The following is a 56,491-nucleotide window of genomic DNA, read 5'->3' as shown; positions in this document are numbered from 1 at the left end:
TTGTAACCTCTGCTCCCGTTGTAACCTCTGCTCCCGTTGTAGACCTCTGCTCTCGTTGTAACCTCTGCGTCGTGCCGCCGTGGTTTCACCGTCGGCGCGGTTGATCGAGGCGAACGAGGTTCAGATGTTGCTGACGATCCTGAGCACAGCGGGGATCGCGTTGTTCGCGGGGTCCGGTGCGCTCGTCGGCGTCCGGAAGGGCTTCGACCTGTGGGGGATCGTCACGGTGGGTGTGCTCACCGGTGTCGGTGGGGGCATCTTGCGGGACCTGCTCGTCGGCATCACACCGCCAACGTCGCTGGTGAACTGGCTCCCGATCTCCACCGCGGTCATCGCCAGCCTGGCGGTGTTCAAATTCCATCCGTCGCTCGCGGAAATCGGGCGCCCGGTCGAGATCCTCGACGCCTTGGGTGTGGGTCTGTTCGCGTCGGTGGGTGCCAGTATCGCGGTCGATGTCGGCGCGAACGCGTTCACCGCGACGCTGGTCGGTCTGCTCACCGCGATCGGCGGCGGCATCATCCGCGACGTCCTGGTCAACGACGTCCCGTTGCTGTTGCAGCCGTCCGAGCTCTACGCGATTCCCGCCCTGATCGGGGCCGCGATCGTCGCCGGGGGGATGGTGCACACCAATCTCCCGCAGCAGGTCTGGCTCATCGTGGGCACGGTCGTGTCGAGCGCTCTGCGGCTGGCGTCGTTGTTCCGCGGGTGGCGGCTGCCCACCGCCGGCCGCGGTGTCCGGCTGGTACCCCGCTGGCGTCCCGGTGGGCGGCCCCGCCGTCCGGAATGACTGGCTCCTATTGTGCGATCACCTTGTTGACCAGGCGGTTCAGTGAGTTGGGAATGAACTTCGCCGCGTTGCCAAGCACCAGGGTCTGGGTGCCCACCGAGTAGCTCGTGCGGTGCAGCAACTTGTCCTGGCGACTCGGATGCACTGCTTCCCAGACCTTGTCGGCCACCTGCTCGGGGGTGATCCGGACGCCCAGGGTCTTCGTGGATTTCGCGTCGTTGTCGGCGAGAGTGGTCTTGGCCCACAGCGGCCAGATGCCCACCACACGGATGTCGTCTTTTTCCCACTCGAGTTCGAGTGCTTCGGTCAGGCCCGCGACGTAGAACTTGGTGGCGCTGTAGGTGGCGATCCCCGGCTGACCGTAAATGGCCGACGCGGAGGCGATGTTGACCAGATGGGCGCCGGGCGTCGCCTTGAGGTATTTGAAGGCGGCCTGCGCGCCGAGGGTGACGCCGAGCGCATCGATGTCGATCTGCTTGCGGATCGCGTCGGGGGAGATGTCGGCGAGGTCGCCGGCGATCAGGATGCCCGCGTTGTTGTCCAGCACGTCGAGTTGGCCGTCGGTGTGCGAGGTGAAATCCGCGAGCGATTGCTCCCATTGCGCGGGGTCGCGGACGTCGATCTGCCCGGTGATGAATGCGGGATGGTTGGCCTTCACCTTCGCCAGCGCGTCGGCGTCGACGTCGTAGACGCCGACGGTCCAGCCTTCGCGGTCGAACCGCTCCGCGGTGGCCAATCCGATGCCGGCCGCACCGCCGGTGATGAAGATGGACGGCATTGACTCTCCTGCCCTTGAACTGCGAAAACGTGCGATCCACACGAACCTACCCGCGAGTATATCCGCGCGTGTGTTTACTCCATCACACCCCGGTGCTATCTTGACAACACGCATTGTCATAACAGCGCACGTTGTCACGGTTGCGCGCAGACGTCCCAATGAGAGGCGAATTCGAATGACTACTGCAATGGACCGCACCGACGAGATTGCAACGTCGACGAGCGAGGAGAACGTGGTCAGCATCCGCGACCATGGCATCGACGAGGTGTCGGGCCGACTGCTGGCATCGGCGGCACGGCTCTCCCGAAACGCGATGACCGAGATCGACTGGTCGCTGCCGATGGATCCCACCAAGTACGGCTGCAGCCCCGAGTGGTCGTCGCTGTACGGCACCGACTACTGGAACGAGCTCACCGAGGAGCAGCGGGTCTCGCTGACGCGGCACGAATTCGCGTCGATCATGTGCATCGGTATCTGGTTCGAGATGATCCTCAACGAGATGATCCTGCGCGATCAGTACCTCGGCGACTACCACAGCAGCGAGTACCAGTTCGCGCTGACCGAGATCGCCGACGAGTGCCGTCACTCGATGATGTTCGCCAAGGCGTCGGAGAAGATGGTCGGCACCTCCTACCGCCCGAGCCGGATCGTCGGACGACTCGGCAAGCTGCTCAAGGGCAATGCCCGCGGGGAGATCGCCTACACCGGCATCCTGGTGGCCGAGGAGATCCTCGACGTGTTCCAGCGTGGCTGCATGCGCGACGACCGGGTGCTCCCGTTCATCCGCACCGTCAACGAGATCCATGTGCTCGAGGAATCGCGGCACATGAAGTTCGCGCGCGAACAGGTCCGCGAGTCGTTGAAGACCGCCGGCGCCGCCCGCCGTCAGACTAGCGCGCTGATCGTGTCGATCGCCGCCTACGTGATCGTGTCGAGCCTCATCCAGAAGCAGGCGTACACCGACGCCGGACTCGACGCCGACCGCGCCGCTGCCGAGGCCAAGAACAACGCGCACTTCCACGCGATGATCCGCAGCAGCTGCGCCCATCTGATGGAGTTCCTCGACGAGGTGGGCCTGCTCACCCGCCCGGCGATGCGCTACTACCGGAAAGCGAACATGCTCTGATGTTCGTCATCACCCAGACATGCTGCAGCGACGCGGCATGCGTGTCGGTCTGCCCGGTGAACTGCATCCACCCCACCCCCGACGAGCCGGGATTCGGCACCTCCGACATCCTGCACGTCGACCCGGTGGCCTGCATCGACTGCGGCGCCTGCGCGGATGCGTGCCCGGTGGACGCCATCTTCCCGGCCGAGAACCTCGGTGCCCGCGACAAGGTGTTCATCGAGATCAACGCCGACTACTACCGCACCCACCCCGAGGTGAAGTCGGGGTGGAACCCGATCGCCTGGGACCCGGCCGAGGACGATGCAGACCCCGACCATCCGTCGGTGACCTACCCCGACATCCCGCGGTTGCCGGCAGGCATGCGGGTGGCGTTGGTGGGCACCGGTCCGGCGGGCGGGTACGCACTGCGGACACTGCTCGACCGCACCGAGGCCGACGTGACCGTCATAGACAAACTGCCGACACCGGGTGGTCTGGTGCGAGCGGGGGTCGCGCCAGATCATCCGGGAACCAAGGGTGTGCTGCACGGCTTCGACCTGCTCTACCGCGATCCCCGGGTCACCATGGCCACCAACGTCGAGGTGGGCAACCCACGGGCCGGTGGGCCCGACATCGGAGTGGTGTCGCCGCAGGAGCTGTCCGAACACTTCGACGCGGTCATCTACGCGGTGGGCGCCAGCGAATCCCGGCGGCTCGGCATCCCGGGTGAGGACCTGCCCGGTTCCACCTCCGCCACCGAACTCGTCGCCTGGTACAACGCCGTGCCCGGTGCCGACGCGGCACCGCCGATCCGTCGCGGCACCGCCGACGACCCCGCGACCGGCCGGGCGGTGATCGTCGGCACCGGCAACGTGGCGCTCGACGTGGCCCGCATTCTGGTGTCGCCGCCGGAGTTGTTGTCCACCACCGACATCGCCGATCGCGCACTGGGCATCCTCAAGGAACAGAACGTGCACGAGGTGGTGCTGCTGGGTCGTCGCGACCAGGCCAATGCCGCGTACACATCGGCCGAATTCCGTGCGCTGTCGACGATTCCGGGCGTTGAGGTGGTGGTGATCGATGATCCCGCCGCACAGGTCGACGACCTGTCCGGCCCGGCCGACCCGAACCGGCGGCGCATCGTGTTCCTGTTCCACAGCGTCCCCGAAGAGATCCTGGGCGACGGTCAGGTGGACGGCGTGCGGGTCCGCACCGGCGAGGGCACCCACCGCATCGGCGCCGACCTGGTGGTACGCAGCATCGGTTACCGCAGCGTGCCCATCGCCGGACTGCCGTTCGACGAGGCGCGGGGGCTGTTCCCCAACGTCGACGGCCGGATGGTCGACGCGGACGGTGCGGTGATTCCCGGTGCCTACGTGGTGGGCTGGGCCAAACGCGGCCCGAGCGGCGGAATCGGCGCCAACAAGATGTGCGCCCAGAAGACCGTCGAGGACCTGGTCCGCGATGCCGCCGAGGGCAAGCTGACGCCGCCGAAACACAAGCCCGACGACTTCAACCGCCTGCTGCGCTCACGCACCCGGCATGTGATCGGCTACCGGGGGATGCGGGCCATCGACCGCATCGAACGTCGCCGCGGCGACGAGCAGGGCCGCCCGCGCGTCAAGTTCACCCGCGTTCCCGACATGGTCGGTGCCGCGGGGTGGCGCAAACGCTGACCTCTCGTGCTCACGCCGAGACGTTGCCACTGGCGCGGCGCCTCAGAGGCTGCGCAGCAATAGTTGTCGCGAGCGACTGCTGGCGCCGCGGTTATAGCTGCCGCCGGGAGGAGCTGGCATGCTCCCCGGCGCGTTGCTCAGCCGACTCTCAGTGATTGTGGATAAGACTGTTCATATGCGCATTCTCGTGGTTGACGATGACCGGGCGGTCCGGGAATCGCTGCGTCGGTCATTGACCTTCAACGGGTACGCGGTCGACACCGCGGGCGACGGGATCGAGGCGCTGGAGAAGATCGTCGCCGACCGACCCGACGTCGCGATTCTCGATGTGATGATGCCCCGCCTCGACGGCCTCGAGGTGTGCCGGCGCCTTCGCTCGACCGGCGACGACCTGCCCATCCTCGTGCTGACCGCCCGCGACTCGGTGTCCGAGCGGGTGTCGGGACTCGACGCGGGCGCCGACGACTACCTGCCGAAACCCTTCGCGATGGAGGAGTTGCTGGCGCGACTGCGCGCCCTGCTGCGACGCTCCACCCCCGACGACCCGGAGTCCGAAGCACTCACCTTCGCCGACCTGTCGCTGGATCCGGTGACCCGCGACGTGTCCCGTGGCGAACGCCAGATCAGTCTCACCCGTACCGAATTCGCGTTGCTGGAGATGCTGATGGCCAACCCGCGCCGGGTGCTCTCGCGCAGCAGGATCCTTGAAGAGGTGTGGGGATACGACTTTCCCACCTCCGGAAACGCACTCGAGGTCTACGTCGGCTATCTGCGTCGCAAGACCGAGGCCGACGGTGAGCCGCGACTGATCCACACCGTGCGCGGCGTCGGCTACGTACTCCGGGAGACCCCGCCGTAGTGACGGATCTGCACGAGACCTCGGCCGGATCCACCCACGGCTGGACACCGTGGCGCCATCGCGACGGCCATGCCGAGATGCGTGCCCCCATGCCGCTGACCCGCGCGGTGTCGTTGCGCCTGCGCGTGACGCTTCTCTCCGCGACGGTGGTGCTGGTCGCGGTGAGCCTGATGGCCGCCGCCGCCTATTTCGTGGTGTATCGGGCGATGTACAACGAGGTCGACTCTCAACTGGAGAGCCGGGCCGACGGCATGACCGCGCTCGCCAAGACCGGCATGCTCAACGACCGCCCCGAGTCGCTGGTCGCGGGAACGGTGTTCTCCACCAACATCTCACTGGCCCTCGTGCGCCCCGACGGGCAGACGTATCTGGTGGGGTCGGTGCCGTTCCAGGACGTCGAACGCCGCATCGCCCGCTCGACGAATCATCCCGGCAACAATCTGCAGAGCCTGCGCACCGTCGACAACCAGCGGGTGCTGGCCCGCAAACTCGACGACGGCAACACATTGATCCTGGCGCAGAGCCTGTTGCACACCGATCGTGTGCTCAAACGGCTGGCGTGGGTGTTGCTGGTGGTCGGCTGCGGCGGGGTGGCGTTGGCTGCGCTGGCCGGCACCACGGTGGCCCGTGCGGGTCTGCGCCCGGTGGCCCGCCTCACCCGCGCGGCCGAACGCGTCGCCCGGACCCAGGATCTGACGCCGATCCCGGTGAGCGGCAACGACGAACTCGCCCGGCTCACCGAGAGTTTCAACACGATGCTCGCCGCCCTGGCGCAGTCGCGCGATCAGCAGGCCCGCCTGGTCGCCGACGCCGGGCACGAGCTGCGGACACCGCTCACCTCGTTGCGGACGAACCTCGAATTGCTCATCGCGGCAAGCGAGCCGGGTGCGCCCCCGGTCCCGGCCGCCGACATGATCGAACTGCGTTCGGATGTGGTGGCCCAGATCGAGGAACTGTCCACCCTCGTGGGTGACCTCGTCGATCTCGCCCGTGAGGACACCCCGGAGGTGGTGTTGGAGGAGGTCGACCTCGCCGAGGTGGTCGATCAGGCTCTCGAGCGGGTGCGCCGGCGTCGCACCGACGTCGACTTCGAGGTCAGCACGATGCCGTGGTTCGTCTTCGGTGACCAGCACGGTCTGAGCCGCGCGGTGCTCAACGTGCTGGACAATGCCGCCAAGTGGAGTCCACGTGGTCACGCGGTGGTGGTGGGACTGGCCCAGGTCGACGATGTCACTGCCGAACTGACCGTCGCCGACGCGGGACCGGGCATTCCTCCGGAAGACCGTGAGTTGGTGTTCGAGCGGTTCTACCGGTCCACGCAGTCGCGGTCGATGCCGGGATCGGGACTCGGCCTGGCCATCGTGCGTCAGGTGGTGGTGCGCCTGGGCGGGTGGGTGCGCGCGGAGCAGTCGACGATGGGCGGCGCACTGATCCGGATGTCGCTGCCCGGACACCCGATTCCCGTGGAACCCGAACCGCAGGTGGTTCGTCAGTAGTGTGAACGGTCTTCAGTGACTTACCTCGCTGACGCGAAGTCCGATCCCCTAGGGTGATTGGCGAGCGCATCCCGGCCGGTCGGAGCCAATGCTCCGCCTGCTCAGGGGTCGCTCGCAGGCCCGAAGGGCGAACACCGAACCGAGGAAGAACGACGACGATGACAGGTGGCGGCCCGCAGGGCGGCAATCCCTACGGCAACGGCCCGTACACGGGTGGGTTCCCGGCCTTCGACCCCAACGCGGGTCGCACTCCTGCGCCCGACCCCAACGCGGGCCGCGCACCGGGCTACGACCCGGCCGGCGGTCGTACTGCGCCCTACGGTGACACGTCCTATGGCGGCACCCATTCTTACGGTGACACCCATTCCTATGGGTCCCACGCGACCCCGGGATATGAGCAGCCCACGTCGCCGCCCGGCACCGCGGCGTTCCCACCCGGCCCGCCCACCGGATTCGACCAGCCCGGTCCGGTCGAGCCGACGCCGCAGAAGAAGTCCCGCGGCGGCCTGATCGCGGCCCTGGTTGCCGCGGCCCTCGTCTTCGGCCTGATCGCCGGAGCGATCGGTGGGGTCGTGGGGGCCAAGGTGGCCGACAACTCGGGCAATTCGGCGATCCCCTCCGGTCCGCTCGGCGGCGACCCGAACACCGGCAACGGAGCTGAACCACCCGCGCCGGCCGGCTCCACCCAGGAAGTCGCGGCCAGGGTACTGCCGTCGGTGGTGTCGATCGACGTCGTCTCCGGCAGCGAAGAGGGCGAGGGCTCGGGGGTCGTGCTCACCGACGACGGCGTGATCATGACCAACAACCACGTGGTGACCAGCACCAGCGGGAGCCCGGCCAGCACCGTTCAGGTGAACTTCCACGACGGCTCGCGCGCCTCGGCGCGTGTACTCGGCGCCGACCCGATCTCCGACATCGCGGTCATCAAGGTCGACAAGTCGAACCTGACCCCGATCACCGTCGGCAACTCGAACAATCTCGCCGTGGGCCAGGACGTGATCGCGGTGGGTGCGCCGCTGGGGCTGGAGGGCACCGTCACCACCGGCATCATCAGCGCGCTGAACCGCCCGGTGTCGACGTCGCGAGAGGGGGGTGGTGGCACCACCTCGGTCATCGACGCCATCCAGACCGACGCGGCCATCAATCCCGGCAACTCCGGTGGCGCCCTGGTCAACGCACGAGGCGCGCTGATCGGCATCAACACCGCCATCGCGACCCTCGGCGGTGGGGAACAGCAGCAGGGCGGCAGTATCGGACTGGGCTTTGCCATCCCGATCGACCAGGCCATCCGGGTGGCCAAGCAACTCGAGAAGACGGGTAAGGCCACCCACGCGAGTCTGGGTGTGTCGGTGCGGCCGAGCAGTAACCCGGACACGCCCGGTGCGCTGGTCTCCGACGTCACCGCGGACGGACCGGCCGCCGCCGCGGGAATCCCGAAGGGCGCCGTCATCACCAAGGTCGACGATCGCAACATCACCACCGGAGATGCGCTCGTCGCCGCCGTGCGGTCCTACGCGCCGGGCGACAAGATCTCGGTCACCTACGTCGCCAACGGACAAACCAAGACCACCAGCGTCACCTTGGGAACCCTCCCGGCCAATTGATTGCTGCGACCGATCACTACGTTTGATCACGACAGAGAGGCAACCATGAGCGACTCAGGTAGCACCCAGTACGGTTCCACCGTTGCCGAGGGCGACGTCGACACCGCGTCCGCTCCTGAACTCGTGGAGGTCGATCCGGCCGACGTGGTGGCAGCCGACGCCGCGGCGCGCGATTTCGTCGCCCGGTACAGCGCGGTGCCCGCCCCCGACTCCCCGGATGGGGAAGTGGGGCGCGCGCTCGTGGTGGTGGTGGACGACCAGGTGGCGCACGGAGAGCTGCCCGATTCGCTGGGACCCCTGGTCGGCGAGTTGCTGGCCGAGGCCGGATTCCACGTGGACGCCACTCTCGCGGTGTCGGGCGACGAGGTGGAGATCCGTAACGCGCTGAACACCGCGGTGATCGGCGGGGTGGACCTGGTGGTGTCGGTGGGCGGTGTGGGCGTGGGGGCGCGCGATGTGACACCCGAGGCCACCGAGCACCTCCTGGACCGCCGGCTCCGCGGCATCGAAGAGGCCGTGCGCAGTTCCGGTCTCGCTGCCGGCGCCACCGACGGGGGCCTCTCCCGTGGCCTTGCGGGGATATCGGGCCAGACCCTGGTGGTCAACATCGCAGATTCGCGTGCCGCGGTTCGTGACGGCATGGCGACGGTGGCACCACTGGCCAAGTACGTCATCGAATCGATCAGTGAATTCTGAGTGTCTCTGAATCGTCTCTCAGGAGAATCTGTGCTAGCCCGTGCTCGACGCCGGGGCGTCATCGGCGCGCACGACCGAATCCGCAATCGCTGAGTAGGCTGATGAAATGTCGTCCACCAGCGAAAACGATTCGCCAGGCGAGAAAACGCGTGCCGCATCACGCCGGCGCCGCGCTCTTGACGACGTGTTCGGTGACGACATTCCGGACATAACGACCGATGAGTGTGACGAAGGTCACACAGGTCGATCACAGGAGTGGTACGACGACCAACGCCCGCCGCACTATGGTTAACGCCATTTTTTCGGAAGGTCCTAGCAGGGCGTTTTCCTGCTGTTAACACAATTCCCGTGCAGCTGGCGAATCATTACTTGTCGATACCAAGTTGTGGACATGAGACACGGCTGAATCCTGCTGTTGCCCGTTTTGATATCGCTCGGATAACGTTCGCGGTGACAGCACCCGGCCACAGCGTGGAGGCTCGGGAACGAGGTCCTGCTATCGGGGAGCTATCTGGTGGCAGTAGTGGAACGAGGAGGCTGGGTCCGTTTACCTCCTGGAAACTCTGCCGTAGCGGCGGGTTCACCCGGGGGCTAGATGATTCCCGCGAGCCACCTAGGTCACCCGGCGGATACGAGAACGCATCCACCGGATAACAGCCGAATCCTGTGAGAGGGAACGAATGAGCAAGTTCAGCAAGCTTGGGCTGCGCCGTGCTGCTGGCGCTGTCGCCGTAGCCGCCGTCGCGGCGATCGGTGCCGCCAGCATGGGGGCAGGGCACGCGGAGGCCGCGCCGCTGGCCAACGGCTACAAAAACGCGGGCGGCGCCCAGATCTGGCGCACCGGTGAGTCGGCGTACGCCACCCCGACCGTTGCCAACAACCCGGCCCAACGTCAGGCGTCACTGTCCGGTACGTATACCGCCAAGCTGGCAGCTCCGCTCAATGGCAACATTGCGGTGAAGTACATCATCGGTTGCCAGGTAAACGTCTCCGGACTCACTCTTGGCCTTGGCGGCAGCTTCGACATCAGTCCGGCCATCGGAGGCAGCGCAACGCTGAGTCTGCCCCTGGCGCCGGGTCAGGTTGCCGTGGCAAGCATCACCGACAAGGACATCAAGGCGGGTGGTACGGGCAGCATCCAGATTCAGGACTTCACCCTCATACTCCCCAACTGCGGCGGCTACGCCTCGGCGCGCTCGGCAGTTCAGGTTGTCGCGGCCAACGGATACAACACCGACGGTGGCACCGTGAACGGTACGGGCAACTACATCCAGTCCACCCTGTACGGCCAGCCCTTCAGTCTCAACTGAGTGGCAGCAGATAACCAGCAACTACTGAGATTTATCTGCTCCCAAGCAGATCGAACATTCCACGAAGGGGAATCATGAAGAAGATCATCACGCGTCGCGTGGCCGCAGTCGTCGGTATCGCCGGCGCCGCGGTGATGGGGCTTGGCAGCTTCGGTGTTGGCGGTGCTCACGCCGGCCCGGTGGCCGGAGGTAAGGTCACCAAGAAACTGGCCGACGGTACCCCAGTGACCGTCGCCCTATACGACCAGTTCATCAATATCCAGCACCCTGTCAGCAATGTTCCGACCAGCCGTGAAGTCTGGGCGTCCGGCAAGGTCAACGTCACCGTCGGCGGAAAGGCCGAAGGCGGCAGCATCAAAGCCGGGTACTTGGTCGGGTGCCAGGTCAATTTCGGTATCGATGACAGTAGCGGTGCAGGGGCTGGCTTCACCAACCAGGGAACGTGGGGTGACTTTAACGGGGTTCCGTACCCGCGGTTCAATAAGAACAATGGCCAGGCTAGCCCGGTGCCGGGAGCCAACGGCGGTGTCACCCTCCAGCCTGGTGCGGTGTCGACGGTCTGGCTGATCAACACCACCTCCGGTGACAGCACGGCCTACAAGGACTACGGCGTCAACGACTACACCTTCAAGGGCAGCAGCGGTGGCGTCCAGTACAGCCAGGAGCAGTTCGGCGTCGATGGTTGCGCCGGATACGCATCGGCTCAGCCGATCGTGCAGGTTTCGGTCAGCACCGACTCGGTGAAGAGCCTCGTCACCCTGCGCGGAACGCCGTTCAGCCTCGGCTGATCGCTATCCACGCACACAACTGAACACACTCCGTAGGGCGGGAACCGGCAAGGTTCCCGCCCTACGGCGTTCCCGGGTAGTTCGCAGGCAACTGCCAGCCGTCGAGCCGGGAACGGACAGGCAAGGCCAATAGCGTTGGGACAATGACTGGTTCGGCGTCCATCGTCGGCGCGCGCGAAGACGACACGATCGGCGATGACCTCAACACAGTTGAGGGCGTTGGTCGTGATGTGCCGGACGATGACGACACGGCGGGCCCGCCGCCCACACCGATGAACGTGCTCGCCACCATGCGGCGGTTCGGCCCGCTGCTGATCGGGCAACGCTGGAAGCTCGCGATCGCGGTGCTGCTTTACCTGGTGGAGGTGGGTACCACCGTCGTCACCGTGGCCGTGTTCGCCTACATCGTGCAGAACGTGCTGGTCACCGGTGATATTCATGCTTTGGTGACGCCGATGGTGGTGTGGGTGGTCGCCGCTCTGATCGGGTCGATCTGCTCCTATCTCGGAGCGATCCTGACCGGCTCGGTCACCGAGAACATGCTGCTGCGGCTGCGTGATGCGATGTACGCGCACACGCAGCGGCTCGCGCCGCACACCCGGCAGAAGTTCGAAACCGGCGACCTCATCGCCCGGCACAGCGCCGACGTCGACGGCATCGACGCGTTGCTGTCGTCGGGGGTGGTGCAGGGTTCGGTCGCCGCGGTCAGTCTCGTCGTCTACGCGGTCGCCGCCTTCGTCACCCGGTGGGACCTCGCACTGCTCGCCGCGGTGCTCGCCCCCCTGCTTTGGGTGCTCGCTCGCTGGTTCGGCGTCGTGGTCAAGCGCGCCGCACGTCGTGAACGCCGAGCCAACGGCCGCATCAGTTCACTGCTGCAAGAGGGCATCACGTTCGCGTTGTCGATCCAGGCCGACAACCAGGGCGCGCGTGATCGACTGAAAGTGTTGCGGCAGAGCCGAAGATGGCGCGATGCCCGGCTGGCCGAGATCCGCGCCAACGCCGTCTTCTCGGAGACGGTCGGCATCGTCGAGGTGCTGTGCATGATGGCCGTCCTGGTGGTGGGGGCCTGGCAGATCTCGGTGGGCCGCGCCGACATCGGGGTGCTCATCGCCCTCACCGGCTACCTCGGGTACCTCTATCCGCAAATCCAGACCCTCGGCGGTCTCGTGGTGCAGGTGACCGGAGCAACGGCCAGCGCGGAGCGGGTGGCCGAGGTGCTCGACGCTCCCGTCGGCATCACCGACGACGCCGACGACGCGGTGCGGCTGACGGCCGACAGCCAGAAGAACGACGAGCGGCACACTGTCGGGCTCTCGCACACCTGGCCGACGGACATGTCCGACGCCGATGTGGAGAAACACCTGCTCACCGCCGACGTCGAGCCGATGACGACCGAAGCCCGCGTCGAACTGTCCGGTGTCACGTTCACCTACCCGGACTCTTCCACGCCGGTGTTTCGCAAGGCTGACCTCGCCGTCGACAACGGCGACTTCGTCGCCATCCTCGGTCCCAGCGGCGCGGGCAAGAGCACCCTGATGTATCTGCTGCTGCGGTTCTACGACCCCGACGCTGGAACCGTCTTGCTCAACGGCACCGATGTCCGGTCGATGACGTTGGCGCAGCTACGCGCCCACGTCTCGGTGCTGCAGCAGCAGGTCGCGCTCTTCGGAGGATCGGTGCGCGAGAACATCCGCTACGGCAGGCCCGACGCCTCCGATGCAGAGATCCGCGCGGCGGCCGACGCTGCCGACGCCACCGGCTTCATCGTGGGGTTGCCGCAGGGGTTCGACACCCATCTACAGGAGCGGGGCACCAATCTGTCCGGTGGGCAGCGTCAGCGGATTGCGCTCGCTCGAGCCTTCCTGCGTGACACCCCGCTGTTGATCCTGGACGAACCGACCACCGGACTCGACGCCGATACGGTGGCTCGGGTGATGGAGCCCATGACGCGGATCGCACGATCGAGGACCACGCTGCTCATCACGCACGATCCGGCGGTGGCCGCCCTCGCCGACTACACCGTCAGGGTCTGCGGTGGCCGGCTGATCCGGGACTGATCGGCAGAGCGGGCTGACCCAGAAGAGTTGACCCAGAAGAGTTGACCCAGAACAGTTGACCCAGAAGAGTTGACCCAGAACAGTTGACGCAGAAAGGTCCCGCCTCTCGCCTGGCGAGAAGCGGGACCGAATTATGATGTGCGGGAATGAGTTCCGGATCAGCTCCCGAAGAACGGGAACCACGGCAGGGGTCGCCGCGGAGCGGGAGCCGGAGCAGGAGGTCCGCCATGTCCGCGAGGGGCCGGACTTGGCTGAGGACCGGGACCCGGCTTGGGGCCGTGTCCGGGGCCGGGACAGCCTCGGGGTGGGAGAGGTTTGCGGGGTGCCATCGGCGTCTCCTTCGTTGAGGTGATTGCGACGTGCGCACACCATGTCGGGTGCACGTTGTCGAACATAACCCCGCGAACAGGGCGCGTGGTGACGGTGTGTCCGACCATCAGCTCGTTTCGGCGCTACTACCGCCGGAACGGCGACTACTGCACTGCGTCAACAGGTCTCGCCATCAGCGATTATGGCGGTTAGCTGCCGGATTGCTTGAGATCATCTGTGAATTGTCGGACCGGTGAGCCGAATTCGTGTCGGCGTCGTCCGCGCGAACGAGTCAGGGGCAGGCGCCGTGCCCGGCGCCCGCCCCTGGGGATCACGTCTTTCCGGTCAGCTCCCGAAGAACGGGAACCAGGGGAAGAGACGAGGACGCGGCTGCGGACGGGTGGGGGCGGGACGCCCGCCCTGGCCGTTGGGTCGACCGGATCCGTTGTTGCCGTTGTTTCCGTTGGGGCCGTGAGGTTCGCGCATGGTGATTCCTCCGAATCTGGTTGGGCGAATAGGGAGATGGTGTCGAGTCGATCTGAAGTCGATCAACTCGCCTCAACACCAACAAGATTCACCGTAGGAGCCCAACCTTGGGGCATGAGTTTGGTGGGCTGTCAACTACCTGAACACGACGGAGGCCACGCCGGTGGGCGTGGCCTTCGTCGCGTGTGGCGTTGTCAGCGGGAGTGTCGTCCCTGAGGGTCCGGCGGATACTCGCCCGGGAACTGAGACCCCGGCGGCGGGTAATTGCCGGGAGGAGGGTAGCTGCCGGGAGCCGGATTGGGCGTCGGATAGGGAGGATTGCCACCGGGCGGGGGACCGGGCTGCGCCGGGAACGGCGCCGACGGCGGATTCTGGTAGTGCGGCGCCGGAGCTGCGGACTGCGGCGGCGGGGTGGTGAGCCGCTGCGTGGGCGCCGGCGCGGCCACAGGCTGGCCGCCGCTCGGTGCGCCCGGATTGTTCAGGTGGTCGGGCAGATCCTTTTCTGCCTCCTCCTTCGCTTTCGAGGCGCCTTCCGGATCGAGGAGGTCGCGGATCTCGGTGAGCAGCGCGACCTCGGTGACCTCGGCCTTCTTGCCGAATCCGCCCAGCTCGGTGAGCTTGTTGTACGGCAGGATGATGACGAAGTAGACCACTGCCGCGATGATGAGGAAGTTGATCGTCGCCGTGATCACCGAACCCAGGTTCACAAAGGTCGACGGCTTGTCGGGAATGATGTTGAATCCGAGTCCCGCTGCGTCGCTGGGGCTCCACGGAATGGTGTTGATGATCGGCTGGACGATGCCGTCGGTGAACGCCGTGACAATGGCCGTGAACGCGGTGCCGATGATGACCGCGGTGGCCAGATCGATCACGTTGCCCTTGAGTATGAACTCTCTGAATCCCTTGAGCACGTTTCCGGTCCTCTCGTTGATCGGGTGCCCGCTGCTGGCCGACAATCGTGCGTCGTGGCTGTGTCGAAATGATCACCCGGGTGAGTGACCGTGACCGAAGCCTATCCGCGATCGTAAACGACTGACAGGTTTTGCTCAGGTAGGCCGGACATGTGTTCGGCTCGCTCCTGCCGCAATCGTCGTCAGGTTGGCACATGGTGTCGGGCTGCGCGCAGCACGACTGGCTCAATGCGCCCCTGGCTCAGTGCACCACCACGGCAAGGGCCACGTCGAGGCCGGCCGCAGCCACCCGATGCGCCGCGTCCTCGCCCATCGCCAGCAGAATCGGTGTGTCGCTGGGGTTCTTGCCGGCCAGTCCCGTCGACGGCGGATCCGCGTCGAGCGCCACCACAGCCTGCCGTGCCAATACCTCGGCACCCGGACCGAGCACGTCCACCACGTCACCGGTCCGCAGCAGCGACGACACAGCTTCATCAGCGAGCCGAACCGGCACGAGACGGGCGTCGGCGCGCCCGGTGAGGGACGCCGGAAGCCGTGGCGACAGCAGTCGCGCGTCGGTCATGATCTCGCCGGAACGCACGAGGCCGGTCACGGTTCGGCCCGCCGCATCCACCGACATGCGGATGGCGCCGTCCGGAACGAGTGACCCCGGCACCTTGCGCGTGGTCACATCGCCCGCCGTCACCGTCACCCCCGGCAACAGATCGTGTGCCGCAACCATCACCGAGACACGGTCGTCCTCGCCGCGTCCGAGCGCGACGATGGCGATCGCGGTCAGCACCAGCAGTGCCGCGGCACCGCGGCGGATGTACATCGAGCGTGCCCACCCCGGACGCACAGCGGCGCCGAGCCGATCGACGAGCCGCGGGGCGAGCCGGTCGCGCGGTGTTCTCATGTCGGGCAACCTAGTCGGCGATCACACCGACCCTGCTCGCGTTGTCCACAGCCGTGCTCGCCTTGTTAACAGCACTGTGCGCTCAGTTGGTGCAGTCGCCGCTCGTCGGGAACAATGGCTTGAGGTGTGCCGGGAAGTCTGGTCGGCGCGGGAGGTGTTCTCCCGTTCGCAGAGATGATCCGTGCCGGCTGCTGGGCCGTCGCGCATATTTGACCGAGGAGCGACGTGTCGACCGAATCCGACCGTGACCTGCGCCGCGAACGAATTCGACGTTCATTGTCCCTGGACACCACCAGCGGCGCCCTGCTGTTGACGTGCGCCGCGATTGCGGTGGTCTGGGCCAATTCGCCCTGGCGTGAGACGTATCACAGTCTTCTCGAGTTCGACGTCGGCCCGGAATCACTGCACCTGCATCTCACGCTCGGGCACTGGGCCGCCGACGGCCTGCTGGCGATCTTCTTCTTCGTCGTCGGTCTCGAACTCAAACACGAGTTCGTCGCAGGTAGTCTTCGCGATTTTCGCCTTGCCGGTGTGCCGATCGCCGCGGCCGTGGCGGGCATGGTGGCACCTGCCCTCTGCTACGTGGCGGTGGTCGGTTCGCTGGACCCCGAGGCATTGCGCGGCTGGGCGATCCCGACCGCCACCGACATCGCCTTTGCGCTTGCGGTGCTCGCGATCTTCGGTCGCGGGCTGCCACTCGCGCTGCGGACGTTTCTGCTCACCCTGGCCGTGGTCGACGACCTGCTCGGCATCACGGTGATCGCCACCTTTTATACGGAGTCCATCGACTTCGCGATGCTCGGGCTGTCGCTGGTCGCGATCGTGGTGTTCGCCGTGCTGGCCAGGATGAGCTGGGGATACCGGTGGCTCATGCTGCCGGTGGCGCTGGTCGCCTGGGGTCTGATGCACGCGTCCGGAGTGCACTCGACGGTGGCCGGCGTGTTGCTGGGTTTCGTGGTTCCGGCCCTTCCGGTCCGTGGCGAACCCGAATCGCGTACCGAGATGCTCGACGACACGATCCGCCCCTGGTCGTCGGCGGTCGCGTTGCCGATCTTCGCGTTCGCCGCGGCAGGGGTGTCGGTGGTGGGCAGCGGCGAGAGCATCATCGAACCCGTGTCCATCGGGATCGTCCTGGGTCTGTGCGTCGGAAAGGTCGTCGGCGTGCTCGCCGGCACCGCGCTGATGACCCGGTTCACGCCGCTGCGCCTGCCCGACTCCATCGGACTGCGCGATCTGGTTCCGGTGGGCATGCTCACCGGCATCGGCTTCACAGTTGCGCTGCTGATCGCGGAGTTGTCCTTCGAAGACGGTCCGCACGCGGCGCCGGCCAAGGCGGCGATCCTGATCGGCTCGGTGATCGCCGCGGCGGTGGCGGCCGTCCTGTTGCGCTGGGATGCACGACGTACGCGCGATGCCGACATGAACCGCGACGGTGTCCCCGACACCGACATGGACGTGATCGGCGGCTGAACTTGGCACTCGGAATGTCCGAGTGCCAGTCTCGGTTATGATCGGTAGCGATCTACTACTCCCACGGAGGTTGACGGTGCCCACTTACTCGTATGCGTGCACGGAGTGCGACAACAAGTTCGACATCGTGCAGTCGTTCTCCGACGACGCGCTCACCGAGTGCCCGCAGTGCGCGGGGCGGCTGCGCAAACTCTTCAACTCCGTCGGCATCGTCTTCAAGGGCAGCGGCTTCTACCGCAACGACTCGCGTTCGACGTCTTCCACGTCGGAGAAGTCGAGTTCTGCGGATTCTTCGTCGTCGAGTTCTTCGTCGAACGACTCGAAATCCAGCACCTCATCCGACACGAAGTCGTCGAGCAAGTCCGCCGATTCCGCATCGTCGAGTTCGTCGTCCGGTACGGCCGCGAAAAGCGCCTCGACGTCGGCGTGATCGCCTCTCAGCCGAGTTCGGCAAACCCCTTCTCCGGCGTCAGCACCCAGCCGACCGGCACGTCGTAGGGGCCCGACGGCAGTGAGTCCACCACTTCGTCGTCGTAGACCACCGCCACCAGATCGGCCGAAAGCCCCGACAGTGACCTGTCGTAGTACCCGGCGCCCCGGCCGAGGCGCACTCCGCTCTTGTCGACCGCCAGTGCCGGCATCAGGATCACCGATGCCGCACGAATCGCCTGCGAGCCCAGGCGTTCCCCGGTCGGCTCGAGCAGGCCCCACCGCCCGCGTTCGATACTGGTGGTGCCGTCGTAGCGCACCCAGTCCAGCGGAGCGGGATCTCCGGGCGGCACGGCCGGGACGAGCACGGTGACGCCGCGATCGAGCAACGCGTCGAGCAGAGCGGGTGAGCCGGGCTCCGTGCCGAACGGCACATACGCACCCACGGTGACGTCGTATTCGAGGCGGAAGGGCGCAGCGTAGATCCAGTCGGCGAGGTCGGCGGCGGCCTGCTCGCGCACGAACGGCGACAGCGACGACCGACGATCGGTGAACTCGTCACGCAGGCGCCTTTTCAACGTGCGCACCCCGACGCCCTCCGCTCGGTGGACAATTGACCTCCTGTGAACCTTAACGCCCGTTCGTCCGCGATCGAACGGCATGGTCATTTGTTCGTCCAATGATGTCCGGCAGGTCTCTACGAAATTGGGCAACTACTTGCCAGGCCCCGATCGGAAACCGACATTATGGTTAGGGCATGACGTCAAGCCTCAGCGATACGACGCCCGACGAATTCACCGAATACTCCGCGGTGCCCAACACCCCGCCGATCCCGCGGACCGCGGTGGTTCCCGCCGCGGGCCTGGGCACGCGGTTCCTCCCGGCCACCAAGACGGTGCCCAAGGAACTGCTCCCGGTGGTCGACACCCCGGGCATCGAACTCGTCGCCGAGGAAGCCAAATCGGCCGGAGCCGAACGGCTGCTGATCGTCACCTCGCCGGGCAAAGACGGTGTGGTTGCCCACTTCGTCGAGGATCTCGTCCTGGAGAACACCCTGGCCACCCGCGGTAAGGCCGCCATGCTGGCCAAGGTGCGCAAGGCGCCGTCGCTGCTCGAGGTGGCCTCCGTCGTCCAGGAGAAGCCGCTGGGTCTCGGACACGCGGTGGGGTGCGTCGAGCCCTACCTCGACGACGACGAGGACGCCATCGCGGTACTGCTGCCCGACGATCTGGTGCTGCCCGGCGGGGTGCTCGAGGTGATGGCCCGCACCCGGCAGCGTCGTGGGGGGTCGGTGTTGTGTGCCATCGAGGTACCCGAGGACCGGATCAGCGCCTACGGAGTCTTCGACGTGGAGCCGCTGCCGGACGCCAACAACCCGAATGTGATGAAGCTCAAGGGCATGGTGGAGAAACCCGATCCCGGGGACGCTCCCTCGAACCTGGCCGCCGCCGGTCGCTACATCCTCGACCGCAAGATCTTCGATGCGCTGCGGCGGATCAAGCCCGGGGCCGGAGGCGAACTTCAGCTCACCGACGCGATCGCGCTGCTCATCGCCGACGGCGAACCGGTCCACGTGGTGGTTCACCGCGGTACCCGCCACGACCTCGGCAACCCCGGCGGCTACCTCAAGGCGGCAGTCGACTTCGCGCTCGACCGCGACGATTACGGGCCCGATCTGCGCGAATGGCTCGTCGCGCGTCTCGCGCAGGACTAGTCGCAGCGTCTCGGCGCCGAGCGCGGACGAGTTGCGCTCGCAGACCGGTTCACCGCGCGCCTGCCCCACCGAAGCGTCCCCGCCGACTAACGTCGTGTCGGACGTCGGGCACTGTGCACGCAGGCGAGTGAGGTGAGATGCGGTCCGTCGAAGATCATCTGACGCACGTCACCGCGGCAGCGGTCGCGCCGCGGCCGGTCCGGGTGGCCATTTCCGAGGCCCAGGGCTTGATGTGCGCCGAGGAAGTGGTGACCGAGCGCCCGATGCCCGGCTTCGACCAGGCGGCGATCGACGGTTACGCCGTGCGCGCCGTCGACGTGGCTCTTGCCGGGGTCGCCGCACCCGATCAACTCGAAGATTTCGATGCCGGCGGCGCTGAACTCGTCGATCTCGAGGCGGGCGAGCCGATCATCGTCTCGCTGCCGGTGGTGGGCGAAGTGGGTCCCGGCGCGCGTACCCCCACGCGCCTGCAGCCCAAGCAGGCCGTGCGGGTGGAGACCGGCGCGCCGATGCCGACGCTGGCCGACGCGGTGGTGCCGTTGCGCTGGACCGACGGCGGCGAGCAACGCGTCAAGATCGGACACGGCGTCGACAGTGGCGACTACGTCCGGCGCATCGGCGACGACGTACAGCCGGGCGATGTCGCGGTGCGGGCCGGTTCGATCATCGGGTCGGCGCAAGTGGGATTGCTGGCCGCAGTGGGACAGGCACGTGTGCTGGTCCATCCCCGGCCCCGCCTGTCGGTGATCTCGGTGGGCAGCGAACTCGTCGACATCGACCGCACCCCCGGCCCCGGCCAGATCTACGACGTCAACAGTTACGCACTCGCCGCGGCCGCGCGCGATGCGGGAGCCGATGTGAATCGGGTGGGCATCGCCGAGCGGGATTCGTCGCGACTGCGGGAAGTGGTTGAGGCGCAACTGATCCGGTCGGAGATCGTGGTGATCTGCGGAGCGGTCGGCGGTTCCGCGTCACGTGCCATCGCCGACGCGCTCGCCGACCTCGGCGAACTGGAGATCGTGCGCATCGCGATGCACCCCGGCTCCGTGCAGGGCTTCGGTCGTCTCGGCCGCGACGAGGTGCCCACATTCCTGCTGCCCGCGAATCCGGTGAGCGCGCTGGTCACCTTCGAGGTGATGGTGCGGCCCCTGATCCGGATCGCGCTCGGCAAACGTCAGCCGATGCGCCGGGTGATCACCGCCCGCACGATCGGACCCATCGCCTCGGTGGCCGGCCGCAAGGGATATCTGCGGGGCCAACTCATGCGCGACGAACGGTCGGGGGAATACCTCGTGCAGGTGCTCGGCGCCTCGCCGACGGGGTCGTCGCATCTGCTTGCCGAACTGGCCGAGGCGAACTGCCTCATCATCGTCGACGCCGACGTAGAGGAACTCGGCACCGGCGACGAGGTCGAGGTGGCGTTCCTGGCCCAACGGGGCTGACCCGGAGTTTTCGGCGGTACCGACGATCCTGCCGATGCCGCGACGACACCGAATAGACTCGGTCACGTGTTCACGTGGTTGAGCGGTGTTCAGGCGAGCCCCGGGTGGCCCGCCACGTTGGGCCCGCTCGTCGCCCGGGGTGGTGCCGTCACGTTGCGGCCGGTGCGACTGCGTGACGCCAAGGTGTGGAGCGATCTGCGTATCCGCAACCAGAATTCGTTGTTGCCGTGGGAACCCACCGGTGTGGGCAGTTGGGCCGAACGGCATCAGCCGGCGTCGTGGCCGCCGCTGTTCGCGGTGCTCAAGTCGGAGGCCAAACGGGGCAACATTCTTCCCTTCGTGATCGAACTCGACGGGCGATACGTCGGACAACTCACCGTCGGCAACATCCAGCGTGGCGCGGTGCGGACGGCGTGGATCGGGTACTGGATCGATCAGGCCCACTTCGGGCAGGGAGTGGCCACGGCCGCAGTGGCTCTCGGCGTCGACCACTGCTTCGGCCCGGTGGGTTTGCATCGCCTCGACGCCACCGTGCAGCCGGCGAATGCGGCGTCGCAGGCCGTGCTGACGAAGATCGGATTCCGCCGCGAAGGGCTGTTGGAACGCTACATGGACGTCAACAAGCGCTGGCGCGACCACATCCTGTTCGCTCTCACCGCCGAGGAGTTGGCCGGCACTGCCGCGGAGCGCCTGGTGCGGTCGGGGCGGGCGAGCTTTCTGTAGTACTCGGGTGTGTGCCGACGTCGACGGTGGTCGTAGGCTTCGCGGTATGTCGACTGCATTGGAGATCGTCGTCCGCGGACATGCGAGTGGTCGGTACACCGCACAACGGGCGATGTTGTCACTGACCGCGGACTTCTCGGGGACCGACCGCGACGAGGTATACCGCAGCGCCGTGGGTGTCCAGGAACGCGTCACGGCTGCGCTGACCGAACCCGAAGAGAGCGACGCGGTGTCGACGTGGCACAGCGATTCGGTGCACGTGTGGTCGTACCGCCCGGTGGATCCCGAGGGTCGACCGCGAGACCTGTTGTACGTCACCCAGATTCGTATCTCTGCCGAGTTCGTCGACTTCGAGCGGCTGAGCGCGTTCATCGACGAGTGGGCCGGGGTGGAGGGCATCGACATCGGTGGTGTCCGTTGGGATGTGACCGACGAGAGCAGGCGGAGCCACGAGCGCGAGTTGCGCAAGCTCGCCGTCGACGACGCGGTGTCCAAGGCGCAGGCATATGCCGATGCGGTGGGACGGGGTCCGGTGGTGGCGGTGCAACTCGCCGATCCCGACATGCTGCCGTCGGAACCGAACCTTATGCGCGCCATGGTTGCCGGTGCACCGCCCGGGGGATCGGCCCCGGCACTGGAACTACGGGCGCGAGACATCGAGATCTCGGTGTCTGTGGACGCGCGATTCGTCGCGGAGTAGGCAAGCGTCGACCTGCGTGTGCGGCGCCTGGGCGCTTTTCGGGGACTGCGTGGCGCGCTGCTGCCCAGTCGGCGACTGAGAAAGCCGTGTGAATCGACCCCAATCTGGGCCGGCTGCGGCGCGTCTGCGCAGCCCTGCGCTATCGCGGCCATAGATTGTGCAGTGGTCCGGTGTAACCAGAGTGATTGAAGGGAGAGGTCGAATGCCGAACTCCGTCCTGTGGGTCTGCCTCGTCGCGGTGTGGCTGTTCGTCCTTGTCCCCATGGTCATCAAGGGGCGGCCACAGATGCGCAAGTCCACCGATGCCGCACGCAAAACCCGCCTGTTGCATCGCGGCGGCACCCGTACCCGCACCTCTGCACGACGGTCAGCCGGATCGCATCCGCACGACCCGTCATGGACGTCGCGCCGCACCGCACGTTCGGCCACAGCGACGCTCGACGACGAGGTCGACCACGACGACGACGTTGACGACGAGTCGGATGCCGAGGTCGACGAGACCCCCACCCGTCGCGCAACTGTGGCAAGAGTTGTTGAACCACAAGCGGACACGACACAGGACGACACGGCCGAAGACGACACCGTCGAAGACGGCACGGCCGATGATCTCGACGACGGTGAGCGCGCCGACGGCGAGGAAGTTGTCGACGTCGACGAAGCTGCGGACGACGACGAACTCGACGACCAGTACGACGACGAGCATGTCGAGGGCGACGAGTACGACGACGAAGCAGAGTACGACGACGCCGACTACGAGGACGACGCCGAGTACGAGGATGACGCCGAGTACGAGGACGACGCCGAGTACGACGAGGCAGAGTTCGACGACTACGACGATGACGCCGAGTACGACGACATCGATGACGAGTCCGAGGGTTTCGACGAAGTCGACGACTACGAGCGCAAACCTGCAAGGTCCGCTGAGTCTGCGCCCGAGGAGAAAGTAGCGCCTTCCGACGACGTCGCGGAGAAGCGGACCAGCCGGTCGCGGGAACGGCAGTCGCGTCGCGGCAGTGCGTATTCGCTCGACGCCCGTGACACGCAGCTGCGGTATCGCGAACGTCAGCGTGTGATGCTCGGGCTGCTGGGATTGGTGATTGTGTCGATCCTGGCGGGTGTCTTCCTGGGGCTCGCCGGATGGATCGCCACCGGTGTGACCGGTGTGATGTTGCTGGCCTACCTGTTCTACCTACGACGCACCGTGCGGACCGAACAGCACATCCGGGCGCAGCGGGCCGCCCGCGCCGCCCGGGCACGGCGAGAAGAGGCGCAGCGGCAGCGTCGTCAGATGCAGACCCCCGAGTTCGCGGCCGCTCCGCCGCCGCCTCGGCTGCGTCGCCCCGGCGGGGCCACCGTCCTCGAAATCGACGACGAGGACCCTGTATTCGAACATCTACCGCCGTTCCAGCGACGTCGGGTCATGCGTGAGGATCAGGAACACTACCGTCGGGTGGCCGGCTGACCGAGATGGCCTCGGGGTGCAGCGAGATCCAGGTGCGTCCGGCTTTCACGGCGTCGCACAGCGCCAAACGCTCGCCGACGTAGAGCGCGGGTGCGCCGACCACCGGTATGTAACCGAGCAGTGAGAACGGCCGCGCCGGCTTGGGGCGGTTGCCCAGTTCGTCGTTGACCCTGCGCAGGATCTGAGCGATCTTCCACGGGGCGACGAAGATTGCCCATGCACGTTTGAGGGGTTGCGTCGGAAGTGCCGTCGCCGCTTGGGCGTCGGCGGTGGTGGCGTCGAGGTCGCGATTGCTCAGCACCGCGGCCAGCAGACGGATCTGGTCGGTGCGGTCGGTGACGCCGTATTCGCGGGCGATGGCGATCAGCACCATGGCCTGGTTGGCAAAGCCCAGCGTCAGCGCGAGGGGCAGCGCCTTGGCCCACGCCCCGAACATGCCCGGGTAGGCCACGGCGACCGTGTTGAGTGCGCCGATCCTGTTGATCCACCAGCTCGCGCGATCGTTCATCGACAGCTCCGCCCACCCTTTGGTGCCGGGCCAGTCCGCGACGTCGAGTCCTTCGGCGAGCAGATGCTGCGCTCGTTCGAGCCGGGAGTGGCCGACATCGTCGTGAAAGGTGTGCGCCTTGAGTCCAAGCGGGTCGGCGTCGACGAGCACATCGATCACCGGGTCGATGATCGCGATGGCGCGGTCGAGGGCAACGGCGAGTTGTTCGTCGGTCATCTGGGCCACGTCGGCAGCGTATCCGACGTGCCGCGCGAGGCCCTGGTCAACCATCTGACCAGGCGTTTGTGAGGGTGAGTGGCTGCGGTGTTAGAGTGTCCATCGGCCGGTTGCGCGCAATCGGCACGGGGCTATGGCGCAGTTGGTAGCGCGACTCGTTCGCATCGAGTAGGTCAGGGGTTCGATTCCCCTTAGCTCCACAGATCGGACAGTCCTGGGTGTCGTGGTACAGCCTGGTGGTCAACCCTGGGGTGCGGTGGTGATGGCATTGCAGGTTGTCGCCGATTCTCGATCGGTTGCGGATCTTCGGTTCGGTGCTGACTGTGTCGGTGAGGTTCTTCAGGATCTGCACGCCGACCGCCGGTGACCACCCTGGTGATCGACGCGTCGGTTCTGGTGTCGCTGTGGCTCGACCCGGACGGTTCGGCGTCGATCGCCGATCGTCTCCGAGGTTCGACGCTGCACGCACCCGAGCATCTCCTTGTGGAGACCGCCAATATTCTGCGTCGGCGACGCAACGCCGATCTGCTCCCCGCGGCCGCAGCGGACACGGCCTTTGGCGGGGCGATGCGAGCCCCGATCAGATTCTGGCCCTTCGCACTCGTCGCCGAACCAGTGTGAGAACTCGGCGCGAACGTCAGCAGCCACGATGCCGCGTACATCGCCCTGGCCGAGAATCTCGGCGCCCGGTTGATTACTCGGGACGCGAAACTCTCACGTGCGCCCGGGATTCGGTGTGCCATCGAACTGCTGTGACCGCAGGGGATGCGAGATGGGTTCGCCCGGAATCGTGAAGGGGAGTAGGACGGAGATGTCCACCCGAGGAGTTCTGATGACCCACTCGATCTTGTCCGACGATCGGATCGCCGGCCTGACCGCGGACGAGCGGCGGGATCTGATCGCTCGACTGTCGCGGCCGCTCGACGACATCGCGCCGAGCCCCATCGTCCGCAGTCGCCTCCGCAACGTTCGTATCGGCCTGATGACCGCCGGTGCGATCGGTCTGATCCCGTGGGTCGTGTTCCTCGCGCTCACGTTGCCGGTGGATTACGTCGCACACAACTGGTCCGTCACCTGGGTGGGTTTCGATGTCCTGCTGGTGGCGATGATGGCGGCCACCGCTCTCTTGGGTCTGCTTCGCCGTCAGATGCTGGTCCTCGCAGGCTTCACCACGGGCGTGCTGCTGGTGTGCGACGCCTGGTTCGACATCATGACCGCGGCCCCGGGCGACCGGTGGATCTCACTGCTCACGGCGTTCCTGGCAGAACTGCCGCTGGCCGCGCTGCTCATCTTCGGCACCATGCGCATCATTCGGCTCTCCGCCGTGCACCTGTGGCTGATCGAGCCGCACGCCCCGCTCTGGACCGTGCCGGTGTCGATTCGCTGAGTGGTCGGATATCTCATCGGACGGTGTCAACCGGCATGGCAGCCGAGTCGATCGAACGCGGCCGCATCCGAAAGATACTGTCCCCGCGGATAGTACGACCCCATCGTTGCCTGCTCGTGGTTGAGCGATGCGTGCGCGATGCTCTGCGCGAACGACGGATCGGCGAGCATGTTGCGCATGATGAGCACCGTGCCGAGTCCGTTGCTCATCGGCAACCAGGCCACACCGCACGCGGCGGTGGCATTGACCGGACGATCCTGTGGGGCCGATATCACCAGCGTGAACGTCCGTCCGGCGCCAAGGGGCACCTCGTGGTCGGGGACGCACGCCACCGCTTGCGTGGTGGACAGGATCTCGCTGCACATCGACCAGTACCGCACCTGACCCGACCCCATGGGTGTCTGGCCGGCCGAGGTCTCGGGATGGGTGGGCATCGTGGCCCGCAGCACCAGCACCTTGCCGTAGCGCGGATTGGCGAGCGTGGTGATGTACTGGTTGTCGACATTGGCGCCGAGGCCACCGGATTCACCGCCTGAGGTCGCCGTGCTCGCCCGGTCGTAGAGCGCGTCGCCGAGCAGCTCGCTGCGGAGGAGTTGGGTGTAGACGGTCGGGGTGTTGATGAACTTCTGCCACTGGGGCGGGTTGGTGCCGTACGCTCCCACACCGTCCGGAATCGCGGGCCGCGCACCGAACGACGCTCCCGGGGTCACTCCGCCGCTGTTCGCGTCGCACGTCGACACCGTGTGTCCGCTTGCATCGACAACGGTGACCGCCGGGAATCCGACACCGCCGGTCCGCTGGTCGACGTTGCGGTCGACGTCGTAGATCCGGTAGACGATGTTCAGTGACCCCGACGCCCGGCCCGCGTACAGGGTGTTGGGTGCGCCTCCCGTCGTCGGCGCCGAGCCGGGTACCACCCGCATCGTGTACGAACGGTTCGTCGCGTTGCGGTCCGCGCCGACCACGAACGGATTGATCGATCCGGAATCGGGACGCAACTTGGTGTCGTGGATCGCGTCACCCGATCCGCCCGGCCCCTGCAGGGCGTACGCCATGTATCGGGAGTGCGGGAACCGGGCCTGCACCCGCACGGACTGTCCCGACGAAAGCGGCACCGTCACATGCCAATAGCGGGCATTGAGATCCGGGTAGAGCACATTGCCCACCGGGGTCCAGCCGCAGGCACGACCACCCGGTGCAGCGTTCGCCTGCGCGCCCGAGGCGACGAGCAGAGCTGCCGCGGCCGTTGCGGTCACCAGTAGCGCCAGCATTCGAGACATGTGTTTCCCTCTCATCACGGCCAGCTGTCCAGGTAGGCACGGTAGGTACCGATGGGAAGCGTTGCGTCGTAGGTCATCTCGCCGGACGCGGAGAACTCCGAGATATGCGGCGCGGTACCCCAGCTGCCGAAAGTGTAACCGCCCGGCAGCGCCTGCGCGTTTCCGGTCGCCGCCGTCGCGAGTCCACCCGGATGTCCCTGTGCGCGAACCAGTGTCGCGGTGTGCCTTTTCGGGTCGATGCGAACCCATTTGATACTGGAGTCGCCGAGCTGATTGACGACGTCGATGTTGTTGTCGAACATCCGGATCGTCGTCGGGTCTGCGTACTCCGCGTCGTGCTGACCGAAGAAGTCGCTGCCCGGGCCCATGACGAAACTTGATCTTTTGCCACCGAGTTGCCAATTCACCACGCCGGTTCCGATGTCGACGTTGTAGATCGCGTTCAGGTTGCGGAACGAGATCAGCAGGTTGCCACTCGGGTCGAGCGCGATGGAATTCATGTGGAACGGGTCATAGGTTCCCGCGCCGCGTAGGCCGGTGTACGTCGCGGACGACTCGGACAGGGGAATGTGTGCCAGCGCGGACCAATGCCACAGCGGGCGTCCGGTGGCCACGTCGACGACGGAGGCGATGCAGTCGAGCATCGTGCCGTTGCGCGGGCCGCCCACCGAGGTCAGGTCGGCGGCGACTTCCCGATACGAGGTGATCAACGCGCGCCCGTCGGGGGTCAGGCGGAACTCGTGGACATCGGAGGTGAGTCCGTCACCGGGTGTGAGCGTCTTGATCACGTGACCGTGGGTGTCGGCGATGTAGTCCGCCCCCGCGCCGTGCCCGGCCGCACCCGGCCCCTGCCACCACGTGAGCACCTTGCGGCCCTGGTAGGTCTGGGTGCGAAAGTTCTCGATGCCCTCGTTGTTCGGCGGGGTGTAGCGCCAGACGACCCGCCCGGACTTGTCGGCGATGATCGCCGACTGATCGATACCGGCCAGCGCCTGCGGGGCGATGGGCAGCGGAACAGCCGCGGGCAGGCCGGTGGTGTAGAAGACATATCCGCCGGGTCCGCCGGGCTTGTTCACGTTCACGGTGTACTGCGCGGCACCGAGTGGGAACGTGGGCAGCCGGGGTGCGGCGTCGGCCGGTGCGGCGACGGTGGTTGACACGATGGTGGCCAACGAGCCGAATACCGTCACAGCCACGAGCAGCGCGGTCCGCAACGCGGTCGCTGGGCGCATCGAGTTCTCCTGTGGTCGACGATCTTCCCCGCCGGTGACCGGGGACCACCCGATCCTTCGCGCCCGTCTGCCTGCTCGACAAGGGTTTTCGGATGAGAGATCGATGAGACCGCCTCAGGCGACGCCGAGCGCTCGTAAGGCTGCGGCCACACCCGCGGCCAGCGCCACCACCGCGATGAGCGGTGCGCGGCACAGTGCGGCGGCCACCCCCGCGGCCACACCGGCCGGCCGAGCCCACCCGGCGAGATCCTGACCGGCATACAGTGCGCCGGTCACCGCGACGGCGACGAGGAGCACCAGCGCGGCGCGATCGATCAACTCGCGCAACCGAGCCGACATGCGGAACCGGGAGCGCAACACCGGGCCGGCCAGGCGGAGCAGGTAGGTACCCACTGCCAGCAGGCACACTGCGAGGAACAGCTGGGTGCCGTGGCTCATGTGGTGGCCGCCGGTTCGGGCCGGGCGGCGGCGAGGCCGGCCAGTGCGCACAGGATGGGCACGCCGGCAGGCGCGAACGGGGTCACCGCCACCGCGAACACCGCACCCACACCCATGGAGATCACCAGGGGTGTTCGTGCGGCGGGTCGGTCGCGGAGTGCTCCGACGGCAAGTGCGGCGAGCAGAGCCGGGAACGCCGCGTCGAGACCCAGCGCCTGGGGACTCGAGATCAGCTGACCCACAACGGCTCCCAGCGCAGCACCGGCAGGCCAGCAGAGCGCCACCCCGGCACCGCACCAGAGAAACGCGGCGCGCGATCGGGCGGCATCGGGCTGGACGGTTGCCACGGCTGTGGTCTCGTCGTTGATCAGATGCGCGCCGAACGCGGTGCGCAGTCCGGGGCCCAGGTGCTGGCCCACGGCGAGTCCATACCCGAAGTTGCGCGTGTTGACCACCAGTCCGGCCACCGCGCCGAGGAGCGGCACTCCGCCGGAGGCGAGTACTCCGACGAAGACGAACTCGCTCGAACCCGCCATCACCAGACAGGCGATCGTGACGATCTGCCACCAGGCGAGACCCGCGCCGTGCGCGGCGACACCATACGACGTGCCGATGACCAGCACCGACAGCGAGATGACCAGGATGGTCCGCAGTGTCGACCACCCGAGGTTCTCCCATGACGAACGCATGTCCACTATGATGAACACATGGGCACAGTTCGTCAAGGTGAACAATCGGACGATATATCGAACACCCGGTCTCGGGGGCCGCACCCCATGACTCCGAATCCAACAGTGCTCGTCGCCGCGGCACTCAAACGTGAACGTACCCGCGCCGGCCTGTCGATCGGCGAACTCGCGCGACGCGCCGGAGTGGGCAAATCGACTCTCTCGCAACTGGAATCGGGAACCGGGAACCCAAGCATCGAGACTCTCTGGGCGCTGAGCACCGCCCTGGGGATCCAGTTCTCGGACCTCCTCGACGCACCGCCGCGGCCGGTGGAGCTGATCCGATTCGGCGAGGGCACGGTGATCGCGGCCGCAGTGGCCGACTACACCACCACCCTGCTCTCGGCGGCGCCGCCCGGATCGCGGCGCGACCTCTTCCTGATCCGGGCCGAACCGGGCTCGCCGCGGTCCTCGCGTCCGCACGCACGCGGAACCACCGAGCATGTGGTGCTCTGCGCCGGACGCGCGCTCGTCGGGCCCGCCGATGCGCCCGTCGAACTCGGTCCCGGCGACTACCTTTCCTACCCTGGTGACGCAGAGCACACCTTCGATGCGCTGATGCCCGGCACCGTTGCGGTGCTGGTCAGCGAGGCATTCTGAACGCGAAGGCGAAGTAGGGGCGTCCGGCGGGGCGCGTCGGATTGGCGCCACGACGCCGATTTCGCGTAGCGTTGTGACATCGGCACGCAGAGATGTGGCGCCGACGCGTCGTAGATCGCAGATCCTCGCGGCAGGTCCCTCCGACGGGAAGGTCGACCGCCACGCATCTTCATTTCATACGGCGAAACGAATTCGCGCACCCGCGATTTCGCCACCGTGGCAGCAACCGGCATCGAGTCCGTTACTGCCCACATGCAGAAAGACTTGGTTTCATGACCGACTTCAGTTCTCTTGGCGTGCCCGCCGAGATCGTCAAAGTGCTTGCCGCCGAAGGCAAGACCGAAGCATTCGCGATTCAGGAGAAGACCTTGCCGGCGACCCTGGAGGGCGGCGACGTCCTCGGCCGCGGGCGCACCGGATCGGGAAAGACGCTGGCATTCTCCATTCCTCTCGTCGCCGGACTGGCCGAACTCGAGGTGACCCGCAAGCCGGGCGCCCCAACCGGGCTCGTCCTGGCGCCGACACGTGAACTGGCCAACCAGATCAGCGTCGCCATCACCCCCCTCGCACAGGCGATGGGCCTCACCGTCACCACCGTGTTCGGTGGCGTCAAACAGGCACGTCAGGAGCAGGCCCTGCGCCGCGGCGTCGACATCGTGGTGGCCTGCCCGGGGCGACTCGAGGATCTGATGCGTCAGCGCATCGTGCGCCTCGACGATGTGGAGATCACCGTCATCGACGAGGCCGACCACATGGCCGATCTCGGGTTCCTCCCCGGCGTCACCCGCATCCTGGCCGCCACACCCGCCGACGGTCAGCGCATGCTGTTCTCCGCGACCCTCGACAACGGCGTCGACAAGCTCGTCCGCCGATTCCTCACCGACCCGGTGATGCACTCCGTCGACGACGCCACCTCGCCGGTGGAATCGCTGACCCACCACGTGTTCGAGGTCGCCCCCGGCGACAAGTCGGCCGTGGTGACCGAACTCGCCTCGGGTGTGGGACGCCGAATCCTGTTCACCCGCACCAAACATCAGGCGCGCAAGCTGGCCCGCAAGCTCACCGCGGACGGAATCCCGGCGGTCGATCTGCACGGCAACCTGAGTCAGCCGCAGCGTGACCGCAACCTGAAGGCCTTCGGCGAGGGTGGGGTGCGCGTGCTGGTGGCCACCGACGTGGCCGCCCGCGGTGTGCACGTCGACGACATCGAACTCGTCGTGCACGTCGACCCGCCGGCCGAGCACAAGACGTTCCTGCATCGGTCGGGTCGTACCGCGCGTGCCGGCAGCGCCGGTGACGTGGTGACGCTGTGCCTGCCCGAGCAGCGCCGTGACCTCGAACAGCTCCTGCGCAAGGCCGCCATCGGGGTGAAGCCGCAGCGAGTGTCGTCGACGGCCCCGGCCGTTACCGCGCTGATCGGCGAGCGCGCCGAGTTCGTGGCACCGGTGGCGCCGACCGCGGCGCCCACCCGTCAGCCGCAACGTAGCGGCCGCGGCACGTCCGGGCGGCGGCGCCCGCAGCAGCAGCGCAACGGGCGCTCACGGTCGCGCGGCGTCAGCCGACAGTCGGCCCGAAGCGCTTGACCAAACCGGTGGCCAGCCACGGCTTGGCGCCCCACACCATCGCGCGCCCGGTCACCGCGGCACGCAGAAGTGACATGCGACCGTAGCCGGCGAGCAGACACGCCACCGGGTCGATGCTGATGTGGACGTCGGGCTCGCGGTGCTCGGCGGGATTGACTTCGAGTGCACCGCCGGTGAATTCGAGGATGCAACGCTCGTCGTAGCCGCGCAGTCGCAAGTCATAGGTCGCGTGGTGTTCACGGCAGGCCCCCTCGTCGCGCCACACCGGCAGCAATGCGTGGTGTCCGCGCACCACCAGGGGAGTGAGTGCGGGGTCGAGTTCCCAGCGCTGGCCGGTGGCCCGGGCGATGTCGTGTCCGCGTACCGCGAATTCTCCGATGAGGATGCCCAGCGACGCGTCGGCCCGCACGGTGGGCCCCGAGTCGATCTGCATCATCGGCACGCGGGCGCCGAAGTGGCTCACCAGGTCGAGAAGCTCGTCGAGGTCGTCGAGCAGCTTGCCGCACAGACTCCCGACATCCCGGGTGGGCACGTTCGCGATCTGTTTGGCGTACACGTCGAAGAGTTCGCGGGTGCGGCACGGCCACGACGCCTCGCCGCGCGCCAGGTCCAGGTAGCGCGACGGCTCACACGCCACATGGCCCACGCAATCGCCCACCGTCCACTGCGCGGCGCCGCCCAGACGCGTCTCCGGGTTGTCGACACGCCGGGTCATCTCGACGAAGCTCTGGGCCGTCGACCTGGCTGCGTCGATGTAGTCGAACCGCGACAACGTGCTGCTCATCCTCACCCCTATCGCGGCATGAGAATACTCGCGGGTTGCTACGTATGCGATACGCGACGGACGGATGTGAATCGAAGGAACCGAACTGTAACTTTCGCTATCCTTAACCGCATTCACCGGTCTGATGTCGGGTCGGAAAACACCTGCTACAGGGGTCAATCGTTCTTCGCTGAGGCCACCGCCGCACGCACCGCTTCCGCGCATCGTGTGCCGGCATCCTCGGGTCCGAGGCCGATGAAAAAGGTGCCTGCCGCGCCGTCCGAGCTGTCCCATCCGTCGACCGTGAATCCCCGATCACCGGAGTTCGGGGGAGCGTCGGCGATCGATGCCGAGGCCAGTGGTACCGACATGGCGGTGATGCCACGTTCGGCCCCCGACACCTCCACGATCAGGTGGGTCGGATGCAGGATCACCAGTGTCTGGTGCTCGTCGTCGGGGTCGGCGGGATTGGCCCGGCGTCCCAGGAGCCGACCGATCCACGACCTCGAAGGAAGATTCTCGCTGCGTGTGACCCATGCGGGCATCGTGACGTCGAGTTCGAGCCGGTGGGCGCTCGCGTAGTTGTGCAGTGCGGTGCGTGCGTCAGCGGGCAGCGCCGAGAGGTCGGCGTCGGCGGTGCTGCGCCGGTACATCGGTGCCGAGACGGCCGAGTGATGCTTCCCTGAGATCATGCTTCGAACGTAGTTCAGCAAATGGCGCGGCGGTCGCCAGATCGGCGAGCAGCGAGCCGACTGTCTCGGCGCTATCTGATTTGTTGGTGCCGATGAATCCCGACGGACCGCGCTTGATCCATCCGGTGACATACATGCCGGGCACCGGGACGTCCCCATCGACCACCCGGCCGTCCCGATGGGGGATCACGCCGCGGTCGTGGTCGAACGGCAGCCCCGCCACGGCGCGCCCCCGGTAGCCGATCGAGGTGAGGATCAGTCCCGCGGGCAACACCTCGGTGGCCGGTTCCGGTCCGGGAGATGTCACACAAATGCCGACGGCGCGTCCCAATTCATCGACGTCGATCGCCGTCGGCCGCCGGTGAAAGGCGAACCGGATGTGGGGCTCGGCGGGTGCATCGTCGTCCACCAGTTCGCTCAGCAGGGCGAGCTTGCTGCGCGTGGTGGTGTCGAGGTCGCCCCATTCGTGTGCCTCGCGCAGTTCCTCGGCGCCGAGCGGGTCGACGACGGTGGGGGTGCCGCCGTCGACCAGGCCGACGAGTTCGGGCAGCGTGAACGCTGCGTGCCGGGGGCCGCGCCGGCCGACAACGGTCACGCGACGCACCCGTGAGGTGCGCAGCGCGGCCAGCGCGGCCGGTGCGATCGAGGTCTCCGCCAGCCGCTCGGGATCGGTGACGAGGATGCGGGCGACGTCGAGCGCCACGTTGCCGTTGCCCACCACAACCGCCTCGTCGCACCCGAGTTGTGGGGTCAGCGAGGCGAAATCGGGATGGCCGTTGTACCAGCCCACGAATGAGGTGGCCGAGTGCACACCCTGAGCGTCGGCGTTGTCGATGTCGAGACGACGGTCGGTGGGTGCCCCGCCCGCCCAGATGACCGCGTGATGGCGTTCGCGAAGGTCGTCGAGCGACAGGTCACGGCCGATCTCGGTGTTCAGCCTGATCTGCACCCTGTCGTCGCGGGCGATCTCGTCGAAGAGGCGGATCACCGTGCGCGTCGCGGCGTGGTCGGGCGCCACCCCGAAACGGGCGAGCCCGAACGGCTGGTGGAGTCGTTCGTAGATGGTCACCGAGACGCCCCGGTGCCGCAGCAGTTCGTCGGCGGCATACATCGCCGACGGTCCCGACCCGACGATGCCCACCGACACCCGCATCCCGGTCGGCAGCGCCCGAGCCGGCCTGATCGGAGCCAGCGGCAGCATACGGCGCTGGTCGACGGGGAAACGGGTTGCTTCCGAGGATGTTTCGTCCTGCTGGTAGTGCCCGGCGTTGATGTCGGCAAAGCGTTCCTGACCAGAGCCGAGCCGGTGTGCGGGACTGATCGCACCCACCGGGCATGCGCTCACGCAGGCACCGCAGTCGACACAGGTCTGCGGATCGATGTACAGCATCTCGGCCGTGCCGAAACCGGGCTCGTCGGGGGTGGGATGAATACAGTTGACCGGACAGGCGTAGACGCAGGAGGCGTCACCGCAGCAGGCCTGCGTCACCACGTGAGGCATGGTTCTCTGTCGAATCGCCGGATCGCGCGGCTAGACCGCGGTGTAGGACGGTTCGCTGCGGAAGCGTGACGAGCGTCCGCTGATGCCGAGCGCCCGCCACAGCGCACGCGACGCCGGATTCATCAGCCCGCACTGCTCGCCGAGCATCCGTACGTCACCGAAAACGTTGCGTCGCACGTGCTTCGACTCCTCGGCGCGCCAGAAGATGTCGCGCATCACCGCGTCGGGGATGTCGAATTCGCGCTGGAAATTGCGGGGCGGAACCATGATGGCGCCCAACAGGATCCGCATGGCGATCGGGAATGCCAGCGACAACAGGAACCGTTGCGCGCGTCCTTTGCGCGGAATGCTCTCACGCAGGTGGTGGTGGGCGAAGGAGATGTGGCGCGCTTCCTCCGCCACGTGCAACTGCATCACCGCGGCCATGGTCGGATGCAGGTCGGCTCGGGTGCGCAGAAAGTCCTTCTGCAGATGATCGATCGGTTCCTCACCGCCGAGAATGCCGAAGAAGAACACGGTGGGAAAGATGGTGGACACCAGTGGCACCAGCGGGGACACCATGCGGTACCCGATCTTCGCACCGGGCACGTCCATGCCGATCCGGTTGACCAACTCCTGGAACATCAGGGTGTGGTTGCACTCTTCCTTGGATTCGTGCGTGGTGTAACGAAACTCCTTGGCTCCGTTGCGAAGCGCAAAACTGTACTGCATCAGACCCCGGATCAGGATCGATTCGAACTGCAAGCCCACCTTGGCGACGTTGGCCTGTCGCCACATGCCCATCCGGATCTGCTTGTCGAGTGGCTGCTGCTGATACCAGGGGTGTCTCCCGACCGGATCGACGTCGTAGGACAACCGCCACCGAGGGTCGTCGGGGGTGATGGCCATCTCCGGCGCGTCCCAGTCGATGTCCAGGTAGGGGTCGAAGTTGCGGTGTACCGACGCCGACGACAGGTCGTCGAGTACTTGCTGATACTCGGCACGGTCGAGTCCCTCGTCGACGGCCGGTCCCGGGTCGTAGGAGGTCATCTCGGTCATGGTGTCGCCCTTCTCGATGGTGTGGACGTATGGCGAGCGTCACAGAGTTCGACGCTAAGCCGCCGTGCGGGAACTTGTCAACAATCGATGTCACATTGACCGGTGGAACTCATGGTGAGGCCTATGTGGTCGGGCGGTGCGCCGCAACGGCGTGGCCGCGCGACGGATGCGCGAAGATGGCCGCGTGGAGAAGATTCTCATCGTGGTGGGCGCGGTCGTGCTGATCGCGCTCGTCAGTGACCTCGCGCCGCGCATCCGGATACCGGCCCCGCTCGTGCTGGTGGTGGTCGGGGCCGTGGTCGGAATCAGCGTGTGGGTGCCGGAGTTCCACGCCGATCCCGAGTGGATCCTGATCGGCGTGTTGCCGCCGCTGCTGTATTCGGCCGCGATCCAGATGCCGACAATGGACTTCCGACGCGACTTCACCGCGATCAGCGCGTTGTCGGTGGTGCTGGTGGTGATCAGCGCGGTGATCCTCGGATGGTTCTTCACCCTCGTCGTCCCCGACATCTCGCTGGCCACCGGGGTGGCGCTGGGCGCCATCGTCAGTCCGACCGACGCCGTGGCCACCTCGATCGCCAAACGCATGGGTGTGCCATCGCGGGTGGTGGCCCTCCTCGAGGGCGAGAGCATGCTCAACGACGCGAGTGCGCTGGTGTTGCTGCGGGCAGCGATCGCGGCAACCGCTGCATCGATCTCGTTCTGGGGCGTCGCCCTGAACTTCGCGTGGGCGGTTGTCGCGGCGGTGGTGATCGGTGCCGTGATCGGGCTGGCCAATCTCTGGGTGCGTTCACACATGCACAACGCCACCGCCAACACCGCGATCTCGTTCACCGTCCCGTACCTGGCCTACCTGCCCGCCGAGGCAGTGGGTGCGTCGGGCCTGTTGGCCGCGGTGACCGCAGGACTCATCACCGGTGCGGGAGCGGCTCGGTTCCTGACCCCCCAGCACCGCCTCTCCGACATCCAGAACTGGCGCACCGTGGAACTCATCGCCGAGGGCGGCGTCTTCCTGCTGATGGGTCTGGAGTTGTTCACCCTGATGCGTGATGTGCAGAAAGACCACGAGGGTGTGCACAATGCGGTGTTCATCGGAGTGGCTGCCTTGATGCTGGTGCTCGTGGTGCGAGCCGTCTACGTCGCGCCGCTGGTGTGGTGGCTCGATCTCAAACGTCGCCGCGGAGACGCGATCCGCCCGATGCTCGAGGACTTCACCGTCACCCCGAGCACCGATGTCTCGCACCATGGGGGCCGAAAGGCGCGGAGCAGGTGGCGCCAGATCATCCCGATACGCCGACGCCAGCGAGGCGAACTCCCCTCGCCGGATCTGGGGCCGGTGTCGCCGGCAACGGCGGAGCGGATCAACTCGCGCGTGGTCCGCACCTTGGCCGATATCGACTACTACGCCGAAGCGCCACTGGGACCCAAGGAATCGGTGATCATCGTCTGGGCCGGGATGCGCGGTGTGATCACCGTGGCGGCCGCCCAAACGCTGCCCGAATCCACGCCGAGTCGATCGCTGCTGGTGCTCGTCGCCTTCGTGGTGGCCGCCGCGTCGCTGCTCGGGCAGGGCGGCACCCTGCCGTGGCTGATCCGTCGGCTGCACCTTCCCGACGAGTCGAGAACGATTGCGGCCGAACGCGTGCGGCTCAACGCCGAACTCGAGCGGACCAGCGCACGGGTGATGGCCGCCAGCGACGAGATCCGCGCCGTGCCGGGTATGCGGGAAAGGCTCGAGGAGACCAACAGACAAGCGCAGGAGGATGCGGCCGATGCGTCGCAGACCCTGGCCGACGACGATGCCCTCGGCCCGGTAACCGACGGCGACGAACAGGTGGAGGGCAGGGCCGACGATGAACCGGATACCGAACCGACGCCGGCTGCGAAGCCGGGCCCGCAGGCGATGGGCTTCCGGATGACCGCGGAGAATCGCGCCCGGATTCGACGGATTCGGCGCGAGATCGTCGTCGCACAACGCGAGACGCTGCTCCGTCTGCGCAGTGAAGGAACCTACAGTTCCGGGGTGCTCAGCAAGGCGCTCGGCCAACTCGACGCCGAGGAGATCAGCCTCGACATGCAGCGCGGTAGCTGACAACTATCGCGCGATTCGCGAGTCGTCCTCTGTTCGAACGCCGAACGATGGTTACGGGCGGAAGCGCGGGTTAAGGTTGCCGTGTCCGAATTTCAGAGCCTGCGCTGCGGAGGGAACATGCCGAACGTCGTTGCGGGGCGCAGGCGCCGGAGGTCGATGTGACAGGTCCACGACCGCCGCAGGGGGGTGGCCCGGTTCCGCCACCGCGCCCGACATACGTACCGGCTCCGGGTGGGCCGCCGCCCGGTGCACCGCGTCGATTTCCGTCGCCGCCCACGGCGCCACCCGGCCCCGCGCCGGGACCCCCACCCGGGCCAGTACCGGGACCCCCACCCGGGCCCGGCCGGCCGTGGTCCCCGCCTTCTCCTCAGTCTCCGCCTCCTCCTCAGTCTCAGCCGGCGCCCGAATCGGAAGGCTTCGCCACCGCCTACATCGATCGCACCGTGGGGACCGGTGACCTCACCGAAGAGTTGATCGAAACCGACATCTGGACCGACCAAATGGTTGCCGCCGCAGGTATTCCGGTGGTCGACGTCCCGTTCGTCACCGTCGGATCGGGCATCGGCTCGTTCGTCACGGTCGACTATCTCCGGATCTGCGGCGTCCCGCTCGACCAGATCGCGGTCCTCGGCCCGCAGGACGTGCCGTGGCACAGCTACGAGTACCTGACGCGGGTATCGCAGATCCCGCGCGGCGAACGGCTGCGATCGGATTCGGCGTCCACCCCCGACAACATCTGGGGATTCCCGTCGTACGCGGTTCGCGAGGCGTGGTCCACCAAGTCGATCAAGCCGCTGTGGAACGTCGCGGTGGAACCGATCTTCGCCAACTACTACACACCCAAGGCCGGGCACGCCTTCGAGTCGATGGAGAAGGAGTGCCGGCGCATCGGCTACCTGCAGTGCCTGCGGCTCGGGCAGGTGCGCATGATCCGGCGCCGGGCGGGTGGCGGCTACTACACCATCCTGACGCCGCCGCCGAATGCGCCCGGCCCCACCAAGCGAGTCGCCTTCCGCAGTCAGTGGGTGCATGTGGCGATCGGATACCCCGGCATCAAACTGCTGCCGGATCTGCAGGACTTTCGCGAGCGCTACCGCGACGCCAGCAAAGTGGTCAACGCCTACGAGCCACACGAACACATCTATCAGTCGCTGCGACGTAAACCCGGGACCGTGATGATCCGGGGGGCGGGCATCGTGGCGTCACGGGTGTTGCAGCGGCTCATCGACGATCGCGACGCCTACCACCTGCAGACGCAGATCGTCCATCTGTTCCGCACCTACGTCGACAAACCGCACGGACCGCACATCTTCATGCGCCGAAAAGGCAAGGACGGCTGGGCATATCAGGGCTTCAACTACCCGAAGTCGGTGTGGGGTGGGCAGCTCAAGGCGCGGATGCGCAAACTCGAGGGCCACGATCGTGCCGAGGCGTACAAGCAGATGGGTGGTACCAACACGCCGGTGCGCGACGATTGGCAGGAGCAGCTCAAACGAGGACGCCGCGAAGGCTGGTACCGGGTGGCGGTGGGTAAGGCGGAGAAACTGCTGCCGGCGCCCGGCGGGCAGGGCGTGATCGCCACCGTACGGGTGGACCCGCACACCTCGATCGCCCAGGAGCATCGTCCCGACGGCACGATGGAGCTCTACGCCGACTACGTGATCGATTGCACCGGACTCGAAGCCGATGTGCGCGAACACCGCCTGCTCGCCGACCTGCTCGACCACACCGGCGCGGGTATCAATCCGGTCGGCCGGATGGATGTGGAACGGGATTTCGAACTCATCGGGACCGCAAACGGGGCCGGGAAGATCTACGCCTCGGGCAGCGCGACCCTCGGCGGCTACTTCCCCGGGGTCGACACCTTTCTCGGATTGCAGATCGCGGCGCTCGAGATCGTCGATGACCTGGCCAAACAGGGATTCTGCAAGAAGCTCACGCCGTGGCGCTCCACCGCGCAGTGGTGGCGATGGGCACGCGGCAAGGGGGTGGACTGAATGTTGCCGACGCTGTGGGGCCGCATCCAGACCCGGGTGCTGGTCCTGGGCATTCTCGGTGGGTTCTGGACACTGCTGATCGGGCCGTTCCTGCCCGACGGCGCCCCGCTGGCCACGACGTATCGGGTGGCGTTCACCGTCTTGGCGGTGGTGATCGTGCTCGGGGTGGGGTGGGAGTTCATTTATCACTTCCTGCAACAGTTCCGGTGGGAGAAGGATTGGCCCACCCTCTTCGGGTTGGTCACCGCCATCAACGAAGGCATCGTGGCTTGGCTTGTGCTGCAATACACCCCGGTGTTGCCCGATGACCTCAAGCCCTCACCGCTGGTGTTCTCGCTGCAGTTCGTGAGTACCTGGCTGGTGGTGTGGGTCGCGGTGAACGGGCCGTTGCGCGCGATCTTCCCGCATTGGCGATTCCAAGGAGGTCGGTTCTTTTGAGCGGACCGGGTTTGTCTGATGTGCCGAGCGTGATTCCGACAGTCACGCTGGTTCCGGGAAGCGGGATCGTCATCCGCAAACCCGCATTCCTGTGTGTTCTCGGTGCGCAGTGGGCGTCGCTGGTCCCACAGATCCTGGCCCTCGAGGAGTCCGTGGCGGTGCCCGACCGGCGGCCCCGGCGTGGACGCCACATGGTGCGCGCCCTGGCCCAACTCGTCGCCACCATCGACGACGGGAACGGTGAACCGGTCGACATCGCCTTCGCTGCACCCGACAACGTCGGCATCGCGATTTACCTGTCCGGGGCGATGAACGCCGAGATCGACGGGCAGCGACTGACTCCCGACGGTGACGAGGCATTCGACCGGGCGATCCCCTGGCCGTTCGAAGGCCTCGGCCTGTATGTGGCCGGAACCGAGCCCGCCGAGCCGGGCGAGGAGATGTTCGCACTCGTGGAGGGCGCCGTGCCTGCCGCGGGTGCGCTGCTGCACACGCCGTTGGGCATGCGCGGCACCGAGATCCACGACGTGAACTCGGTGGCGCCGCCGCCGCTACGGCAAGTGCCGGCATCTGGCGTGTCGGAACCGGTTGCGGCCGAACCTGTGGCACCGGAACCTGTGGCGCCGGAGGCGATGGCGCCGGAACCTGTGGCGACGGAACCTGAGGCGCCGGAACCTGTTGTGGCCGAACCTGTGACGCCGGAACCTGTTGTGGCCGAACCTGTGGCGCCGGAACCGTTCGTGGCTGCCTCACTCATGGCCGGAGACGCCGCGACTCCGCCGGTCACTCCCGCTCAGCCGGCGCCACCCCAGGCCGAAGCCCCGCCGCCTCCTGCCGAAGCCCCGCCGCCTGCTGCCGCCCCGGCGCCGCCACCAGCCGCGGGTGGTGCATTCCAACTCGATTCGCTACAGAGCAACGAGGTCCCCGAACCCCGCGCACCGCTACCCAAGCAGGAGCGACAGCGTCCGGCCACCGAGGTGGTGCGGGTGGTCGAGTCCCGCGCGCATGTGCACGGGATTCGTTGCTCCCGTGGACATCTGAATCATCCGAGGTCGTGGTTGTGTGGGGTCTGCGGAATCCGGATGGATCAGTTGACCGGCATCCTCGTGGAGGGTGAGCGGCCCCCGCTGGGCTGGCTGCTGCTCGACAACGGATCCACCTATCTGCTCGACGAGGATCTGGTACTCGGCCGGGAACCCGGCTCGGTGGGTGGCGCACGCACGGGGAGTCCCAAACCCATTCGGGTGCAGGACGAGAGCGGTCAGCTATCGCGGCGCCACGTCGAGATCCGGCTCGTCGAGTGGTCGGTGCAGTTGATCGACCTGGGTTCGGCGAACGGCACATTCGTCAGCGATCCCGCTGCGGGGAATCGGGAGATCCGCCTGCCCGCCCATCAGGTCTACGTGCTCACCCCTGGGTCGCATGTGCGCCTCGGCGGTCGCCACTTCATCTTCGAGTCGCCCCACGCCCGGACCTGACGCGGCGATGGACAAGCATCAGGCAGCGTTTCTGCTGATCGACGTGGCTGTGGTGATCGCCGCAGCCCGCGTCGGTGGCCGCATCGCGCAGGCCCTGCGACAACCGGCCGTGGTCGGGGAGATCGCTGCGGGCATCGCCCTGGGACCCAGTGTGCTCGGGCTGTTTCCCGGCGACCCGAGTGCGTGGTTGTTTCCCGTCGAGGTGCGTCCGCTGCTCGGGGCGCTGGCCCAGATCGGCCTCGTGCTGTTCATGTTCATCGTCGGACTCGAACTCGACATGCGCCTCATCAAGGGGCGCGAACGGTCGGCGGCCACCATCTCGATCGCCTCGATCGTGTTGCCGTTCACACTCGGTGCCGGGCTCGCGCTGATCCTCTATCCGTCGCACAACATGGTCGGCGGGGAACAGGTGACGCGGCTGGGGATCGCTCTGTTCCTCGGTATCGCGATGTCCATCACCGCTTTTCCCGTGCTGGCACGCATCCTCACCGATCGCGGGATGCAACGAACCCCGCCCGGTGTGTTCAGCCTCGCGGCGGCCGCGGTCGATGACATCATCGCCTGGACGCTGTTGGCGTTCGTCATCGCGATCATCGAGGGCGGCAGTCCGTTGGCGGTGGCGCGGATCGTCGGACTCACCCTGGTGTACGCGGCGGTTATGTTCATCGTGGTGCGCCCGTTGCTGCGACGTCTGGTGGCCTGGCGCGACCGGGCCGGGCGGATGACCCCCGACATTCTCGCGGTCATCCTCATCGGCCTGTTCGCGTCGGCCGCGGCCACCGAACTCATCGGAATCCATTACATCCTGGGCGCATTCGTTTTCGGTGCGGTGATGCCCAAGGTCGGCGGCGAGGCGCTGAGCCGCGAAATCCTCGAGCGTCTCGAACAGGCGTCGGTGCTGTTGTTGCTGCCGATGTTCTTCGTGGTCACCGGACTCGGCGTGAACCTCACCGGCATCGGACCCCAGGGCTGGTGGCAGTTGCTCCTCATTCTTCTCGTGGCGATCGGGGGCAAGTTCGTCGGCGCCTACACCGGCGCCCGGCTGAGCCGAATACCCTCGCGCCAGGGGGCGGCGATCGCCGTGCTGATGAACACCCGCGGACTGACCGAACTGGTGATCCTCTCCGCCGGTAAACAACTCGGCGTTCTCTCCGACGAACTGTTCGCCATGATGGTGATCATGGCGCTTGTCACCACGGTGCTCACCGAGCCGCTGCTGCGGCTGGTCTACCCGGACTCGGTGATCAGCAAGGACATTGCCGCGGCGGAGCGTCGTGCGCTGGCTGCCGGCACGGCGACACGGATCATGCTGGTGCTCGACGACCTGTCGGGTTCGGTCGACGATGTGCGGCGCAGGCATTCCCGTCTGCTCACCCTCGGCGCCGATGCCGACGTGGTCCTGGTCGGTTTGCTGCGCATCACGCCGGGTTCACAACGGCTCGAGGTGGGAGTGCCGCTGGTGCCCGACTTCGCCGAAATGGCCTCCGCCGTAGAAAAACTCCGCGCGTTGGGGCGCACCCTGCCGCAGTCGGCGACGGTGTCGGAGTTGTGCCGATTCACCGCCGATCCTGCGCTCGATCTTGCCGAGTTGGCCGAGAACGCCGCGGCCGACGTGGTCGTACTGGCGTCGGCGTGGCGCGACCTCGCATCGTCGGTCACCTCCGCGCCCACCGTCGTCGTCGACGAGGACGTGCCCGACCGACATCCGGACCGGTTGACGTGCGTGGCCGCCGAGAGCCGTCACGGGCGTGCCGCGATCGTGGTGAGCGCGGGCGTGGCCCTGTCCGAACGTCGCAGACTGAGGATCGAGACCGAGATGTCCCGGCGTCGGCTGCTCGCGGACCTGGCTCCGGTCATCGCGCATGGTGTACGGGTGGATGTCGCCGCCATCCGCGCGTCCGGCGAGCCCCGGGACGAGGTCACGGTGATCTCGTCCGATGTCGAACGATCCACCGAGGCAGCCGCTTTCGTTGTCGCCGACAACACCGGAACCACCGAGGAGCCCCTCGGTGAACGGATTTCGCTGAGATACGCGCTGCCCGAGCCCGCCCCCGTGCCTCACCTGCGGTCTCCCGACCACACCGAACTCACGTCTCCGACAGACCCTTCCCGCGAGAGGTACTGACATGGCCACAGTCGAAGTCCCGCAGCAACTGGCGGATTTCAGCGTCTTGCGCCGGCTGGGCGCGGGCGGCAACGGAACGTTCTATCTGGCGGTGCCGCCCGCGCGCCTCGGGTTGTCGACGGACCGCGTGGTGCTCAAGGTGTTCAGCGGTGTCTGCAGCGACGACGCCTACCGTCGTGGCGTGCGTGAACTGCGGGCCTTCGCGGCCGTTTCCTCGCCGTATCTCGCAATGCTGTACGACGCGGTGTTGCAAGGGCAGTTCATGTACGCGATGGAGTATTTCCCGGCCGGGTCGCTGGAGGAGCCGACGCAACCGACCACGCGTGCGGGTGCGTTGGCGGCCATCGCCGACGCGGCGCGAGGGGTGGACGCACTGCACGAGGCCGGTATCGCGCACGCCAACATCACGCCCGCGAGCATCATGCTGACCGAGCCCACCGCCGCGCGTCCCGCCGGTGGCGGCAAGATCTCCGACCTGGGGCTGGCCCGCGTGCTGGCCGCCGACGAGCCCGTCACCAGCTTCGCCCAACCCGGCGCGGTGCAGTACATGGATCCCGCGCTGCTCGCAGGTGATCTGCCCTCGCGCGCCACCGACATCTGGTCGCTCGGCGCGTGCCTGCATCGTGCGCTCACCGGAACCGGGGTGTACGGCGAGGTGCCCGATACGCAGCCGCTGCTCGCGATCCGCGCCGCGCTGTCGACGCCACCGGCTTTGTCGGAGAACCTCAACCGTGACGAACGCACACTGATCGCGAATTGCCTTGCCCTGTCCGGTGAACGACCCGCAACCGCCATCGAGGTAGCCGAACGGATCGAGGCGCTCGGCTAGTCGAGCGTGCCCAGATCGCCGTCGAGCGTGCCCAGATCGCCGTCGAGCGTGCCCAGATCCGGGTCGAGCGTGCCCAGATCGGCGTTGAGCGTGCCCAGATCTCGGTCGAGCGTGCCCACTTCCGTGTCGAGCGTGCCCGCGGATGGTGGTTTCGACAAGCTCAACCAGCGGGGGAGTAGCTCAACCAGCGGGGGCGGCGGGTCGAGCGTGCCCAGAACTCGGTCGAGCGTGCCCAGAACTCGGTCGAGCGTGCCCGCTTTCGGGGGTGAATGGCGGTGAACGGCTCGACGGTCGACAGACGACGCATCGGCCCCGGGGATGTAGCGTCGACTCGTGGCGGCGGACGAATTGCATGGGCGGTGGAACCATAATGTGCACTACCACCGGATAGTCCGCGCCGCGACGCCCGCCGACGCACGGAGCGCACTCGATGTCGGTACGGGCAACGGCCTCCTGGCGGGTGAGTTGCTCGACATCGTCGCCGACGTGTCGGCCATCGACACTGATGCTGACGTCCTGGAAGCCGCTCGCGCAGAAGCTCCGGGCGTGCAATGGATTTGCGGTGATGTAATGACGCACCCGTTCGGTCGGACCTTCGACGTGGTCGCGTCGGTGGCCACGTTGCATCACCTACCCGATCAGGCCGCCGCGTTGATGCGGCTATCCGAGTTGACCTCCCCGGGCGGGATTCTGGTGGTAGTGGGACTTGCGCGGTCAAGGTCTCTCACCGACTTCGGTGTCGATCTGGCCGGAGCCGTTCAACATCGGTGGCTATCGCGGAGGCGAGGTTACTGGGAGCACTCGGCGCCGACGGTGTGGCCACCACCGCACACGTATGCGGAGGTTCGCGCATGCGCAGAGGACGTCCTACCCGGAGTGCAGTGGACACGACTACCGATGTTCCGATTCGCGCTGACGTGGCGTCGACCATTCGAGTGATCGGCATGGAAGGCACCGCACAAAACTTCATGAAACCGGAGACGGCAGTGCGTGCGTCCAACCGACATGAACAAGACGACCGACGACGTCGACATCGACAAACACCTCATCCGGCGCCGCGAGGCGGTAAGCAACCTCGGCCTTTCCTCGGATGAGTTCGACGGCGCGTATCGCCGCCTCTCGAGTGGACTGTTCGTTCCGCGCGAGGTAATCCTCTCGGCGCGAGAGCATGTGATGGCCACCTTCCACGCCGCCGACGGTTATCCCGTGGTTGCACGGACCGCGGCAGCCATCATGCACGGAAGTATCTGGTACGACGATGAATTCACCGTCGACCTGATTCGTCACCCGACCGGCTGCGGCAAGCGACGTCGCGGATCGCAGGTGTATCGGACCGAACTGTCGGCGGCGGACGTCGTGTCGATCGACGGAATCAGCGTGACCAGTGCGGTTCGTACAGCATTTGATCTGGGTCGCGTCGGACCTCCGTGGCGTGCGCTCGGTTACCTCGATGCGTTGGCGCGGGCGACCGGATTGACGTCGACCGACTTGGTGACCTATGTCCAAGCGCACCGACGTGTTCGCGGCATCGTTCAGTTGCGTGAAGTCGCCGCGCTTGCAGACGGTCGAGCGGAGTCACCACCGGAAAGCTGGCTGCGGTTGATCCTGATTCGTGGCGGTTTGCCGTCGCCGGACCTACAGATGGAGGTCGCCGACAGTTGGGGACACATCTACGCTCGCATCGACCTCGGGTACGAGAGTCTCAAGATCGCGGTCGAGTACGACGGTGAGGACTTCCACTCCACACCGGAGCAGTTGGCGCACGATGCGGAACGTGATCGGAAACTGGATGACGACGGTTGGAAGGTCATCCGCGTTCGGGCACAGCAGGTTCGGGACGCTCCCTGGAAGATCGTCACCGACGTGGGGGTCGCCATCAAGTCGCGCGGAGGCTACTTCTGAACGATCGAGGGCACGCTCGGCGGGGATGTGGGCACGCTCGACGCCGAACTGGGCACGCTCGACGGGGATCTGGGCACGCTCGGCGGGGATGTGGGCACGCTCGACCGGATTCTGGGCACGCTCGAGTTGGATATGGGCACGCTCGGCGGGGATGTGGGCACGCTCGACGCCGAACTGGGCACGCTCGACGGGGATCTGGGCACGCTCGACGGGATTCTGGGCACGCTCGACGGGGATGTGGGCACGCTCGACGGGATTCTGGGCACGCTCGACGGGGCTACTCTCCCAGCAGATACGGGGCGCTGGTGAAGAGCATGATGAGGAAGAACGCGAACTGGAACCACATGGCCCCCTGCCACACCTGCCATCGTCCGCCGGCCTGCCACACCCGATAGGTCTTGAAGGCGGTGAACACCGCTCCGATGAGGACGATGATCGGCGCGACCACCACCAGCACGGTGCGCAGGCCACCCGACGAGGCTGCCGCCACCAGCAGGGTGGCCACCGCGAAAGCGACCGTGACCAGCGCTGCGGTCACCGCGGCGCGGATGTCCGACGGGGGAGGGCTTGACGACGCGGCGTCATCGCGCCGCGGGTCGGGTGGGGGCGAATCATTTTGTGGCTCAGTCATGATCGCAGTCATCGCCGGAGCGGGTTGGTGTGGTGCGTCCGGCGCCGTACACCTCCTGTGCATCCACGGTACATCCGCACCGACGACGGGGCGTCGGGGTTGCCTGGTAGGGACGTTGTCCTATTGCCGGGGGCACCCCTGCCGGGACTACCATGGAACCAGGAAACGGGTGTGACGAAGAGAAGAGGAGTTGACCACAGATGAACGCGATTCTCGTCGGTGTTGACGGTTCGGATGCGGCCCTCGCCGCGGTGCGGTGGGCGGCCAAGGCCGCGGCCGCCGAGAAGTCCGATCTGAAGCTGGTGGGCGTTTACGACGCCAGCACCAGTGACTACGCACCCGGCCTGATCATCCCGCAAGACGTCATCGATGCCATTCGCCAAGATGCCACCGACGCCGTGCACGGCGCCGCCGCGGTAGCCAAGGAAGTGGCGCCCGAGGTCACCCTGCACACTTCGATCGTCGACGGCGACGCCGCCCGCGTGTTGCTCGAACTGGGCAAGGACGCCTCGATGATCGTGGTGGGTACCCGCAAACTCGGCAGCGTCAAGGGCCTGTTCCTGGGGTCGGTGAGCACCACGATCGCCGCTCATCATCACGGGCGCGTCGTGGTGATCGACGGTCCCGGTGGCGACGGTCCCGTGGTTGTCGGAGTCGACGATTCGCCGACCAGCCGCGCCGCGGTGGCCGAGGCATTCCGCCAGGCGTCGTTCCGCAACGTCCCGTTGGTGGCGGTCCACACCTGGACGCCGCTCGATGTGGACGCGCTGCACGGCTACGGCATCGATCCCGACGAGGTCACCCGGATGTCGCAGGATGCGGTGGAAGCACTCTCCGAGCGCCTCGCGGGGTATTCGCAGGATTATCCCGACGTGACCGTCGAGCGGAAGGTGCTGCCCGAGGATCCCGCGAAGGCGGTGATTGACGCCGCTGGCGACAACGCGTCGCTGGTCGTCGTCGGCAGCCGCGGTCGTGGCGGTTTCCGCGGACTGCTGCTCGGCTCGACGAGCCAGAAGGTGCTGCGTGAGGCACAGAGCCCGGTGATGGTGGTTCGCGCCTGACGCGTATCCCGCGATAATCCCGACACCAGGCGACTTCAAGTTCACTTGAAGTCGCCTAGTGTTGTGTGATGGGGCTGAAGAAAGTCGAATTGTCCGTCGGAGAGCTGGCCCAACGTGCCGGGATCGCGCCGTCGGCGGTGCGGTTCTACGAAGACCAGGGACTGATCTTCGCTCGCCGCACGCCGGGAAACCAGCGTCGGTACCACCGCGCGATGCTCCGCCGGGTGGCCTTTATCCGGGCGTCGCAGGCCGCGGGCATTCCGCTGTCGGTGATCGCCGAGGTGTTCGCCGAACTCGGCGACCACGAATCGCCGCCGCGCTCGATGTGGGAGGCCGCGTCGAAACGCTGGATCGCCGACATCGACCGGCGGATCGCATTGCTGCAGAACATGCGCGACATGATCGGTTCGTGCGTCGGCTGCGGCTGCCTGTCGCTCGGGTCGTGTCACCTGCTCAACCCCGGCGACGAGCTCAACCGGCTCGGACCGGGGCCGCGACGGTTGATCACCGATTGACGGCCGCGCCGGTGTGTTCCCCAAGCGCTGGATAGTCTGAAACCCATGGCCCGACCCTCGCGCGTGGCGCTTGCCCTCGGCAGCGGAGGTGCGCGCGGATACGCCCACATCGGGGTCCTCGCTGAACTCGACGCGCGCGGATACGACGTGGTGGCCGTCGCCGGCTCGTCGATGGGCGCCCTCGTCGGCGGCCTCTACTGCGCGGGCGGACTCGACGACTACGAGACGTGGATCAGCGGACTCAACCAACTCGACGTCATGCGACTGTTGGACGTCTCCCTTTCCAAGCCGGGCGGGATGATCGGGGCCGAGCGCATCCTCGCCCACGTGCGTGAGATCGTCGGCGACACCGTCATCGAAGATCTGCCCATCGCCTTCACCGCGGTGGCCACCGACCTCACGGCCGGCCGGCCGGTCTGGTTCCAGCGCGGCAGCCTGGTGGACGCCATCCGCGCATCCATCTCCATACCCGGCGTCATCCGGCCCCACGAGTACGACGGTCGACTACTCGCCGACGGCGGCATCCTCGATCCGCTTCCGGTGGCACCCACCTCGGCGGTGCCCAGTGACGTGACGATCGGCGTGGTCCTCGACGCCGACGATCCGCCCGGGCAGGGTGTGTCGGCCACCCCGAAGACCAAGGGAATGATCCGACGGAACGTGGAGCCGTTGCTCGACAACGATCTGGTGCGCTCCGTGCGCGAACGCTTTGTCGCCGACGCCGACCCCGAGGTGGAACTCGAGCCGGAGCCCGACCGTGCCACCCCGATGGGCAGGGTGGAGGTGCTGTTGCGTTCTCTCGACATCATGTCGATCGCCCTGACCCGCTACCAGGTGGCCGGATACCCACCCGACGTGCTGATCCGGATACCGCGGAAATCGGTGCGCACGTTGGATTTCCACAAGGCCACCGAGATGATCGAACTGGGCAGGGCGCGCACCGCCGAAGCCCTGGACAAAACGGCCGAGGCCACGTGAGGACCCGATGAGGCAGATCCCCAGAGGTATCTGGGTGCTGCTGTCGGCCAACGTGGTGATCGCGCTGGGCTTCGGGCTCATCGCTCCCGCGCTGCCGAGCTTCGCGCGCAGCTTCGACGTCGGCTACACCGCGGTGTCCGCGGTGGTCTCGGCGTTCGCGGTGATGCGGCTGCTGTTCGCCCCGGCCACCGGTCGGCTCGTCACCGTGCTCGGGGAACGGCGCATCTACCTCAGTGGCCTGCTGATCGTTGCGGCGAGCACCCTCGCGTGTGCCTTCGCGCAGAGCTACTGGCAGTTGCTGGTGTTCCGTGGGCTCGGTGGGATCGGTTCCACCATGTTCACCATTTCGGCGATGGCCCTGCTGATCCGGCTCTCGCCCAACGAGATCCGCGGTCGCGTGGCCGGATTCTTCTCGGCCGGGTTCCTGATCGGCAGCATCACCGGGCCGCTGATCGGCGCTCTGCTGGTGGGTTTCGGTCTGCGGATGCCGTTCATCGTCTACGCCGTCGCCCTGGTGATCGCCGCGGCGGTGGTGGCGACACAACTGCGCGACACCGGCGCCGCCGACACCGTCAGCGACGACGGACCGGGTGTGATGGCGTTGCGAACGGCGTTGCGAGACAGCACCTACCGGGCCATCATCGCGTCGAACTTCACGCAGGGATGGGCGTCGATGGGTGTGCGGGTGGCGGTGGTGCCGCTGTTCATCACCGAAGGTCTCGGCGCGGTTCCCGCGATGGCCGGGGTGGTGCTCGCGGTGTATGCGGCGGGCAACGTGGTGGCCATCCTGGTGGCGGGCCGGATGTCGGATAGGCTCGGTCGCCGACCGGTGATGCTGGTGGGCCTGGCGATCATGGCGGCGGCCACGGTGGGTCTCGGCTACTCACCGAACCTTCCGGTGGCCATGGGCCTTTCGCTGCTCGCCGGGGTGGGTTCGGGACTGTTCGCACCGACCCATCAGGCCGCGTTGGCCGACGTACTCGGGGCACGCCGGCAGGGCGGGTCGGCGCTGGCCGCCTACGGGATGTCGTCGGACCTCGGCGCGATCACCGGTCCGCTGGTGGCCGGGTTCGTCGCGCAGCGCGCAGGATTCGGTCCCGCCTTCGTGCTCAGCGCGGTGGTCGCGGGCATCGCGCTCCTGTTCTGGCTGTTCGCGCACGAGACCGCACCCGAAGTGGTCGGTGCGCAGGCCAAGCTCACTGCGCCGCCGCCGACTCCCGACGGTCCGACCCGATGATGTCGGCGTCGCCGCAGAGTCGTATGAACAGAGTCGTATGAACAGAGTCCTTGTACGGAAGGTCGTGTGTACAGAAGGTCGTGTGCACGGAAGGCCATACGTACAGAACGGGCGCGTATGAGGACCACGACACGCACCGGTGCAGGTCGTCCTCCTCTGAGCCGCCCATTCTGTACCGAGACCCGCTGAGCCCACCGAGACCCGCTGGGCCCACCGAGACTCGATGACCCTGAGCGCGCGATCACAACGCACTAGGGTGGGTCCATGACCTCCGCGTCGCACACCTACGCACTGGGATCGGACTCCGAGGTGGGGCGACTGCGGGCGGTCATGCTGCATCGCCCCGGCGACGAGTTGCGGCGTCTGACACCACGCAACAGCGACCAGTTGCTCTTCGATGGCCTCCCGTGGGTCACCCGCGCGCAGGAGGAACACGACGCCTTCGCCGCGGCCCTGCGCGGCCGGGGGGTGGACGTGTTCCTGCTCGGGGATCTACTCGTGGAGACCATCGAGCACAGCGGAGCGGCCCGCATCCAGGGAATCGCCGCCGCCGTGAACGCGCGACTGCTCGGCCCGCACCTCGCCGCGGAACTGTCCACGCATCTGCGCGGGCTCGCGGCCCCCGACCTCGCCGACCTGCTGATCGCCGGCATGACCTTCGACGAACTACCGCTCAGCCCCGCTGCCGCGTCGTCGTCGCTGGTGCGCCGGATGCACCATGGCCCGGAATTCGCCATCGCGCCGCTGCCCAACCTGCTGTTCACCCGCGACAGCTCGTTCTGGATCGGACCCCGGTTCGCCATCACCTCGCTGGCGTTGTCGGCGCGGGTGCGCGAGACATCGCTGACCGACCTGATCTATGCCCATCACCCCTTCTTCACCGGCACGCGGCGCGCCTACGAATCGCAGGTGGCCCCGGTGGAGGGTGGCGACGTGCTGTTGCTCGCACCCGGCGTGGTGGCCGTGGGAGTGGGGGAGCGGACCACACCCGCAGGTGCCGAGGCGTTGGCGCGCAGCCTGTTCGGTGACGGGCTGGCACACACCGTGCTTGCCGTGCCCATCGAGCAGGCGCGGGCATTCATGCATCTGGACACCGTCTGCACCATGGTCGACACCGACGCCGTGGTGATGTATCCGAACATCCGGGACTCGATGTCGGCGTTCACCCTTCGCGACGCCGGCGACGGATCGGTGTCGGTGACCACGGCGCAACCGTTCGTGCAGGCCGCCGCCGAGGCGATGGGCATCGAGAAGCTGCACGTCATCGACACCGGACTCGACCCGGTGACCGCCGAACGCGAACAGTGGGACGACGGCAACAACACACTCGCCCTCGCGCCGGGAGTGGTGGTGTCCTACAACCGCAACGTCGAGACCAATCACCGTCTGATCGACTCCGGTATCGAAGTGATCGAAATCGAAGGGCGCGAACTGGGTTCGGGTCGCGGCGGGCCGCGGTGCATGTCGTGTCCGCTGTCGAGGGACCCGTTGTGACGGAAACCGTTGCGCCCCTCGGTCGGTTGGTACACATCGATCCGGACAGTGCGCACGCACCCTACGACCAGCTGCGGCTGAGGATTCTCGACCTGATCGCCCGCGGCGATCTGCTGGTGGGAGAACGGATTCCGACGGTCCGCGCGCTCGCCGCCGACCTGCGGCTCGCACCCAACACGGTCGCGCGCAGCTACCGTGAACTCGAGGCCGCCGGCGTCATCGAAACCCGGGGTCGCCGGGGCTCCTTCGTCAAGGCCAGCGCGAACACCGCCCTCGAACGGGCACAGCGCGCCACCTTTGAACACGTTGCGGCACTGCGTGAGATGGGAATCGACGGCCCCACCATCGTCGACCTCGTGAAACGGGCCACCGGCGAGTCTGCCGGGTAGACCGGTCGGCTCAGCCCCAGCTCGGCAACCAGATCTGCTGATGCCACTGCTCGGTGGAGATGGGACTCGCCGTGAGAATCGGCCACAGCCACACGAAGTTCGTCACCACCAGCCCGACGTAGATCGCCACCACGAGCAGGCCGAGCACCTGCCGTTCGGGACGTGGCCGGTCAGGTGACGACCGTGTGGCCGTGAGGATGTCGCCGCAACACAACGCGAGCCCCATCACCAGGAACGGTGCCAGGGCCGTGGCGTAGAAGAAGTACATCTGGCGGTCGAGCTCGATGAACCACGGCAGGAATCCGGCGGCGTACCCGACGACCACCGCGGCGTAGCGCCAATCGCGGCGGATCAGCCACGACCACAGCCCCCACAGCAGCATGGGCACCGCCAGCCACCACATGGCCGGCGACCCGATCAGCATCTGCGCGCGCACGCACGGGGCACCACCGCACTGATCGGGCCCGTTCTCCAGGGCATAGAGCATCGGGCGCAGACTCATCGGCCACGTCCACGGTTTGGACTCCCACGGGTGATGGTTGCCCGCCGAATTGGTGAGGCCGGCATGGAAATCCAGTACCCCTGACTGGTAATACCAGAGCGAGCGCCATGCCCCGGGCAGCCATGACCACATCCCGCCATCGCCGATGGTGTTGCCCACCTGGTAGCGGTACACCGATGTCTCGCTGGTGAACCACGGAATGAACGTCGCCAGATAGATCGCGATCGGCATCGCCACCAGGCTCGCACCGCCGGGCACCACGTCGCGCACCAGCGTGCCCGCCCAGGGTCGGCGCACGTGATAGGCCTTACGCGCGGCGACGTCGAATCCGAACGCCAGCAGCGCGAAGAAGATCACGTAGTAGATCCCCGACCACTTGGTGCCGCAGGTGAGGCCGAGCATCAGGCCCGCGGTGAACCGATACCACCGGAATCCCAGGCGGGGACCGTACACCGAATCGTCGATCCGACCCTCCAGATACACCGTGTGCATCCGGGCGCGGACCTGATCGCGGTCGGCGATCAGCGCGGTGAAGGCGGCCACCACGAACAGGCACTGGAAGATGTCGAGCATGCCCATCCGGGACTGCACGAACAGCACGCCGTCGCAGATGGCGAAGATCCCGGCGATCGCACCCACCAGAGTGGAGCGGGTCATCCGGCGCACCACGCAATAGATCATCACGACGATGGCCACGCCCGCGACCGCCGACGACACTCGCCACCCCAGCGGCCCGTACCCGAACATCCACTCGCCCACGGCGATCAGCCACTTGCCCACCGGCGGATGCACCACCAGGCCGTAGGCGGGATTGTCCTCGATCCAATTGCCGCCGGTGAGTACCTGCCAGCCCTGGGGGACGTAGTGCTTCTCGTCGAAGACGGGGGTTCCCTGGTCGGTGGGTCCGCGCAGCCCCCAGAAGCGGGTGGCCACGGCCAGCAGCGTGATGACCAGCCCGACGAGCAGCCCGCGGGCGCGGTCGGGAGCACCGAACAACGGAGCCGGGATCTCCGGGACCGGTCGGATCCGCGTGGAGCGGAGGTCGATGGCGCGAATGAACGCGGGGCGGGTCCGGTCGTCGGCGGACGCGGCGTCAGGCCGTGCCGGGCTGTCGTCGACGATGGTCACTCGGCCCATCGTAATGGGCGGGCACACCCGATCCGCTCGCTGCGCTCCCGGCGCGGTGGTACGCCGCCCGCTCGCTGCGCTCCCGGCGCGGGGCTGATGCCGCCCGCTCGCTGCGCTCCCGGCGCGGGTCACCTCGTAAGCTCGAACACCATGAACTCCTCGCACGCGTCGAACTCCTCGCACGCGTCCGGGCCGGAGTCGGCGCGCACGGACGGCGGCCGGCTGGTATTGGCCGCCACCCCGATGGGACAGCCCGGCGACGCCTCACCCCGGCTGCGCGAGGCGCTCGCCCACGCCGATGTGGTGGCTGCCGAGGACACGCGCCGCGCCCGCGCGCTGGCCGCAGCGCTCGACGTGGAGATCGGCGGCACCCTGATCAGCTACTACGACCAGGTGGAAGCCGCGCGCACGCCCACCCTCATCGAGGCGATCACCGCCGGTCAGACGGTGCTGTTGATCACTGATGCCGGCATGCCGTCGGTCAGCGACCCCGGATTCAGGATCGTGGCGGCCTGCGCGGAGGCGGGACTCACCGTGACGGCACTGCCCGGCCCGTCGGCGGTGACCACCGCGCTCGCGGTGTCGGGGCTGCCGTCGGAACGCTTTTGTTTCGAGGGATTCGCGCCGCGCAAGAAGGGACAGCGTGAGGAATGGCTGGCCACCCTGCTCGACGAACCACGCACCGCGGTGTTCTTCGAGTCGCCGCACCGGCTCGCCGACACCCTCGCCGACGCGCTCACGGTGCTCGGGCCCGATCGGCGCGCAGCCGTCTGCCGCGAACTCACCAAAACCTACGAGGAGGTGCGGCGCGGCACCCTCGCCGAACTGGCCACCTGGGCCGCCGATGGCGTGCGTGGGGAGATCACCGTGGTGCTGGCCCCCGGCGAGAAGTCGGCACCCGACCTCGCCGAACTGGCGACCCGCGCCGAGGCTCTCGTCGCTGCGGGACATCGACTGAAAGACGCATGCGCCGAGGTGACCCGAGGAACCGGGGCGTCGCGGCGCGAGGTGTACGAGGCGGTGCTGGCCGCGCGCACTACCGCGCAGTGACGTCCAGGGTCACCGAGGGAGCGAGCCGATAGGGGCGGCTGGAGATCAGGGGGCCGATCATGCGGCGCAACCGCGACATCTCCGCGCGCACCGCCACGACGTGACCGGAGTCGCCGTAGAGGTGATAGCTGAGCTGGGCGGCGCTCAGACCGGCCTTGCCTGCGTCGGCGACGAGCAACATGATCTGCGCGTGACGTCGGGTGAGCACCACCCGGCGCTCCTCGCCGTCGCCGGTGACTGCGATGGTCGGCTCGCCCTGGAGGTCGAGCGCGACGCGCAGGGGATGTGCCGGACCTGCGGGACGGATCACCCATCCGCTACCGGCGCGCTCGGCGACGCACGATCCCAGACCGGGGATGAACTGGCGTACGCCCTCCTGCGGAGGGATCACCCGCGGTGGTGGGATGACGCCACGGCTGTCGGCCACCAGGCCGTCGTCGTCGACGAGCAGTGCGGTGGGCAGTGTCGCGAACGCATCCGACGCGGACTCGCGCAATGCCCGTAGCGATCGCTGGTGCGCACCGATGATGCCGCGTTCACACAGGGTGGCGATGGTGTGCGCGAGCACCGTGGCCGCCGGTTGGATGGCGTGGGCCGGTCCGGCCAGCGCGATGATGCCTGCGAGGTCGCCGGTGTGCCGGTCGAACACCGGTGCTCCGCTGCAATATGTTCCGCGCAACGCGTCCGCATAGTGTTCGGCGGGCAGTACCTGATGGGCACGCGGATCGGCGATCACCTGGCTCACCGCCGTGGTGGCGCACGACTCCTCGTCCCAGCGCGACCCTTCGGTGATGTTGAGGGCGTCGGTGTGCGAACGCACGTGGCGTGACCCCTCGTTCCACAGCAACACCCCGTCGGCGTCGTGCACGCTGAGCATCAACTCCGAATCGTGATGAGTCGACGCGAACAACTCCAGGGAATCGCCGACGGTGTGGCGCATCGGCGATTCCGATCGCAGTTGTGCCAGTTCGGCGCGGTC

General features: G+C 67.1%; 54 protein-coding genes and 1 tRNA gene (1 of these 55 only partly in view). 38 read left to right on the top strand and 17 right to left on the bottom strand.

The window, feature by feature from the left end:
• The first annotated feature begins 124 nt into the window (after nt 1–124).
• On the top strand, nt 125–787 hold the full coding sequence (locus ACWDTD_RS03045) for a trimeric intracellular cation channel family protein (protein ID WP_449745590.1): 663 nt from the start codon (nt 125–127) through the stop codon (nt 785–787).
• A 7-nt stretch (nt 788–794) separates the two neighbouring features.
• Here ACWDTD_RS03045 and ACWDTD_RS03040 read toward each other — a convergent pair whose 3' ends face one another.
• Nucleotides 795–1,565, bottom strand: coding sequence for an SDR family oxidoreductase (locus ACWDTD_RS03040; protein WP_449745589.1), 771 nt, complete (start codon nt 1,563–1,565; stop codon nt 795–797).
• Between the two features lie 175 nt (nt 1,566–1,740).
• On the opposite strand from ACWDTD_RS03040, the gene ACWDTD_RS03035 reads away from it, so the two are divergent.
• From ACWDTD_RS03035 to ACWDTD_RS02995, 9 genes are all read left to right on the top strand, one after another.
• A complete protein-coding gene (locus ACWDTD_RS03035; RefSeq protein WP_449745588.1) occupies nt 1,741–2,691 on the top strand; it encodes an AurF N-oxygenase family protein in 951 nt (316 codons plus the stop codon).
• Nucleotides 2,691–4,349, top strand: a complete 1,659-nt coding sequence (locus ACWDTD_RS03030) for an FAD-dependent oxidoreductase (RefSeq protein WP_449745587.1) — start codon at nt 2,691–2,693, stop codon at nt 4,347–4,349. The genes ACWDTD_RS03035 and ACWDTD_RS03030 overlap by 1 nt, the downstream gene beginning before the upstream one ends.
• Nucleotides 4,350–4,524: 175 nt before the next feature.
• Nucleotides 4,525–5,208 (top strand): response regulator transcription factor, encoded by a 684-nt coding sequence (locus tag ACWDTD_RS03025; RefSeq protein WP_449745586.1) that lies wholly within the window; start codon nt 4,525–4,527, stop codon nt 5,206–5,208.
• Between the two features lie 77 nt (nt 5,209–5,285).
• On the top strand, nt 5,286–6,704 hold the full coding sequence (locus tag ACWDTD_RS03020) for an ATP-binding protein (protein ID WP_449745919.1): 1,419 nt from the start codon (nt 5,286–5,288) through the stop codon (nt 6,702–6,704).
• 158 nt (nt 6,705–6,862) lie between these two features.
• On the top strand, nt 6,863–8,308 hold the full coding sequence (locus tag ACWDTD_RS03015; protein ID WP_449745585.1) for a trypsin-like peptidase domain-containing protein: 1,446 nt from the start codon (nt 6,863–6,865) through the stop codon (nt 8,306–8,308).
• A gap of 45 nt (nt 8,309–8,353) precedes the next feature.
• Entirely contained in the window at nt 8,354–9,004 is a 651-nt protein-coding gene (locus ACWDTD_RS03010; RefSeq protein ID WP_449745584.1) for a MogA/MoaB family molybdenum cofactor biosynthesis protein, read from the top strand.
• Between the two features lie 680 nt (nt 9,005–9,684).
• Entirely contained in the window at nt 9,685–10,314 is a 630-nt protein-coding gene (locus tag ACWDTD_RS03005) for an MspA family porin (protein ID WP_449745583.1), read from the top strand.
• A gap of 74 nt (nt 10,315–10,388) precedes the next feature.
• Nucleotides 10,389–11,102 carry an MspA family porin gene (locus ACWDTD_RS03000; protein ID WP_449745582.1) on the top strand — a complete coding sequence of 238 codons (714 nt, stop codon included), beginning with the start codon at nt 10,389–10,391 and terminating at the stop codon, nt 11,100–11,102.
• A gap of 143 nt (nt 11,103–11,245) precedes the next feature.
• Nucleotides 11,246–13,159: an ABC transporter ATP-binding protein gene (locus ACWDTD_RS02995; RefSeq protein ID WP_449745581.1), complete on the top strand. Its 1,914-nt coding sequence runs from the start codon at nt 11,246–11,248 to the stop codon at nt 13,157–13,159.
• Nucleotides 13,160–14,148: 989 nt separating this feature from the next.
• Here ACWDTD_RS02995 and mscL read toward each other — a convergent pair.
• Both mscL and ACWDTD_RS02985 read right to left on the bottom strand, forming a co-directional pair.
• Nucleotides 14,149–14,865, bottom strand: coding sequence for a large conductance mechanosensitive channel protein MscL (gene mscL / locus ACWDTD_RS02990; RefSeq protein ID WP_449745580.1), 717 nt, complete (start codon nt 14,863–14,865; stop codon nt 14,149–14,151).
• Nucleotides 14,866–15,106: 241 nt separating this feature from the next.
• A complete protein-coding gene (locus ACWDTD_RS02985; RefSeq protein ID WP_449745579.1) occupies nt 15,107–15,760 on the bottom strand; it encodes an SAF domain-containing protein in 654 nt (217 codons plus the stop codon).
• A gap of 225 nt (nt 15,761–15,985) precedes the next feature.
• Here ACWDTD_RS02985 and nhaA point away from each other — a divergent pair, with 225 nt between their 5' ends.
• Together nhaA and ACWDTD_RS02975 are read left to right on the top strand one after the other, a co-directional pair.
• Nucleotides 15,986–17,230 (top strand): Na+/H+ antiporter NhaA, encoded by a 1,245-nt coding sequence (gene nhaA, locus ACWDTD_RS02980; RefSeq protein ID WP_449745578.1) that lies wholly within the window; start codon nt 15,986–15,988, stop codon nt 17,228–17,230.
• A 76-nt stretch (nt 17,231–17,306) separates the two neighbouring features.
• Complete coding sequence (locus ACWDTD_RS02975; protein WP_449745577.1) at nt 17,307–17,660, top strand: FmdB family zinc ribbon protein; 354 nt, start codon at nt 17,307–17,309, stop codon at nt 17,658–17,660.
• 7 nt (nt 17,661–17,667) lie between these two features.
• Here ACWDTD_RS02975 and ACWDTD_RS02970 read toward each other — a convergent pair whose 3' ends face one another.
• Nucleotides 17,668–18,246: a 5-formyltetrahydrofolate cyclo-ligase gene (locus ACWDTD_RS02970; RefSeq protein ID WP_449745576.1), complete on the bottom strand. Its 579-nt coding sequence runs from the start codon at nt 18,244–18,246 to the stop codon at nt 17,668–17,670.
• A gap of 170 nt (nt 18,247–18,416) precedes the next feature.
• On the opposite strand from ACWDTD_RS02970, the gene ACWDTD_RS02965 reads away from it, so the two are divergent.
• The 5 genes from ACWDTD_RS02965 (at nt 18,417) to sepX (ending at nt 23,700) form a co-directional block, all read left to right on the top strand.
• Nucleotides 18,417–19,373, top strand: coding sequence for a UTP--glucose-1-phosphate uridylyltransferase (locus ACWDTD_RS02965; RefSeq protein WP_449745575.1), 957 nt, complete (start codon nt 18,417–18,419; stop codon nt 19,371–19,373).
• Nucleotides 19,374–19,510: 137 nt separating this feature from the next.
• Nucleotides 19,511–20,815, top strand: a complete 1,305-nt coding sequence (glp, locus tag ACWDTD_RS02960; protein ID WP_449745574.1) for a molybdotransferase-like divisome protein Glp — start codon at nt 19,511–19,513, stop codon at nt 20,813–20,815.
• A gap of 66 nt (nt 20,816–20,881) precedes the next feature.
• Nucleotides 20,882–21,538 (top strand): GNAT family N-acetyltransferase, encoded by a 657-nt coding sequence (locus tag ACWDTD_RS02955; protein WP_449745573.1) that lies wholly within the window; start codon nt 20,882–20,884, stop codon nt 21,536–21,538.
• A 46-nt stretch (nt 21,539–21,584) separates the two neighbouring features.
• The gene (locus ACWDTD_RS02950; RefSeq protein WP_449745572.1) at nt 21,585–22,238 is read left to right on the top strand and encodes an SIMPL domain-containing protein; all 654 of its coding nucleotides are present in this window, start codon (nt 21,585–21,587) and stop codon (nt 22,236–22,238) included.
• 202 nt (nt 22,239–22,440) lie between these two features.
• Nucleotides 22,441–23,700, top strand: a complete 1,260-nt coding sequence (gene sepX / locus ACWDTD_RS02945; protein WP_449745571.1) for a divisome protein SepX/GlpR — start codon at nt 22,441–22,443, stop codon at nt 23,698–23,700.
• On the opposite strand, the gene ACWDTD_RS02940 is transcribed toward sepX, so the two are convergent.
• Nucleotides 23,657–24,433 (bottom strand): hypothetical protein, encoded by a 777-nt coding sequence (locus ACWDTD_RS02940; RefSeq protein ID WP_449745570.1) that lies wholly within the window; start codon nt 24,431–24,433, stop codon nt 23,657–23,659. The two genes, sepX and ACWDTD_RS02940, sit on opposite strands and share 44 nt — an antisense overlap.
• A 118-nt stretch (nt 24,434–24,551) precedes the next feature.
• Between ACWDTD_RS02940 and ACWDTD_RS02935 the strand changes: the two genes are divergently transcribed.
• The 3 genes from ACWDTD_RS02935 to ACWDTD_RS02925 all read left to right on the top strand — a co-directional run bounded on the left by ACWDTD_RS02935 (nt 24,552) and on the right by ACWDTD_RS02925 (nt 25,811).
• Nucleotides 24,552–24,624, top strand: a tRNA-Ala gene (locus tag ACWDTD_RS02935).
• A gap of 163 nt (nt 24,625–24,787) precedes the next feature.
• Nucleotides 24,788–25,045: a PIN domain-containing protein gene (locus tag ACWDTD_RS02930; RefSeq protein WP_449745569.1), complete on the top strand. Its 258-nt coding sequence runs from the start codon at nt 24,788–24,790 to the stop codon at nt 25,043–25,045.
• 211 nt (nt 25,046–25,256) lie between these two features.
• On the top strand, nt 25,257–25,811 hold the full coding sequence (locus tag ACWDTD_RS02925) for a hypothetical protein (RefSeq protein ID WP_449745568.1): 555 nt from the start codon (nt 25,257–25,259) through the stop codon (nt 25,809–25,811).
• A gap of 26 nt (nt 25,812–25,837) precedes the next feature.
• Here the strand turns inward: ACWDTD_RS02925 and ACWDTD_RS02920 are convergent, their stop codons facing one another.
• The 4 genes from ACWDTD_RS02920 to ACWDTD_RS02905 form a co-directional block, all read right to left on the bottom strand.
• Entirely contained in the window at nt 25,838–27,091 is a 1,254-nt protein-coding gene (locus ACWDTD_RS02920) for a hypothetical protein (protein ID WP_449745567.1), read from the bottom strand.
• Nucleotides 27,092–27,105: 14 nt separating this feature from the next.
• Nucleotides 27,106–28,323, bottom strand: a complete 1,218-nt coding sequence (locus tag ACWDTD_RS02915; protein ID WP_449745566.1) for an arylsulfotransferase family protein — start codon at nt 28,321–28,323, stop codon at nt 27,106–27,108.
• Nucleotides 28,324–28,437: 114 nt separating this feature from the next.
• Nucleotides 28,438–28,761, bottom strand: coding sequence for an AzlD domain-containing protein (locus tag ACWDTD_RS02910; RefSeq protein WP_449745565.1), 324 nt, complete (start codon nt 28,759–28,761; stop codon nt 28,438–28,440).
• A complete protein-coding gene (locus tag ACWDTD_RS02905) occupies nt 28,758–29,450 on the bottom strand; it encodes an AzlC family ABC transporter permease (protein ID WP_449745564.1) in 693 nt (230 codons plus the stop codon). Before ACWDTD_RS02905 ends, ACWDTD_RS02910 begins: the two co-directional genes overlap by 4 nt.
• 87 nt (nt 29,451–29,537) lie before the next feature.
• Between ACWDTD_RS02905 and ACWDTD_RS02900 the strand changes: the two genes are divergently transcribed.
• A complete protein-coding gene (locus tag ACWDTD_RS02900; RefSeq protein ID WP_449745563.1) occupies nt 29,538–30,089 on the top strand; it encodes a helix-turn-helix domain-containing protein in 552 nt (183 codons plus the stop codon).
• Between the two features lie 272 nt (nt 30,090–30,361).
• Nucleotides 30,362–31,672: a DEAD/DEAH box helicase gene (locus tag ACWDTD_RS02895; protein ID WP_449745562.1), complete on the top strand. Its 1,311-nt coding sequence runs from the start codon at nt 30,362–30,364 to the stop codon at nt 31,670–31,672.
• Here the strand turns inward: ACWDTD_RS02895 and ACWDTD_RS02890 are convergent.
• The 4 genes from ACWDTD_RS02890 to ACWDTD_RS02875 form a co-directional block, all read right to left on the bottom strand.
• Complete coding sequence (locus ACWDTD_RS02890) at nt 31,644–32,456, bottom strand: hypothetical protein (RefSeq protein WP_449745561.1); 813 nt, start codon at nt 32,454–32,456, stop codon at nt 31,644–31,646. The two genes, ACWDTD_RS02895 and ACWDTD_RS02890, sit on opposite strands and share 29 nt — an antisense overlap.
• A 155-nt stretch (nt 32,457–32,611) precedes the next feature.
• Entirely contained in the window at nt 32,612–33,127 is a 516-nt protein-coding gene (locus ACWDTD_RS02885; protein WP_449745560.1) for a hypothetical protein, read from the bottom strand.
• Nucleotides 33,039–34,628, bottom strand: a complete 1,590-nt coding sequence (locus ACWDTD_RS02880) for a 4Fe-4S binding protein (protein ID WP_449745559.1) — start codon at nt 34,626–34,628, stop codon at nt 33,039–33,041. Before ACWDTD_RS02880 ends, ACWDTD_RS02885 begins: the two co-directional genes overlap by 89 nt.
• A 30-nt stretch (nt 34,629–34,658) precedes the next feature.
• Nucleotides 34,659–35,657: an AurF N-oxygenase family protein gene (locus tag ACWDTD_RS02875; RefSeq protein ID WP_449745558.1), complete on the bottom strand. Its 999-nt coding sequence runs from the start codon at nt 35,655–35,657 to the stop codon at nt 34,659–34,661.
• A gap of 193 nt (nt 35,658–35,850) precedes the next feature.
• Here ACWDTD_RS02875 and ACWDTD_RS02870 point away from each other — a divergent pair, with 193 nt between their 5' ends.
• The 6 genes from ACWDTD_RS02870 (at nt 35,851) to ACWDTD_RS02845 (ending at nt 44,625) form a co-directional block, all read left to right on the top strand.
• Nucleotides 35,851–37,758, top strand: a complete 1,908-nt coding sequence (locus ACWDTD_RS02870) for a cation:proton antiporter (RefSeq protein ID WP_449745918.1) — start codon at nt 35,851–35,853, stop codon at nt 37,756–37,758.
• Nucleotides 37,759–38,201: 443 nt separating this feature from the next.
• Nucleotides 38,202–39,755 carry a hypothetical protein gene (locus ACWDTD_RS02865; RefSeq protein ID WP_449745557.1) on the top strand — a complete coding sequence of 518 codons (1,554 nt, stop codon included), beginning with the start codon at nt 38,202–38,204 and terminating at the stop codon, nt 39,753–39,755.
• Complete coding sequence (locus ACWDTD_RS02860; protein WP_449745556.1) at nt 39,756–40,193, top strand: hypothetical protein; 438 nt, start codon at nt 39,756–39,758, stop codon at nt 40,191–40,193. It abuts the gene before it with no gap.
• A complete protein-coding gene (locus ACWDTD_RS02855; RefSeq protein WP_449745555.1) occupies nt 40,190–41,671 on the top strand; it encodes an FHA domain-containing protein in 1,482 nt (493 codons plus the stop codon). Before ACWDTD_RS02860 ends, ACWDTD_RS02855 begins: the two co-directional genes overlap by 4 nt.
• A 7-nt stretch (nt 41,672–41,678) precedes the next feature.
• Nucleotides 41,679–43,796, top strand: a complete 2,118-nt coding sequence (locus ACWDTD_RS02850; protein WP_449745554.1) for a cation:proton antiporter — start codon at nt 41,679–41,681, stop codon at nt 43,794–43,796.
• Between the two features lies 1 nt (nt 43,797).
• Nucleotides 43,798–44,625: a protein kinase domain-containing protein gene (locus ACWDTD_RS02845; protein WP_449745553.1), complete on the top strand. Its 828-nt coding sequence runs from the start codon at nt 43,798–43,800 to the stop codon at nt 44,623–44,625.
• On the opposite strand, the gene ACWDTD_RS02840 is transcribed toward ACWDTD_RS02845, so the two are convergent.
• On the bottom strand, nt 44,622–44,783 hold the full coding sequence (locus tag ACWDTD_RS02840; protein ID WP_449745552.1) for a hypothetical protein: 162 nt from the start codon (nt 44,781–44,783) through the stop codon (nt 44,622–44,624). The two genes, ACWDTD_RS02845 and ACWDTD_RS02840, sit on opposite strands and share 4 nt — an antisense overlap.
• Before the next feature lie 175 nt (nt 44,784–44,958).
• Between ACWDTD_RS02840 and ACWDTD_RS02835 the strand changes: the two genes are divergently transcribed.
• Genes ACWDTD_RS02835 through ACWDTD_RS02825 form a run of 3 tightly spaced genes read left to right on the top strand, consistent with a single transcriptional unit; the run spans nt 44,959 to nt 46,836 of the window.
• Entirely contained in the window at nt 44,959–45,564 is a 606-nt protein-coding gene (locus tag ACWDTD_RS02835; RefSeq protein ID WP_449745551.1) for a class I SAM-dependent methyltransferase, read from the top strand.
• Between the two features lie 51 nt (nt 45,565–45,615).
• Complete coding sequence (locus ACWDTD_RS02830; RefSeq protein WP_449745550.1) at nt 45,616–46,527, top strand: endonuclease domain-containing protein; 912 nt, start codon at nt 45,616–45,618, stop codon at nt 46,525–46,527.
• A 27-nt stretch (nt 46,528–46,554) separates the two neighbouring features.
• Nucleotides 46,555–46,836, top strand: a complete 282-nt coding sequence (locus tag ACWDTD_RS02825) for a hypothetical protein (protein WP_449745549.1) — start codon at nt 46,555–46,557, stop codon at nt 46,834–46,836.
• Here the strand turns inward: ACWDTD_RS02825 and ACWDTD_RS02820 are convergent.
• Nucleotides 46,805–47,158 (bottom strand): hypothetical protein, encoded by a 354-nt coding sequence (locus ACWDTD_RS02820; RefSeq protein ID WP_449745548.1) that lies wholly within the window; start codon nt 47,156–47,158, stop codon nt 46,805–46,807. The two genes, ACWDTD_RS02825 and ACWDTD_RS02820, sit on opposite strands and share 32 nt — an antisense overlap.
• Before the next feature lie 200 nt (nt 47,159–47,358).
• Between ACWDTD_RS02820 and ACWDTD_RS02815 the strand changes: the two genes are divergently transcribed.
• The 6 genes from ACWDTD_RS02815 (at nt 47,359) to ACWDTD_RS02790 (ending at nt 52,832) form a co-directional block, all read left to right on the top strand.
• The gene (locus tag ACWDTD_RS02815) at nt 47,359–48,219 is read left to right on the top strand and encodes a universal stress protein (protein WP_449745547.1); all 861 of its coding nucleotides are present in this window, start codon (nt 47,359–47,361) and stop codon (nt 48,217–48,219) included.
• Between the two features lie 68 nt (nt 48,220–48,287).
• Entirely contained in the window at nt 48,288–48,734 is a 447-nt protein-coding gene (gene soxR, locus ACWDTD_RS02810) for a redox-sensitive transcriptional activator SoxR (protein WP_449745546.1), read from the top strand.
• 45 nt (nt 48,735–48,779) lie between these two features.
• On the top strand, nt 48,780–49,712 hold the full coding sequence (locus ACWDTD_RS02805; RefSeq protein WP_449745545.1) for a patatin-like phospholipase family protein: 933 nt from the start codon (nt 48,780–48,782) through the stop codon (nt 49,710–49,712).
• A gap of 7 nt (nt 49,713–49,719) precedes the next feature.
• On the top strand, nt 49,720–50,949 hold the full coding sequence (locus ACWDTD_RS02800; protein WP_449745544.1) for an MFS transporter: 1,230 nt from the start codon (nt 49,720–49,722) through the stop codon (nt 50,947–50,949).
• 264 nt (nt 50,950–51,213) lie between these two features.
• The gene (locus ACWDTD_RS02795; RefSeq protein WP_449745543.1) at nt 51,214–52,443 is read left to right on the top strand and encodes an arginine deiminase; all 1,230 of its coding nucleotides are present in this window, start codon (nt 51,214–51,216) and stop codon (nt 52,441–52,443) included.
• On the top strand, nt 52,440–52,832 hold the full coding sequence (locus tag ACWDTD_RS02790) for a GntR family transcriptional regulator (protein ID WP_449745542.1): 393 nt from the start codon (nt 52,440–52,442) through the stop codon (nt 52,830–52,832). Before ACWDTD_RS02795 ends, ACWDTD_RS02790 begins: the two co-directional genes overlap by 4 nt.
• Nucleotides 52,833–52,842: 10 nt before the next feature.
• Here ACWDTD_RS02790 and ACWDTD_RS02785 read toward each other — a convergent pair whose 3' ends face one another.
• Nucleotides 52,843–54,471: a dolichyl-phosphate-mannose--protein mannosyltransferase gene (locus ACWDTD_RS02785; RefSeq protein ID WP_449745541.1), complete on the bottom strand. Its 1,629-nt coding sequence runs from the start codon at nt 54,469–54,471 to the stop codon at nt 52,843–52,845.
• Nucleotides 54,472–54,612: 141 nt separating this feature from the next.
• On the opposite strand from ACWDTD_RS02785, the gene rsmI reads away from it, so the two are divergent.
• Nucleotides 54,613–55,512, top strand: a complete 900-nt coding sequence (gene rsmI / locus ACWDTD_RS02780; protein ID WP_449745540.1) for a 16S rRNA (cytidine(1402)-2'-O)-methyltransferase — start codon at nt 54,613–54,615, stop codon at nt 55,510–55,512.
• Here the strand turns inward: rsmI and ACWDTD_RS02775 are convergent.
• On the bottom strand, nt 55,499–56,491 hold the 3' portion of the coding sequence (locus ACWDTD_RS02775) for a GAF domain-containing protein (RefSeq protein WP_449745539.1). Its footprint extends 201 nt past the window's final position; only the last 993 of its 1,194 coding nucleotides appear in the window; its start codon lies off the right edge, out of view — the gene reads right to left on this strand; its stop codon occupies nt 55,499–55,501. The two genes, rsmI and ACWDTD_RS02775, sit on opposite strands and share 14 nt — an antisense overlap.

The organism is Gordonia sp. NPDC003425 (assembly GCF_053588635.1).
Note: the sequence above shows the minus strand (reverse complement) of the source record. Positions and strands in the feature narration are given on the sequence as shown.

Excerpts from the sequence above, each read along its gene's own strand:
- ACWDTD_RS03045 (WP_449745590.1), top strand. The coding sequence starts at position 125 with ATGTTGCTGACGATCCTGAGCACAGCGGGGATCGCGTTGTTCGCGGGG.
- ACWDTD_RS03040 (WP_449745589.1), bottom strand. The coding sequence starts at position 1,565 with ATGCCGTCCATCTTCATCACCGGCGGTGCGGCCGGCATCGGATTGGCC.
- ACWDTD_RS03035 (WP_449745588.1), top strand. The coding sequence starts at position 1,741 with ATGACTACTGCAATGGACCGCACCGACGAGATTGCAACGTCGACGAGC.
- ACWDTD_RS03030 (WP_449745587.1), top strand. The coding sequence starts at position 2,691 with ATGTTCGTCATCACCCAGACATGCTGCAGCGACGCGGCATGCGTGTCG.
- ACWDTD_RS03025 (WP_449745586.1), top strand. The coding sequence starts at position 4,525 with ATGCGCATTCTCGTGGTTGACGATGACCGGGCGGTCCGGGAATCGCTG.
- ACWDTD_RS03020 (WP_449745919.1), top strand. The coding sequence starts at position 5,286 with ATGCGTGCCCCCATGCCGCTGACCCGCGCGGTGTCGTTGCGCCTGCGC.
- ACWDTD_RS03015 (WP_449745585.1), top strand. The coding sequence starts at position 6,863 with ATGACAGGTGGCGGCCCGCAGGGCGGCAATCCCTACGGCAACGGCCCG.
- ACWDTD_RS03010 (WP_449745584.1), top strand. The coding sequence starts at position 8,354 with ATGAGCGACTCAGGTAGCACCCAGTACGGTTCCACCGTTGCCGAGGGC.
- ACWDTD_RS03005 (WP_449745583.1), top strand. The coding sequence starts at position 9,685 with ATGAGCAAGTTCAGCAAGCTTGGGCTGCGCCGTGCTGCTGGCGCTGTC.
- ACWDTD_RS03000 (WP_449745582.1), top strand. The coding sequence starts at position 10,389 with ATGAAGAAGATCATCACGCGTCGCGTGGCCGCAGTCGTCGGTATCGCC.
- ACWDTD_RS02995 (WP_449745581.1), top strand. The coding sequence starts at position 11,246 with ATGACTGGTTCGGCGTCCATCGTCGGCGCGCGCGAAGACGACACGATC.
- ACWDTD_RS02985 (WP_449745579.1), bottom strand. The coding sequence starts at position 15,760 with ATGAGAACACCGCGCGACCGGCTCGCCCCGCGGCTCGTCGATCGGCTC.
- ACWDTD_RS02965 (WP_449745575.1), top strand. The coding sequence starts at position 18,417 with ATGACGTCAAGCCTCAGCGATACGACGCCCGACGAATTCACCGAATAC.
- glp (WP_449745574.1), top strand. The coding sequence starts at position 19,511 with ATGCGGTCCGTCGAAGATCATCTGACGCACGTCACCGCGGCAGCGGTC.
- ACWDTD_RS02950 (WP_449745572.1), top strand. The coding sequence starts at position 21,585 with ATGTCGACTGCATTGGAGATCGTCGTCCGCGGACATGCGAGTGGTCGG.
- sepX (WP_449745571.1), top strand. The coding sequence starts at position 22,441 with ATGCCGAACTCCGTCCTGTGGGTCTGCCTCGTCGCGGTGTGGCTGTTC.
- ACWDTD_RS02925 (WP_449745568.1), top strand. The coding sequence starts at position 25,257 with ATGACCCACTCGATCTTGTCCGACGATCGGATCGCCGGCCTGACCGCG.
- ACWDTD_RS02920 (WP_449745567.1), bottom strand. The coding sequence starts at position 27,091 with ATGTCTCGAATGCTGGCGCTACTGGTGACCGCAACGGCCGCGGCAGCT.
- ACWDTD_RS02915 (WP_449745566.1), bottom strand. The coding sequence starts at position 28,323 with ATGCGCCCAGCGACCGCGTTGCGGACCGCGCTGCTCGTGGCTGTGACG.
- ACWDTD_RS02910 (WP_449745565.1), bottom strand. The coding sequence starts at position 28,761 with ATGAGCCACGGCACCCAGCTGTTCCTCGCAGTGTGCCTGCTGGCAGTG.
- ACWDTD_RS02905 (WP_449745564.1), bottom strand. The coding sequence starts at position 29,450 with ATGCGTTCGTCATGGGAGAACCTCGGGTGGTCGACACTGCGGACCATC.
- ACWDTD_RS02900 (WP_449745563.1), top strand. The coding sequence starts at position 29,538 with ATGACTCCGAATCCAACAGTGCTCGTCGCCGCGGCACTCAAACGTGAA.
- ACWDTD_RS02895 (WP_449745562.1), top strand. The coding sequence starts at position 30,362 with ATGACCGACTTCAGTTCTCTTGGCGTGCCCGCCGAGATCGTCAAAGTG.
- ACWDTD_RS02890 (WP_449745561.1), bottom strand. The coding sequence starts at position 32,456 with ATGAGCAGCACGTTGTCGCGGTTCGACTACATCGACGCAGCCAGGTCG.
- ACWDTD_RS02885 (WP_449745560.1), bottom strand. The coding sequence starts at position 33,127 with ATGATCTCAGGGAAGCATCACTCGGCCGTCTCGGCACCGATGTACCGG.
- ACWDTD_RS02880 (WP_449745559.1), bottom strand. The coding sequence starts at position 34,628 with ATGCCTCACGTGGTGACGCAGGCCTGCTGCGGTGACGCCTCCTGCGTC.
- ACWDTD_RS02875 (WP_449745558.1), bottom strand. The coding sequence starts at position 35,657 with ATGACCTCCTACGACCCGGGACCGGCCGTCGACGAGGGACTCGACCGT.
- ACWDTD_RS02860 (WP_449745556.1), top strand. The coding sequence starts at position 39,756 with ATGTTGCCGACGCTGTGGGGCCGCATCCAGACCCGGGTGCTGGTCCTG.
- ACWDTD_RS02850 (WP_449745554.1), top strand. The coding sequence starts at position 41,679 with ATGGACAAGCATCAGGCAGCGTTTCTGCTGATCGACGTGGCTGTGGTG.
- ACWDTD_RS02845 (WP_449745553.1), top strand. The coding sequence starts at position 43,798 with ATGGCCACAGTCGAAGTCCCGCAGCAACTGGCGGATTTCAGCGTCTTG.
- ACWDTD_RS02820 (WP_449745548.1), bottom strand. The coding sequence starts at position 47,158 with ATGACTGAGCCACAAAATGATTCGCCCCCACCCGACCCGCGGCGCGAT.
- ACWDTD_RS02815 (WP_449745547.1), top strand. The coding sequence starts at position 47,359 with ATGAACGCGATTCTCGTCGGTGTTGACGGTTCGGATGCGGCCCTCGCC.
- soxR (WP_449745546.1), top strand. The coding sequence starts at position 48,288 with ATGGGGCTGAAGAAAGTCGAATTGTCCGTCGGAGAGCTGGCCCAACGT.
- ACWDTD_RS02805 (WP_449745545.1), top strand. The coding sequence starts at position 48,780 with ATGGCCCGACCCTCGCGCGTGGCGCTTGCCCTCGGCAGCGGAGGTGCG.
- ACWDTD_RS02800 (WP_449745544.1), top strand. The coding sequence starts at position 49,720 with ATGAGGCAGATCCCCAGAGGTATCTGGGTGCTGCTGTCGGCCAACGTG.
- ACWDTD_RS02795 (WP_449745543.1), top strand. The coding sequence starts at position 51,214 with ATGACCTCCGCGTCGCACACCTACGCACTGGGATCGGACTCCGAGGTG.
- ACWDTD_RS02785 (WP_449745541.1), bottom strand. The coding sequence starts at position 54,471 with ATGGGCCGAGTGACCATCGTCGACGACAGCCCGGCACGGCCTGACGCC.
- rsmI (WP_449745540.1), top strand. The coding sequence starts at position 54,613 with ATGAACTCCTCGCACGCGTCGAACTCCTCGCACGCGTCCGGGCCGGAG.